Below are 50,077 nucleotides of genomic sequence, written 5' to 3'. Positions count from 1 at the left end.
ACCCGCAACCTCCTCACCACCACTTCCAGCACTTCCGCGGCAGCGCCCCACCCGCCGCTACATCTCCACCGCGTCCAGCCCCCACCCAGGCGACGTCGCACCGCAGCACCGACCGCAAAACGACGTCCGCACCGGACTGGAGCCCTCGCACCAAGGCCCGCATCCTCCTCTCCACCTCTTCCAGCACTTCCGCGGCAGCGCCCCACCCGCCGCTACATCTCCACCGGGTCCAGCCCCCACCCAGGCGACGTCGCACCGCAGCACCGACCGCAAAACGACGTCCGCACCGGACTGGAGCCCTCGCACCAACACCCGCAACCTCCTCACCACCACTTCCAGCACTTCCGCGGCAGCGCCCCACCCGCCGCTACATCTCCACCGCGTCCAGCCCCCGCCCCAGCCCCAGGCCATCACCTCCCCACACCGCGGCCAGAGCCGCCGCGGCCTGCGCGTCATCGTCTCCGTCTTCCTCGACCCACCGACCCCGCACTGCACCACCCCCACCCCACTGGGAACGCCCCCTGCGCCGCCTCGCTTTGCCACGGCGCATGAACGCAGAGAGAGCAAGAGCGCCCGCAGTCAGGCGCCCGGCGCGTCATCGCTCACCCCTAGAGGGGGTCGTCTGGCGGTCTGCCGGGCGGCGCCGTCCCCACTCCCAGCACCGCCACCGCCACACCTGCGGCTCGCACCACCACGCCCCAAGAGCACACGCACTCTGCGACTGCTGGGAAGTACGGCGGTGCGGTCCAGGTCGGCGGGGCGGTCGAGCACGCGCACACCGAGACGGCTGGTGAGAGCACCCGCCCAGTCGCGACACCCACTGCCCTGCCGGAAGCGCCCACTACCTGGCGACAACCAGTGGGCAGTGCGCGGCTTCATTCGCACACTCCTGCGGTGGCACCCGCACCCGCCCTTGGTGCCGGCGGCCGTGCCCGCGTGAATGGCGTGGCCACAGAGCAGTGGTGGTCCATCGAATGGTCTTGACCCTGGCCGACGCGGACTGCTGAGTGTCACCCGTGCCGGGCGTGCCGCTGTGGCCGGGCGAGCTGCTCGTGCCGGGCGAGCTGCTGTGCCTGGCGGCTGTGGCCGGAGCCGCCAGGCAGCTGCGGTGAGTGCTGTCAGGAGCGTCGGTTCGGCCCATCTCTGATGAAGCGGCTCCTTCTGGAGCGGCCAGGCAGGGGGCGAGGGCTTCGGTTACTGGTCTGTGGCGGCTCTGGTCGTTGGTTCATTGAGGCTCCTGGCTCGATAGCTGCTTCATGTGGCTCCGTAGCTGGTTGGTGGGCGGCTCCCGGCTCGGTGGCTGCCGTGGCCTCTGTTCTGATCAACAGAGGGGGCAGACCACTGGCGGCCGGCGGTCTGGTGGGGACTGCGATCTCGACTCGGGTGGTTTCCGCATCGCGGCTGATCTTGATTTGGGCTCCGGGCGGCAGGGCCCGGGCGACCATCGCGCGGACCGCGGGCAGAGGTTCGCCGCGGGCCGCCGCCCGGGCGCCGCTTCGTGCCGCGTCCGTGCAGGCGACCTGGATCGACGCGATCCTCACCGCCCAGACGGACACGGCGAGGACGAGCACGAGGGCGGGCAGGGCGACGGCGATCTCCGCGGTGACCATGCCTGCGTCACGAGGGCGCCTGGGGCTCATCCGGCCAGGTGGAGGGCCCGCTTGACGACTCCTAAAAGGAGGTTTCTCACCTCCGGACTGGTCACGATCTTGAAGAGAAGCGCCGCGAACGCGGTCGCGGCGATCATGCCGACCGCGTACTCGGCCGTGGACATGCCGAGATCTCGGGCCCCGTGCCGCATCCTCCGGGCGACGGCGGTCAGGCCTCTCCGGACGACAGCGGTCATGGTCCGCATGAGGAGTTCTCCCTTCCGTGTCGGGGTTTCAGGTCCAGCCTGCGGGGGTGAGATCGGGGGCGACAGGGGAGCCGCGTTCTGTGGATAACTGCCGTGGCTCACCACGGGAGCAGGACCGTCGACGCGATTCCTGCGATGGTCGGGACGATGCCGAGCAGGACGAACGCGGGCAGGAAGCACAGCCCGAGCGGCGCCAGCACCCGGATGCCCGCGGCTCTGGCCCGGGCGAGAGCCGCCGCCCGGGCGGCGCGCCGCTGGTCGCGGGCCAGGCGGGTCAAGGTCGGCGCCACCGCGGCACCGCTCTCGGCCGCGCGGACGACCGTCCGGGCGAGCGGGGCCAGCGCCGGCTCGTCGGCCAGGCTGAGCCAGGCGGCGGACGGATCGACGCCCAACCGGATCTGGACGGCGACGCGGTGAAGTTCGTCCCCGACCGGTCCGGCGACCGCGCGCGCCACGGCCTCCACCGCGTCGCTCCACGGTGTTCCGCCCTGGAGGCAGGCGGCGAGCAGGTCGATCGCCACGGGAAGATCCGCGACAAGGCGCGCTCTTCTGCGTCGCTGGTCGGCGTGGCCGAGCCGACCCAGCACGCGGGCGACGACGAGGGACACCACGAGACCCGCGAGTGCGCCGAGCAGGCCGCCCAGCAGAACCGCACATGCGACGCCTGACAGCAACGCCCCTAGACGCCGCGTCAGGAGGTCCCGACGCACTTTCGTGGAAGGCGCCGCTTGATCTGGGGCGGTTGGTGGTGGTCGTCCTGGTGCGATGCCGTTGTGCCGGGTCGGCGCGCCTGAGGCGTCGTGTGGGCGCCGCGGCCAGGTGAGTGTCCTGTCCGAGCGGACCGATGTGAGGGCGGTGTATCGGCGTACGGCCGGGCTGTGACCACGAGGCCATAGGAAGCCGCAGACCGCAGCGGACAGCATGGCCAGAAGAATCATTCATCCTCCTCGCATTGAAGCTGGGCACCCGTTCGCTGACTGGTCAGCACCGTCACCTGGGCCGCTCGGCGGCTTGGGCCAGGCGGCTCGTCCACCACATGCCGAGCGCGTCGAGGGCGATACCGGCGACGAGGCACCCCAGGCCCGGGAGGGTTCCGAACAGGAAGGCCAGAGGCTTGGCGCCGAGCGCGGCCGCCATCGCCAAGCCGAGCAGCGGAAGCCCCGCCAGCAGACGCGCCGTCGCCCTGGGCCCCGCCAACTGGGCCGAGATCTCCTGACGCTGCTCCTCTTCGTCGCGCAGGGCGGCGGCGAGACCGTCGAGGACCGCGGCGAGCGTGCCCCCGCGTTCGGCTCCGATCCGCCAGCAGGCCGCGAGCAGCCGCAGCCCCTCCGCGCCCGGTTGTTCGGCAAGCAGTTCCAACCGGTCGGGCGTGGGCGCGTTCGCGCGCGTGGCGATGTCGCTGCCCGGTTGCCGCCGGGACTTCTCAGGAGCTGTGGACATGATCTGCGTGGTGACGTCCGGACCAGCGGACGTCCCCAGCAGGTGGACCGCGATCCGCGGGTCGAGCACGGACGCCGCCGCGTGGAATGCCTCGTCCGGCGGGCGACCGGCCGCCAACTCCGCGGCCATGCCGTCACACAACTCGATGACCGCGGTCTGCCATCGCCGACGCTGTCGGCGCCGCTCGCGCAGCCCATCGATATGAGCGGTCAGGCTCTGGAGAAGGTTTTGTCTCAACGGCCATGCGTCACGTGCGTTCGGTACGGCAAGCGCCCGGGTGAGCCGTTCGGAGGCTGTCGGAGGCTTGAACACGATCCATGCGCAGAGGGCGGCGCACAGCATGGCGGCTGCGGTCATGACACCGTCCCTTCACGCGTTCCGGTCCGGGTCGCCGGCACAGCCGCTTGCGGGACGTCAAGCCCGCGAGCAACGGACGACGTCGCCCCGGGCGGGTGGGGCACACCGCGCCGGTCCCCACCAAGATGCGGTGCCTGCTGGACGCCGGCCTCGGCCTGGCGCGGCTCGGGGTGATCGTGCTGGGCGGCGCGGCCGCCTCTCTCGCCCTGCTCGACAAGGCCCGCGATCGCGGTGTGCAGATCGTCACCGCCTACGGCATGAGCGAGACCTGCCGTCGCGGCCGCGCTGATGGCCGTCGATCGCGGTCGCCACCTGTGGTGCAACCGGGCTGCGAGATCGGATGCGCCCGGCAGCGTGAGCATGCGGCCCTCGGCGGTGAAGGCGACCGCGGGGACCGCCTGCACGAGACCGTCGGTTTGTCGGCGCAACAGGCAGATCTCGGCGACCCTCCGGCGTCCGCCGCCGGGCTCGCGGACGAGATGCACCACGACGTCGATCGCCGCGGCGAGCTGGCTGTGCACCGCCTCCCTGGTCAGGCCCGCGGCGCAGGCCAGTGCCTCGAGCCTCGCGGGGACGTCGGCGGCGGCGTTGGCATGCAGCGTCCCGCAGCCGCCTTCATGGCCCGTGTTCAGCGCGGCGAGCAGATCCACGACCTCCGAACCGCGCACCTCGCCGACCACGAGCCGGTCGGGGCGCATGCGCAGCGCCTGCCGGACGAGTTGGTGCAGCGTGACGCCGCCCGCGCCTTCCACGTTGGGCGGGCGCGCCTCCAAGCGCACGACATGGCCGTGATCGGGGCGCAGCTCGGCGGAGTCTTCGACGAGGACGAGCCGTTCGTCCGGGTCGACCAGGCCCAGCATGCAGCTCAACAGGGTGGTCTTGCCCGTGCCGGTGCCGCCGCAGATGAGGAAGGCCGCACGGGCGGCGATCACGGCCGCCAGCAACTCGGCTCCGTCGGGTGGGAGCGTGCCGGCCGCGACCAGCTCGTCCAGCGTGAACGCCCGCCGCCGAGGCAACCGCAAGGACAGGCAGGTGCCGTTGGCCGCGATCGGCGGCAAGACGGCGTGGAGCCGTATCCCGCCGGGCAGCCGGGCGTCGGCGTACGGGGACGCGTCATCGAGTCGGCGCCCGGCCGCCGCCGTCAGCCGTTGCGCCAGCCGTCGCAGGGACGCCTCGTCCGGGAAGCGCGTCTGTGTTCGCACCAGTCCGCTGCCGGTGTCCACCCAGACCTCGTCGGGACCGTTGACGAGCACGTCGGTCACGTCGGGGTTGCACAGCAGCGGCTCCAAGGGCCCCGCGCCGACGAACTCCGCACGCAACTCGTCGGCGAGCGCCAGCACTTCCCGATCGCCGAGCAGCCGTTCCTCCGCCCGCAGCGCGGCGGCGACGTGCCCGGCCGTGGGCTCTCCCCCGCTGGAGAGAAGACGGTCACGTACCGCGTCAGACAGCTTCTTCATCTCCGTCCTTCCAGCTCCGCGCAGGCGTCACCGCGTCCGTGAACCGGTCGCGGATCATCCGGATCGGCGTCAGGCGGCCTCGGGCACAGGCTCTTCGCAGTGGTAGAAGCCCAGGTCGGACAGCAGGTGGCCGCACAGTTCGGCAAGGGGGCCTTTGCGGCGGAGGAATCGGGCGAGGTCGCCCTCTTCGAGTGCGGCGGGAAGCCTGCGGTCGCGTTCCAGCACCCCCGCCAAGGGGAGGCCGAGGGCTTCGGCGATCACTTCGGGAGTGAGGCCGCCGGGGGCGGGGTTCCGCACGATCAGGCGCAGCGCGGCGGTCTCGCGGCGCAGGGTGGACGCCATCACGTCCGCGGCGACGGCGGCGCGCACCTCGGCGGGGACGAGCAGGTAGGTGACCTCGGCGGCGCGCAACGCGCACCGGCCGATCTCCCCGGGGTGTCGGGGCACGTCCACGACGATCAGATCGAAGCCGCGGGCTGCGGCGTCCAGCAGGGACTGCACGGCCTCCTGGGTGACCGGCACGGGCTTGCCTCGTCGCCACGACAGTACGGAGACCTCTCCCAGACTGGGCAGGGCCTCGCGCAGGGCGGCGGCGTTGAGCCTGCCACGCCGGTCGGCGAAGTCGGGCCAGCGCGCGCCTTCGTGATCCTCGAGCCCCAGCGTGATCTCCAGGCCGCCGCCGAGCGGATCGCCGTCGATGAGCAGGGTGCGCGCCCCGGTGCGCGCCGCGCTGAGCGCCAGGCCGGCGGCGAACACGCTGGCTCCCGTCCCGCCTCGGGACGAGCACACGCAGACGATGGCGCCCCGGCCCTCCGCGGGCTCGGCCGCGGCCGCCATCGCGTCGATCAGCCAGCTCTCGTCGTCGGGCAGGACCGCGAGGTCCTGCGCGCCGATCTCGAGCGCCTTGCGGTAGACGTCGTCGGTCTCCCCTTCCTTGGCGACGAGGACGACGCCCTGCCGACGCGGCAGCCCGGCGGCGACGACCTCCTCGGCCGACTCGGCTCCGACGAGCACGAGCGGCGGACGGCGCCAGTCCGCGCGGGCCTCGCCGGCGTCCTGGACGATTTCGGCTCCGGTATCGGCGGCCGCGGCGAGCCGCAGCAGGTCATCGCCGATCACCGGGTCGCTTGTCACGATCATTGCCGGGGTGGTCATCGTGTCCTCCCGTCCGTTCCTGAGGACACCACCATGCGGCTCGGCGAACAGCCGCCGGAAGACCTTCCCCAAGGTGTGGATAACTTCGTGGAATCGCAGGTCAGAAGGGATTGAGGCGCCTTGCCAGAGACGGAGGTCGGCGACGATCAGGATGCGGGTGATGGCATTGCCCGCTCATTAGGTAAAGGTCGGGATTGTGGTGTTATGTACGGAGTTGCCGGCGAGTCGGCAACGCAGTTGACGTCTCGTCGTCTGCGCGACGCCGAAAGCAGCGGACTGTCCGAATTGCCTGCCCGCCATGCCACTGGGACAGCAGTCCCCGGGAAGTCCGGCACGTGGCGTAAGTGATCAACGCGACTGTATGCGGCTGCGCCTCCCCAAGAACAGGCCGGCCCCAGTGAACAGCAGGCAGGTGCCACTCAACGAGCCAGTCGAACGTCCGACTGACGCCGCTCGAGCGGTGAGCGAGGTCTCGCGGTCGAGTTGAGACGGCATGCGCCGGCTGATGGGGGTCCGCGGCGCGGTCGCAGCCGGCAGACGCGCAGACTGCGTGCAGGGGGAGACAGCCGGCATTGCGGGGGCCATCTGCATCACAAGACGTCATCCGGGCAGGCGTGCGAACTCGGCCACTCGGCCGTACACAGGGCAGCCCTGTGCATAGGTCGTGGGACCCCAGGTCAGCAGCCATCGCCTACGCCTACGTAGGGCAGCCCCGCCCGAACACTGCTCACCCACACAACGCGCCGCCGGGCGTCGAGTCGGCGACGCACTCTCTGGTCGGCGGACAGGTGGCCCCGCACCAGGACGCCTCTCCCAGGACAGACGGTCTGCTGAGCACCGCTCACGGCTGTTCCAGTGCCGTCGGGCGCACTGGTGCGTCGGCGTCAGCCATGAGGGTGTTGGGGACGGGGCTTCACTGTGGATGCGGCGGCCTGAGGACTCCGTGGCGGGGGTGCAGCCGGGATCAACACGTGCGAAGTACGCCACCAGCCCGCCATCCGGGAGCGAAGACCAGCCACGGGGTCGAACTGGCCCTGCTGGTCGACTTCACGCACTGCCCGCGCCTGGGGGCGCTCCCACCGTTTCCTGGCCACACTGCCGTCGCTCACCGCAATGGCCGCCACATCACCCGATTCCTCCCCGTCACGGATCTGCCGCTTGAGCGTCAGGAGGACCTGGGAATGCCGTTCGCTCTTGGTCGCGCGGACAGCGGGTCGCCCGGTGGGCTTCGCGTACGAGGTGTAACCGCGCAACGAGCATGGCGGTCTCGGCGCGCCTGGGATACGCGGTCGGGCGGCGGCTTCGGTAGGCGCCTGGACCCGCCGCCGCCCGACCCGTTACAACAGGGCGACCCCCGCCGGGGGGGAGAGCGGGGGTCGCCGAACGGTCCGGCTCCGGGGGGGTAGAGCCGGCCCGTTTTCCCCAGAAAGTCTCGGGGAGATCGCACGCGACGGCATGCCGGGTTTGATCTCCCTTAGGAGAGCAAAGTCACCGCCTCCAGTCTAGGCAGATGAAGCATATGCTGCCCGATCATCGTGACTTCCGTCGAGCCGCAATGTCACGGGACGGGTAACGTTTTTTCTCACCTGGTTACGATGATCCCCACTCCAGCGGGCGAAGTGGGTCCGTCACACCATCCCGCCCAGTGCCTGCCGTACGACCGGAAAGCTCCTGGCTGAGAGTGGGAGCGTACAGGAGATCCCAAAGATCATTCTCACTGACCCCCAGATCGAGATCCCCGTGGGAATTCATCACACTCTGTGATCGACTCCAGAACAACCCATTCGCCCGTCTTGCCCGAAATATCACCCTCGACGGCGCCCCAATGCCCCAATGGGGGGCGGAGCAACCGCCGCCGAACCGAGCGCGAGGCGCGCCAAAGGGCCGCTCGTTGTGCGAGGGAGGGCTTGTCAACTGGGCGAATGAGGCGTAGACAGGTGCTACGGACCAAGTGTCCGGGCACGGCACCCGGGTACCCACGCGCGACCAGCCGCGGGAGGCGCGTCGTGACGGGCTTGACCCGCTCCGACGGATATGAGGTGCACGCTTGGTAACCCGGTGTGACGTGACTGGCGGCGGCGTCCCCGATGCGCGGGGCGCCGCTGGCCATGTTGTGACCCCCTCACAACGGCCGCCCTCAAGGCGCCCGTAAATCCCCGTACGCAGTCGAGAGCACGAGCTTAAGGGGAAGCGTCGACGCAGCGTGGTAGGCCCGTGTCCTGGACGTTGGGGCCCGCCTTGGGTGTTCCCATGGTGCAGTGGTCCCGCACCACACCAGCACCAGGCGGCACCGACGGCAGGCCGGCGGCCCTCCCACGGCGCGGAGAGGCTGCTCGTCTCGACAGCGGACCATCGGCGTACCGCCAGTTCAGGAAGGGTCTGGATACGGCGCCCAACCTGGGGGTGGCCCCCTTCCACGGGAGGCGGAGGGATACGGAGACTCGGCTCGTCGCCGTCGCTACCTGCTGCTTCGCCGAGGACGCCCCCGGGGCCCTCCGAGTGGAGACGTACGCCGCACCCGCTAGCGTGAGATTCTCACTCGCGGTTTTTTCGGAAGGCCATCAATCGTCCCGTGGCGCACCTTGACAGGTGCTTCACGCAGGAGTTCTCTTCTGGGTTCGATGCCGCAGTGAGAATGCATGCCGGGCCCTGGACGGGGCGCCGACGCATCTGTCACGCAATGCACAGACGCTCCTCCAGGTTTCCTGGGGAACGACGGCGGTGGCCCTCAGTAACCGTGCGTCTGCGTATGGGGTCCACGGCGGATCTGCAGCGGCCGAGGGAGGAGCACCCGGAAGGCCAACGGGACGGCGCAGCCCGAGCATCCACCGCGTCAGCCCCTCAAGATGGCCTCTCACGAGCCGCAGCAGCTGTAGCGTCACCGCACCCGGCCGGGTGCCCGACACGGCGGCGGGCCCTCAGCCGATGGCAGTCATGGCGCCGTGCGCCAACCTCGGTGAAGCCCGCGTCCCGAACCGCGACCGTTGCGCGGGCCACGCAGCGCTCCCAGGGAACGTGGCCGCCGCTCCCGACGCCGCGGCAATCCCCCCGCGCGGACGAGGTGCACACGCAGGCCGCCGCGTGCACCAGAGGCGGGGGCGCCTGATGCAGCAGCAGATGCGCGGCGTGCCCGCTCTGCGCGGTGGCCTTGCTGGCTCATACGGCGCGCGTGTGGACGCCATGGTTGGCGGTTCAGCAGCGGCCGAACCAAGGAGCGCCCGGAAGACCAACAGGACGATGCAGCTCGAGCGCCCGCCGCGTCAGCCCCTAAAGATGGTCTCTCACAAGCCGCAGCAGCCGTGGCGTCGCCGCAATGGCGGATCCACCCGGCCACACCTGCGGCGGCGCCGGACACGACGGCGGACCCTCAGTAACCCGGCGTCCGCGTAGGGGGTCAATGGTTGGCGGATCGGCAGCGGCCGAGGGAGGAGCACCCGGAAGACCAACGGGACGGCGCAGCCCGAGCATCCACCGCGTCAGCCCCTCAAGATGGCCTCACAGATGGCCTGCGAGTCACGAGCCGCAGCAGCCGTGGCATCGCCGCAATGGCGGATCCACCCGGCCACACCTTTGGGGGTGCCGGAGACGTAGCCGCGCAGCGCCGCTGCGTACTCCTCCGCGAGCTCCGCATGGCCGACCTCGGGCGCGGTGAGCGACTTGGGGTCGAGGCCGCGCGCCACCATGGTGAGGCGTTGGGCGGCACGGGCCACGATGCCGTCCCCCCAGCCGAAGGGACGCAGCGTGAGCAGCTCACCGTGCACGATGGCCGCCACCACCAGGGCGGGAGCGTCGGTCGGCTGGGTGAGCAGGCTGCAGAGCATGTCCAGCCGCGACGCCACTTCCCGCACCGAGGGAGGCTGCCCGAGGCCGAGTACATCCTCGACTTCCTGCCCCTCGGCTCGCGGGCGTCCCAGCGCGGACTCCTCTACGGCGTCTGCGGCGGCGAGGACGTGCAGCCGCGCCAACACCTGTCGGGGCGCCTGCCGCCAGGTGTCCACCAGGGAGCCCAGTTCCGCGGAGACGCGAAGGGCGCCCTGGACGACGGGATCCTTCGGAGCCTCGGCCGCCCGAATCTCGTCCAGGGTGACCGAGACGCCTTCCAAGGCCGCGGAGGCGCGCGCGCCACGCAAAGCCGCCTCCGTGGAGACCTCGGCACTGCGGCGACGCAAGACGCGATGACCGAGCAGCCGGTCCACCGCCGAGCGGGCGTCCGTCACCGCCTCGGCCACTCCCGGGAGGTTCGCTACTTGGGCGAAGGCATCCGATCCGGTCACGGCCACGACCTTAGGGGGTCGCCTGAGACGTCCCGCGCCCGGGGGCGACGCCACGCCACAGACGATCGCATCGACCGCTCCTACCGCCCCGGTAGCCACGAAAGCCGCAAGCGCCTACGGCACGCAAGACGCGGGCTGACCACCGCGCTGCACACGCTCGACGCGTGCCCACGACCGCTCGGCCGCGGGGTCCCAAGGGCCGTCTCCAGCCGGGTCAGCAGTCCAACGATTGGTGCCGTCAGGTCGCGGCAGGTGTCGCTGACGACCTGACGCCGTTGCTCCACTGCCTCGGCGCTCCTCAAGCCGGGCCGGGCGCAAACGTTCGCTGATCTGCGAAGGATTCTGGGCGCACGCGAAGATGTCGGTCTCCAGCGCCCGCACGTGGCCGGCGACGCCCGCCTCCTCGGCGCGGCACAGCGGCCGGGCCGGCGGTTTCGACTTCGACGCCGCATCGGACGATCCGATGGCGGGCTGGCGGTCGGTGGAGCGGGGACGAGGTTGATGCCGGCCGAACGTCTCCGGCACGCGGCGCATGTACCGCTCCCTTCTACGCGGGCCGGACAGTACATCCGTCAGGCGCCGCCGCGCAGCTGGGTGTCGGGCCTGGTTCTTGACAGCAAGGTCTTCCCCTAGGCTCCACTTGGTCGGCGGCTCAGCGGCAGGCCCGAACCCAACAGCGCCTGGTCCTCGGCGGGATCGGCCTTCACGATCCCAGCGGCAGCTGTCAGGGGCCTCGTATGCCGAGAAGCTCGATTCCAGGTGTCGTCCTCAGCCCTCCGGGCGGACAACGTCATGCGGCCCTCTCTTGCACCTCGCCCCCTGGAGCCGTGGGTGGCGGACGTGTCTCTACGGCTTCTCGGCCTTGCAGCTCAGATGCGCTTGGGGGTTGTCAATCCTGCCTGCAGTGTTGCGCCGCTCGCTCGCTCATGACGAGGTCGAGGGAGCTCTCGGACGACGGACGTTGTCGGCCGAAAGGCGACAGGACGGAAGGACGTAGCGCGGGGAGGGTTGTAAAGAGGGACCCTCGCCTGGTGAAGTGGGGCACACCGGGGCGCCTTCCTCTGTCGCAAGCAAGGAGTACGCGTTGAGCCAGAGCCAAGAGACACTCTCGAACCTGCTGCAGGAGACGCGGCGCTTCGCTCCGCCAGCGGAGCTGGCCGAAACCGCCAACGTCACCGCCGAGGCGTACGAGGAGGCGAACGCGGACCGGCTCGGCTTCTGGGCCCGGCAGGCCGACCGGCTGACCTGGTCCAAGCGCTGGGACACCGTGCTGGACTGGAGCAACCCCCCGTTCGCCAAGTGGTTCGTGGGCGGCGAGCTGAACGTCGCCTACAACTGCGTGGACCGCCACGTCGAGGCCGGACTGGGGGACCGGGTCGCCTACCACTGGGAGGGCGAGCCCGGCGACACCCGCACCATCACCTACGCCGAACTCCAGAGGGAGGTCAGCAAGGCGGCCAACGCGCTGCTCGAACTGGGCGTGCGCAAAGGCGACCGGGTGGCCATCTACCTGCCGATGATCCCGGAGCTGCCGATCTCGATGCTGGCGTGCGCGCGGATCGGCGCCACCCACTCGGTCGTGTTCGGCGGCTTCTCCGCCGACGCGCTGCGCACCCGGATCAACGACGCGCAGGCAAAGGTCGTCATCACCGCCGACGGCGGCTTCCGGCGCGGCAAGCCGTCCGCGCTCAAGGCGATCGTGGACGAGGCGCTCAAGGACGACAGCACCCCGTCGGTCGAGCGCGTCGTCGTGGTGCGGCGCACCGGCGAGCAGATCGCCGAGAACCCCCGGGACGTGTGGTGGCACGACCTCGTCGACCGGCAGTCCGACCAGCACACCCCCGAGGCGTTCGACGCCGAGCACCCGCTCTACATCCTGTACACGTCGGGGACGACCGGTAAGCCCAAGGGCATCCTGCACACCGCGGGCGGCTACCTGACCCAGGTGGCCTACACCCACTACGCGGTGTTCGACCTCAAGCCGGAGACCGACGTCTACTGGTGCTCGGCCGACATCGGCTGGGTGACCGGCCACTCCTACATCGTGTACGGGCCGCTCGCCAACGGCGCCACCAGCGTCATCTACGAGGGCACCCCCGACACGCCGCACAAGGGCCGCTGGTGGGAGATCATCCAGAAGTACAAGGTCACGATCTTCTACACCGCGCCGACCGCCATCCGCACCTTCATGAAGTGGGGCGACGACATCCCCGCCCAGTTCGACCTGTCGTCGCTGCGCGTGCTGGGCAGCGTGGGCGAGCCGATCAACCCGGAGGCCTACGTCTGGTACCGGCAGCACATCGGCGGCGGACGCTGCCCGGTCGTCGACACCTGGTGGCAGACCGAGACCGGCGCCATCATGATCAGCCCGCTGCCGGGCGTCACGGCCGCCAAGCCCGGCGCGGCGATGCGGCCCCTGCCGGGCGTCGTGGCGGACGTGGTGGACGACCAGGCGCAGTCGGTGCCCAACGGCGGCGGCGGGTTCCTGGTGCTCAAGGAGCCGTGGCCGGCGATGCTGCGCACCATCTGGGGCGACGACGAGCGGTACGTCAAGACGTACTGGTCGCGCTTCGACGGCCTGTACTTCGCGGGCGACGGCGCCAAGAGGGACGAGGACGGCGACATCTGGCTGCTCGGCCGGGTGGACGACGTGATGCTGGTGTCCGGGCACAACATCTCCACCACCGAGGTCGAGTCGGCCCTGGTGTCGCATCCCAAGGTCGCCGAGGCGGCGGTGGTCGGCTCGACCGACCCGGTCACCGGCCAGGCCATCGTGGCGTTCGTCATCCCCCGCGGCAGCGCCGGCGAGGAGGTCGAGGGCGAGGGCTTCGTGGCGGAGCTGCGCGATCACGTCGCCAAGACGCTCGGCCCGATCGCCAAGCCCCGCCAGATCATGATCGTTCCGGAGCTGCCCAAGACCCGCTCCGGCAAGATCATGCGGCGTCTGCTGCGCGACGTGGCGGAGAACCGGTCGCTGGGCGACGTGACCACGCTGACCGACAGCTCGGTGATGGACCTCATCCGCGCGAAGCTCCCCAGCGCCAAGCCGGAGGACTGACGCTCGGCGCCTCCGCATGCCAGGACGGCCCTCGACGCGCCCGGCAGCCTCTCTCAGGCGCGGAAACGGCCGCCGGGCACGTCAGGGCAGTCTGAGGCACCTCTGAGAGCAGCAGGGCGTCCGCCGCTCTGATCGGCCTCCCGGTTCCCCGGGAGGCCGATCACGCGCGCCGTCCCGGAGACGCCTGACGGCTCGGGCGGCGATGTGGAGAAGCGACGTGTGTCGGGCCGTGGTGTCCGTTTAGGCGGGCAAGGTCTCATACCGCGCGCACACGCGGCGAAGACTCCTCTGTACCCGTGGGCCTCGTCCACGACGACGTAGCGCAGACTGCGCAGGAAGGGGCGGCCCGAGCGTCCTGCGAGCGCGGCGCGGCGGGGGCGGGCATCGCGGCGCGGACTCAGTCACGCAGGTCGTCCAGGGTGGGCGGCGGCCCGGCGATCCGATCGCAGAGCGGCGACAGCAACGGACATACCGGACGATCAACCGGGTAGGCTGAGCCCGGGTGTGCCGGGAAGTCTGGTCGGCGACGAGCCGATCTCGTGGCTTCCGTTCCGGCGGGGGACGGCATCGGCTCGCGAGACCGTGTCCGCCCGATCCCTCTCGGGAGTGCCATGCCGCGCCGCGCCGCCACGACCTGGCCGATCCGTCCGACCGTCCGCTACGCGCGCCATCTCGCCGAGGCCCTGCGCCTGGAGACCGTCGGCGGGATCATCATGCTGGCGGCGACGCTGGCGGCGCTGGTGTGGGCCAACTCCCCCTGGTCCGCGGCCTACACGCGGTTGCAGCACCTGGAGATCAGCCCGCCCTGGCTCGACCTCGGGCACATGGACCTGCAGCACTGGGCGTCCGGCGGGCTGCTGGCGGTGTTCTTCTTCATCGCCGGGGTGGAGCTGCGGGAAGAGCTGACCTACGGGGAGCTGCGCAACCCGCGCGACGCGGCGCTGCCGGTGATCGCGGCCTGCGCGGGCGTGGCGCTGCCCGCGCTGATCTTCCTCGCGGTGAGCGCGGGGGAACCCGGGGCGGCCCGCGGCTGGGCGGTGCCGACCGCGACCGACATCGCGTTCGCCCTGGCCGTGCTGGCGGTGACGTTCTCGTCGTGCCCGGCGCCGCTGCGCGCGTTCCTGCTGACGCTCGCGGTGGTCGACGACCTCATCGCCATCACGATCATCGCGGTGTTCTACACCGAGCGCCTGGAGTGGGTGCCGCTTCTCGCCGGCGTCGCGCTGATCGCGGTGTACGGGGCGTTGCAGCTGGCGGGCGTGCGCACGCCGTGGGTCTATGTCCCGCTGGCGGTCCTGGCCTGGTACTTCGTCCACAAGAGCGGCATCCACGCGACCGTCGCCGGGGTGGCGCTGGGCATGCTCACCTCCCCCAAGGAGAACTCGGACCCGGACAGGCCCACGAACGCGGAACGGGCCGACCACGTGCTGCGTCCGATCTCGGCCGGGGTGTGCGTGCCGCTGTTCGCGTTCCTGTCGGCGGGGGTGACGCTGAACGGCGCCGCGCTCCACGACGTCGCCGCCGACCGCATCGCACTGGGGGTGATCGCCGGACTGGTGATCGGTAAATTCGTGGGCGTCCTCGGCGGAGCCTGGGCGGCCGTGCGGTTCGGCCTGGCGACGCTCGGGGAGGAGCTGCACTGGCGGGAGATCGCGGGTGTCGCGATGCTCGCCGGGGTCGGGTTCACCGTATCCCTGCTGATCGGCGGTTTGGCGTACACCGACCCGGCACAATTCGAAAGGGTGACGACAGCGGTCCTGATCGCGAGCCTTCTCGCCTCGGCGGGCGCGACGGTCGTCTTCCGGCGGCGGGTCCGGACGCGGGCGCGGGCCGCCGCCGCGTCGCCGGACTGATCGGGCAGACCGGCGGACGACGGCGACGGCCGAGCGGAGCCGTCCGCCCCCGACGGGCCGGCCGCGCGCCGGACGGACGGCGTCGACGGCGGCTTCGCCCGGGCGCGGACGCGGCCGGATCCGGACCGCGGTGGTCACGCCGGGTGGCCGAGGAGCCGCTCGGCTGCCAGGCTGGCGCGCAGCAGCCCTGGGAGCCGGGGCCTGGAAGGAGACAGCGATATGACCGACGCACTGCCGGGCGAGCGGATCGAGGACAAGTCCCTCGGTGAACTGGTCGCACTGGCGTCGAGCAACATCTCCACCCTGATCCGGGCCGAGATGGACCTGGCCAAGATGGAGCTCAAGGCCGACGCCAAGAAGGCCGCCCTGGGCGGGACGATGTTCGCGATCGCCGGGCTGATCGCCGGGGTGATCGTGATCCTGCTGTCCATCGCCGCGGCGTACGGCCTGGTCGCGCTGGGCGTGTGGCACTGGGCCGCGTTCCTCATCGTCGCGGGCGCGTACCTGCTGCTGGCCCTGGTGCTGATCGGCATCGGCTACCTGCGCATCCGCAAGATCGACGGGGCGCGCCGCACCCGTCGCACGCTGCGCGACGACCTGACGATGCTGCGGCGCCGAGGAGGCTCCGACACCCCCGAGCTGACGGACTGAGCACGCCATGCCCGGAAGCGACGGGTCGATCGTCGAGGTCGACGGCCCGTGGACGCACCGCGCGGTCAGCGCCGGCGGCACGCGCTTCCACGTGGTCGAGGCGGGCGAGGGCCCTCTGGTCCTGCTGCTGCACGGCTTCCCGATGTTCTGGTGGTCCTGGCACCACCAGATGGTGTCGCTGCCGCGGGCGGGCTACCGGGCCGTGGCGGTGGACCTGCGCGGCTACGGCGGCAGCGACAAGCCGCCGCGCGGCTACGACCTGGTGACGCTGGCCGAGGACGCCGCGGGCCTGGTGCGCGCGCTCGGCGAGGCCAACGCGATCGTCGTCGGGCACGACTGGGGCGGCCTGCTCGCCTGGACGATGGCCGTGTACCACCCCAAGGTCGTTCAGCGCCTGGCCGTGGTGGGCGCCCCACATCCGCTGCGGCTCCGGCAGGCGGTGCGCAGCGACCTGCGCGGGCAGGCGTGGGCGGCCCGGCACAGCTTCGGGTTCCAGCTGCCGGTGTGGCCGGAACGGCGGCTCGTCCGGGACGACGCGGCGCTGGTGGGGCGGCTGCTGCACGAGTGGTCCGGGCCGGGCTGGCCCGACGAGCGCACCGAGCGTCTCGTCCGCAAGGCCGTGCAGATCCCCGGTGTGGCGCACTGCGCGCTGGAGTACCACCGGTGGTTCGTCCGCTCGCAGCCGCGACCGGACGGCATCCGCTACGCGGTTCGGATGCGCACCCCCATTCAGGCGCCCACGCTTCAGTTGCACGGCTCCCTTGACCGCTGCACCCTCCCCACCAGCGCGCAGGGTTCGGGACGCTATGTGATGGCGCCCTACCGCTGGAGGCTCATCGAAGGCGCCGGCCACTACCCCCATCAGGAGCGCCCGGAAACGTTCGACGCCCTCCTCACCGGCTGGCTCACCGACCCCGAATACTGACCGCTGGAGTCGGGCCGTCCGCCCGCCGCGCAAGCGCCCCCGCTCCAGGCGGGCATGCTCGCGTACCGTGGAGGCATGCGTGATCGGGACGAGGCGGGAAGGCCGCGCAACGCCCGCCCGCGCGACGCGTACGGGCGCCCCCTGCCCCGGGACGCCGTCGGGGTGCCGACGATGCCCGACGACCTGTCCCTCACCCCCGAAGAGGCGTTGGCTGAGGCGCAACGGCTGCTGGACGCCGACCGCCCCTTCCACGCGCACGAAGTGTTGGAGGCGGTCTGGAAGGCCGCCGAGGAGACCGAACGTGAACTGTGGCGCGGCCTGGCGCAGGTGGCCGTCGGCATCACTCACGTGCGGCGCGGCAACCCCCGCGGGGCCAGGACGCTGCTGACACGCGCCGCCGACCGCCTGGAACCGTACGCGGCCGATCCCCCGTATGGCGTCGACGTCGCCGGCGTCGTCCGCGAAGCCCGCTCACTGGCCGCAGCCCAGCCATTGGACGAAGGAGCCCGCATCACCCTGCGGCTCACCAACGACGCCCGGTAAGCCCAGGCCCGCGAACGGGCGTCAGTCGGAGCAGCTCTGCGTGGACACGGGGACGGTGGCCCGGGCGCCCAAGCGGACGTCCGGGGCGACCTCCTCGGCGGTAAGGGCGTAGCCCGTGGCCGGCGTGTCCAAGGCCGCGGCGAAGATGACCCCGAACACGCGGCCGTCGGTCGACAGCAGCGGCCCCCCGGAGTTGCCGGGCTCCACCGTCCCGCGGATCGCGTAGATCTCGCGGCTCACCTGGCCCGCGTGGTAGATGTCGGGGCCCTTGGCGGTCTGCCGCGCACGGATGCGGGCGGAGCCGGTGGTGAACGGCTGGTTCTTGGGGAAGCCGGCGATGATGGCGTCGTCGAGCACCCGGGCGGGCCCGGCGAACTTCAGCGCGGGCGCCCGCAGCCCCGGCACGTACAGGACGGCGACGTCGCGCTTGGGGTCGTACAGCACCACCCGGCCGCGCGCGCTCTCGCCGTTCAGCAGCGAGATCGTGGACGGCCCGCGCGCGCCCGCCACCACGTGCGCGTTGGTCATCACCCGTTCGGGCGCGAACACGAACCCGGTTCCCTCGATCTTGCGCTGGCACTGCGGGGCGACGCTGGTGACCTTGACGATGCTCTGCCGGGCGGCGCGCAGCGCCGGGGTCCGCAGGATCGCGTCGTTGGGCGGCGGCACCTCCGTCACCGACTCGCCGCCCAGCCCGTTGAACACCTGCGGGAACTCGCTGGCGGCCACGAACCGGCGGAAGGAGGCGAACCACGTCTGGGCCTGCTCGGGCATCACGTCGTTGACGCCCTTGAGGATCGACGAGCCGTTCACCTGCGTGCGCAGCGGCTTGAACTCCGACCGCGCCACCAGGCTGCCGAAGAACCAGGCGACCAGCAGCAGCGACACGGCGCTGACCACCGCGCCCCCGGCGGCGTCGACGGCGCGCGCGTTCATCCCGGTGACCCGGTTGCGCAGCACGGCGCCCACGGACGACGCGATCAGCTGCCCGAGCGTCGCGGCCAGGAACGCGACCACGATCGCCAGCAGCGCCTGCTGGGCCGCGCCCTCCACCGCGGCCTCCGCGATCGGCGGCGCGACCAGGACGCCGACGACGCCGCCGCCCACGAACCCGGCGAAGCTCAGCAGGCTCACGATGAAGCCCTGCCGGTAGCCCGAGACCGCGAACAGCACGATCAGTACGAGCAGGATCGCATCGAGAATGTGGTCGCCCAGCACCGCTTCACCGTATAGCGCGCCGCCCCGTGTTCACGTCCCCTCCGTGTACCAGATTCGGCACCGCCGCATAACCGCCTCGCACGATATGGAACGATCACCCGCCGTGCCCGAGCCGACCGCGGACCGCGTCGGTCCGCGCGCCGACGGGGCCCGGCCGGCGGACGGCGCCGGGACGGACCCCGCGCCGCACGGGGCGGTACGGACGGCCGGCGCCCGCCGGATCAGCGGCGCGCCGCGCCGCGGCGGTCGCGGGCGGCCAGGTCCAGGACTTCGCGGGGGAGGTCTTCGACGCGGTCGGCGTCCCAGGGGCGCTCCCAGCCGCCCGCGCGCAGCACCTGGGTGAGCAGGGCGGCGGTGAAGCCCCACACGAGCATGCCGCTCACCCGGAAGGCGGGGCCCATGCGCAGCCCGCCCGGGTAGCGGACGGTCAGCCGGTTGGCGGGGTCGACCAGGTCGGCGATGGGCACGCGGGCCACCGTGGCGACCTCTCCCGGGTGCCCCGGGGCGATCTCCGACGGCTCGCGCCACCAGGCCGCCACCGGGGTGACGCGGTGGTTGCTGCGCGCCAGGTACAGCTCCGGCAGCGTGACCAGGACCTGCACGCCCGACGGCTCGACCCCGGCCTCCTCGTACGCCTCGCGCAGCGCCGCGCCGACCGGGCCGTCGTCGTCCGGGTCGATCCGGCCGCCGGGGAACGCGGGCTGCCCGGCGTGGTTGGTGAGCGTCGCGGCCCGCTCGGTGAGCAGGATGTCCGGGCCGTGCGGCCCCTCCCCGAAAAGGATCAGCACCGCCGCGGTGCGCGCCGTCGCCACCGGGCGCATCATCGGCGGGACCGGCATCCGCGGCGCCTCGGCGACGAACCGGTCGAGCCATGCCGGACAGGGGACTGCGGTAGCGCTCACGCCTCTCCCAACCTGATCAGTACCTGATTCCTTCCCACCTTCGCAGCGGGGGTCAGGAGAAGGGGCCGGTTTTGACGAGCTTGCGGGCGGTCTCTTCGTCCGTCGGGCCCTCGCCGAAGGACGGGCACAGCCGCGCCACCGCGCACGCGCCGCAGGCGGGCCGGCGCGCGTGGCAGACGCGGCGGCCGTGCCAGATCAGCCGGTGCGACAGCATCGTCCACTCCTTGCGCGGGATCAGCTCGCCGACCTCGTGCTCGACCTTGACCGGGTCGGTCTCGCGCGTCCAGCCGAAGCGGCGGGCCAGCCGCCCGAAGTGGGTGTCGACGGTGATCCCGGGCACGTCGAAGGCGTTGCCGAGCACCACGTTGGCGGTCTTGCGGCCGACGCCCGGCAGGGTGACCAGCTCGTCCAGCGTGCGGGGCACCTCGCCGCCGAACCGGTCCCGCAGCTCGGCCGACAGGCCCATGACGGACCTGGTCTTGGCCCGGTAGAACCCCAGCGGCCGCAGGATCCGCTCGACGTCCTCGGGGTCGGCGGCGGCCAGGTCCTCGGGCGTCGGGTACTTGGCGAACAGCGCCGGGGTGGTCTGGTTGACCCGCGCGTCGGTCGTCTGCGCCGACAGCACGGTGGCGATCAGCAGCTGGAACGGGCCGTCGAAGTTCAGCTCGCAGTGCGCGTCGGGATACTCTTCGGCCAGCACCCGGTTGATCTTGCGGGCCCGCCGGACGAGCGCCAGCCTCGTCTCCTGCGCCCGGCCCCCGCCGTCCTTGCCGCTCGCCATGCCGGCAAGGGTACGTCGTCGACGCGGCGTGGCGGCACGACCACGCACCCGCGCCGTCGGGCGCGTAGGGAACCGGCCCGCAGGAATCCGCGACACGGGAATCGCTGTTTGCGGTGGAGGACGGGCGTCTCCACCCCGCCGCGCCCCGGGCGTCCGCGACGCGGCGGCGCCCCAGAGGTCGCGGTCGCCCCGAGCCGACCGGGGATGACCGGCTTCGCGGCCGTGTGACCTGCCCTCACCGGCCGGTCCGTACACTTGGTGCGGGAAGGATCTGGCTGCACAGCGGGTCGGACCGGTCCAGCTCATCGCGGTGCCGGGGCGGATCCGGTACGTCGCGGCCCTGCCTTCACGTGCGCGGTGGGACGTACGTCACACTATGCATGGAGTTGTTAGTAGGAGGAGAACCAGCGTGACCGACCGCGACGTGGACGTATTGAGCAGAGCCCCTCTGTTCGAGGCGCTCGACGAGCAGGGCGCCAAGGCGCTGCGCTCCAACGTGACCGAGGTGCGGCTGGCACGCGGCCAGACGCTCTTCAGCGAGGGCGAGACCGGCGACCGCCTGTACGTCGTCCTCGAAGGCAAGATCAAGCTGACCCGCACCGCCCCGGACGGGCGGGAGAACCTGCTGAGCGTGCTCGGCCCCAGCGAGATGTTCGGCGAGCTGTCGCTGTTCGACCCGCGGCCGCGCACCGCCAGCGCCGTCGCGGTCACCGAGTGCCGTCTGGCCGGGCTCGGCCACGACGACCTGCGGCCCTGGCTGACCGGGCACCCCGAGGTGGCGGTGCAGCTGCTGCGCGCGCTGGCCCAGCGGCTGCGCAGGACCAACGACGTGATGGCCGACCTCGTCTTCACCGACGTGCCCGGCCGCGTCGCCAAGGCGCTGCTGGACCTGGCCGAGCGGTTCGGCCAGCCGTCCGAGCAGGGGCTGCACGTCCACCACGACCTCACCCAGGAGGAGCTGGCGCAGCTGGTCGGCGCGTCGCGGGAGACCGTCAACAAGGCCCTGGCCGACTTCGCCCAGCGCAACTGGCTCCGCATCGAGGCGCGCGCGGTGGTCATCCTCGACATCGAACGTCTGCGCAAGCGCTCCAAGTGAGCGAGGACGGTCTTCCGCAGGATCACCACGCCCCCCGCCGGGACCTTGTGATCTTGCGGAAGGCGCCGGCCGTCCCCCTGGCTCCCCCTCCGGCACGTCCCAGTGGTCGGTGACGCGAGTCCACCGCTCCTTGTCGACGCCCCCTGCGCCTCACCATTCGGCCGAAGCCGCCGACGCCCGGCACCGCTCCCACGCCGCGGCGTCGCCCCCGCCCGACGCCCGGCCGCCGATCCGGGCCGTCGTCGGCCGCGTCGGCCCGCGGGTGTGACGGCGTCCGCCGCGAGAGCCGAGCAAGCTACCGCACGGTCACGCAGCCTGTCGCCCGCCGCCCCGGTTCACGTCCCCGCGGAACGCTCCTTGAGGTAGTCGAGCTGCGCCTGGACGGACCACTCGGCGGCGGGCCACAGGGACCGGTCGACGTCGGCGTAGACGCGTTCGACCACTTCCCGCGCGGTGCGGGCGCCCGCGGCCACGGCCGCCTCCACCTGCGCCAGCCGCTCGCGGCGGTGGGCGATGTAGCGGTCGAGGGCGGCGATCGGGTCGTCGAGGCGGGGGCCGTGGCCGGGCAGGATCGTCGCCGCCTCCATGTCCTCGGCGAACCGGCGCAGCCGGTCCAGGGACGCCAGGTAGTCGCCGAGCTTGCCCTCGAGCACCGTGGTGCCGTACCCGAGCACGGTGTCCCCGGTGAGGACGGCGCGGTCGGCGGGCAGCCAGAACGTCAGCGAGTCGTCGGAGTGGCCGGGCGTCTCCATCACGCGCAGCTCCAGGCCCCCGGTGGTGACCACGTCCCCTTCGGCCAGGCCCTCGTCGCCGAGCCGGTGCCGGGGGTCCAGGGCCCGGACGGGGACGGGTCCGCCCCGCCGTCCGGCGGCCCGCGCGGCCAGCTCCGCGAACCGCCCGGCGCCCTCCGCGTGGTCGGGGTGCCCGTGCGTCAGCAGGACGAGCGCGACCCGCCGCCCCTGCGCCGAGACGGTGCGCACCACGCGTTCCAGGTGCGCGTCGTCCTCGGGACCGGGGTCGATGACGACCGCCTCCTCCGCGCCGGGCTCGGCGACGACCCAGGTGTTGGTGCCGTCCAGGGTCATCGGCGACGGGTTCGGCGCGAGCACGCAGGTCGCCCGCTCGGTCCCCATCCCGTCGATCTCGCTCATCTCACCCATCCTTCAGGTCGGGCGCCGCGGCGCCGACCGCCGGCGCAGGCGGGCCGGCCGGGGCCGGGGGACGCGGCGCCGACGGTGCCGCCCACCGCCGGGCGGGCCGCCGACGTCCGGGCACGGCCGCTCATCCCCGCGCATCGCGGGGGCCGGTCACGGGCGGGAGCACCAGGTACGGCTCCCCGTCGATGATCTCCGCCGTGGGCTGGTGCGTCTCGATCCGCCGCCGGGCCGCCAGCACGTCGGCGACCGTCCGGTACTCCGACAGCTCGGTCAGGGTGGCCATGGTCGGCGGCATGAGGAACCACTCGCCGGCGCGGGCCCGCTCCAGCGCGTCCTGGGGCCGCACCCACGTCACATGGTCGGCCTCGGTGCTGACGTCGCCGGCCCGCTGCCCCGGCGGGATCGCGGCGACGAAGAAGCGCGTGTCGTACCGCTTCGGCTCCACCTCGGGCGTGATCCAGTGCGCCCACGGCCTCAGCAGGTCCGACCGCAGCACCAGCCCGCGGCGGTCCAGCATCTCGGCCAGCGACAGGGTGCGGGCGAGCAGCGCCTGCCGGTCGGCCTCCCACGCGTCGCCCCGGGTGTCGTCGACCACGGACGTCTCGGCGGGGCCGGCGAGCAGGATCAGGCTCTCCTCGAACGTCTCGCGCACCGCCGCGCAGACCAGCTCCCGCGCCAGCTTCTCCCCGGCGCCGAACGCGGCGCCCCACTCCGCCGGGGACGGCCCCGCCCAGGCGATGTCCGCGTCGCCGTCGCGCGGGTCCACCGACCCGCCGGGGAACACGTACGCCCCCGGCGCGAACGCCATCGAGGACACCCGCCGCAGCATGAACACCTGCAGGCCGTGCTCGGGATGGTCCCGCAGGACGGCCACGGTCGCGGCGTCCCGCGCGGGCGCCGGCTCGATCCGCCCGGCCCGTATGCCCTCGATCCGCTCGACGAACTGCGCCGGAAGCTTCAACCCGTTCACCGCTGGCCGTCCCCGGCCGTGCGGCGCGCCGCTCCCCCGCGGCCGACTCGACACATCCCCATGGGGGCTAATTCGGACACACCGAATGCCATTCCGTCAACCCCGCGACCCCAGGCCGCCGCAGCCGCCGACCCCGCGGACCGGGACGGGACGGCGGCCACCGACGGCCGCGGGACCGCGCGGGGTCGAGCCCACGGCCGCCGCTCGCGGGTTCAGGAGACCTCCGCGATGAGCTCCACTTCGACGGGCGCGTTCAGCGGGAGCGCCGCCACGCCGACCGCGCTGCGCGCGTGCCGGCCCGCGTCCCCGAACACGTCGCGGAGCAGGTCGCTGGCCCCGTTGACGACCTTCGGCTGGTCGTAGAAGTCCGGCGCGCTGGCCACGAAGCCGACGACCTTGACGATGCGCCGCACCCGGGACAGCTCCCCGACCTCGGCGCGCAGCGCGGCGATCGCGTTGAGCGCGCAGATGCGGGCCTGCTCGACGGCGTCCTCCAGGCCGACCTCGGCGCCGACCTTGCCCGTCACGCGCAGCTCGCCCTTGACGAACGGCACCTGCCCGGCGGTGTAGACCAGGGAGCCGGTGCGGACCGTGGGCACGTACGACCCGGCCGGCGCGGCGACCTCGGGCAGCTCCAGCCCGAGCTCGCGGAGCCGCTCCTCGGGCGTGCCCGCCGTCACTTCTCCTCCAGCGGCCGCTTGAAGTAGGCCACCAGGTTCTCAGGGTTGGGCCCCGGCAGGACGGTGACGAGCTCCCACCCGTCCTGGCCCCAGGTGTCGAGGATCTGCTTGGTCGCGTGGACCAGCAGCGGAACGGTCGCGTACTCCCACTTCTTCATGGCCACTCAGCCTAGCGACCGCCTCTTTCCCGCCCCCGGCGCGGTCTTCTCTCCCCCGGCGGGGCCGAGATCAGGGCCGGGACGCGTCGTACCGGGCGCGGGCGGCGTGGATCTCGTCGATGTGCTCGTCGGCCCACTGCTTGATCGCGGCCAGCAGCGGGACGAGGCGCTCGCCGAGCGGAGTGAGGGCGTAGCGGACGCGCACCGGAACGGCGGGGGTGACCTCGCGCGTCACGAAGCCGTCGCGCTCCAGGGCGCGCAGCGTCTGGGTGAGCATCTTGGCGCTGGCCGCGGGCAGCGCCCGGCTGAGCTCGGCGTAGCGGCGCGGCCCGTCGGCCAGCCGGGACAGCACCAGCGACACCCACTTGGACCCGATGATCTCCAACACCTGGTGCGCGGGACACACCTGCAGGTACTCCTCGAACGCGGCCTTGGCGGCCTGCCGGCGCTGCGCGGCGGTCATCGTCGCCATCTGCGGTTTCACCTCCGGGTGCCGAACGCACTTTCAGGTAACTCCTTCCGGCGCGCCGGCTGTTCCGGCGACCGTGATCGGTGCGGGAGGTCTCCCGCTGCACATCCGTCGACAGGGAGTTCGATCATGCGTGCGATCATCGTCAAGGAGCCCGGGGGCATCGAGGCGCTGCAGGAGGTCGAGGTCGCCGAGCCCGTCCCGGGACCGCGCCAGGTGCGCGTCCGGGTCGCCGCGGCGGCGGTCAATCCGGTGGACGTGGCCGTCCGGAACGGAGCGCTGGCGCACGCCGGCGTGATGCCCCTGCCGGGCGGGCCCGGATCGCGGGACGCCTTCGGCCTGGGCTGGGACGTCGCCGGAACGGTCGACGCCGTAGGGCCCGACGTGGAGCGTCTGGCCGTGGGCGACGAGGTCTTCGGCGTGAAGGACCGTCTCGACGTCCCCGTGGGCACCCACGCGGAGGCCGTCGTCCTGGACGTGGACGCCGTGGCGCGCGCGCCGCGGTCCGTCGACGCCGTCCACGCCGCCACGGTGCCGCTGAACGGGTTGACCGCGTTGCAGGCGCTGGACCTGCTCGACCTTCCGCCCGGGGCCACGGTGCTCGTCACCGGGGCGGCCGGCGCGGTCGGCGGCTACGCGGTCGAGCTCGCCGCGCACCGCGGACTGCGCGTGGTGGCGTCCGCCGCGGCCGCCGACGAAGCGCTGGTGCGCGGGTTCGGCGCCGAGCACTTCGTGCCGCGCGGCGCTCACCTCGGCGACGCCGTCCGCGCACTCGTCCCGGGCGGGGTGGACGGCGCGATCGACGCCGCCGTCACCGGCCTCGCGGCAATGGAGGCGGTGCGCAACGGCGGGGCGTTCGTCGCGGTCCTCGGCGGCCCCGCGGTGCCGCCCCCGGTGCGCGGCATCCGCGTCGCCAACGTGTGGATCCGCGCCGACGCCGCGCAGCTGGACCTGCTGGCGGCGCTGGTCGACGCCGGCCGGCTGACGCCCCGGGTGGCGCGGACGCTGCCGCTGTCGCAGGCCGCCGAGGCGCACCGCCTGCTGGAGCAGGGCGGTCTGCGGGGACGCCTGGTCCTGACGCCGTAGCCGTCACCGCCCGCCGGGGTCCTCCGGTTCCCCGGCGGGCCGTCCCGCAGGCTCCCCCGAGGGCGGCGCGGCGGTCTCATCCGAGGACGACCGGGCGTCGGCGATGCCCTGCCGCCCCTCGGGGGCGGGACCGGCGAGCGGCGAGGCGGTCTTGTGCGACGGCTGGTCCAGGCCGATGACCGGCGGGACGTCCTTGGTCGACTGAAGCGCCGGGCCGCTCTCGGCGGCCTTGGCGAGCTCCTCCTCGGCCTTGGCGAGGCGTTCGCCGAGGTCGGTCTTGCCCTCGCCGCCGGATCGGGCCGCCGCGCCGGAGCCGCCGGTCATCCGGTCGAAGAACCGCAGCAGCTCCACCGGGAACGGCATGATCAGCGTGCTGTTCTTCTCGGCCGACACGTCCACGACCGTCTGCAGCAGCCGCAGCTGCAGGGCGGCCGGGTCCTGGGACATGATCTCGGCGGCCGCGGCCAGCCGCTTGGACGCCTGGAACTCGCCGTCCGCCGCGATGATCCGGGCGCGGCGCTCCCGTTCGGCCTCGGCCTGCCGGGCCATGGACCGCTTCATGCCCTCCGGCAGCGACACGTCCTTGATCTCGACGCGTTCGATGCGGATGCCCCACGGGCCCTCGGTGATCTCGTCCATGATCGAGCGGAGCCGCAGGTTGATCTTCTCGCGCTCGCCCAGCAGCTCCTGCATGTCGGTCTGGCCGATCACCGAACGCAGCGAGGTCTGCCCGATCTGGGACACCGCGTACCCGTAGTTCTGCACGTTGACGATGGCCTTCACCGGGTCGATCACGCGGAAGTAGACGACCGCGTCGACCCGCACGGACACGTTGTCCTGGGTGATGCCCTCCTGCGCCGGCACGTTCATGGTGACCGTCTGCCGGTTGACCTTCTGCATCCGCTCCACGATCGGGATGATCATGGTGAGGCCGGGCGGCCGGACCGCGCCGGGACGCAGGCTGTCGCCGCGCCGCACCTGCCCGAACCGGAAGACGATGCCGTGCTCGTACTGCTGCACCACCCGAAGGGACGACCCGGCGGCGATCAAAGCCAGGAGGACGACGATGAAGACGATGGTGAGTGTTACCGCCATCACGGGCACCTTTCGTTGACGGGCCCGAACTCCCCGGACCACCGGGGACCTGAGCGTCGCGGACGCGGCGCCGCGACGGCGGCGCGGCGGACCTCCGCGACGGCGGCGCCGACCCGCGGAGGTCCGGTACCGTCCCGCGGCGGCGCCCGGTCGCTTCGGGACGGCGCGGCCGACGCGAACGTCCCGGCCGGTTCGGGGCGGAGCGGCCGGGCCGGAATCGACCTGGACGACCCGCCGGCCCGGACGGTTCAGGCGGGCGGAACCCGAGGGATCGGTCTCACGTTTCCTACCCAACTTCCTGGGCACGGCCCACACAACGCTCTGGAAGGGGGATCTCGGCGGGACGCGCAACCGTGTCAGGGATCACTTGCACGAGGGGCCGGGCGCCCTCTCACGTCCTCGCCGGGCGAAGATATGGTCGATCGGGTGAGCGCGAAGGACACCGACTGGGACGGCGTGCGTCTGCACGTGGTCACGGGCAAGGGCGGGACCGGCAAGACCACGGTCGCCGCCGCCCTGGCGCTGGCGCTGGCCGCCGGCGGCCGCAAGGTGCTGCTGGTCGAGGTCGAGGGGCGGCAGGGCATCGCCCAGCTGTTCGACTGCCCGCCGCTGCCGTACGAGGAGCGCCGCGTCGCCGTCGCCCCGGACGGCGGGGACGTCTACGCGCTCGCCATCGACACCGAAGAGGCGCTCATCGAGTACCTCGAGATGTTCTACAACCTCAAACGGGCCGGGAAGGCCATGACCCGGCTCGGCGTGGTCGACTTCGTCACCGCTATCGCCCCCGGCCTGCGCGACGTGATCCTCACCGGGAAGACCAGCGAGGCCGTCCGCCGCCGCGACTCCTCCGGCGCGTTCGTCTACGACGCGGTGGTCATGGACGCCCCGCCCACCGGCCGCATCACCAAGTTCCTCAACGTCAACGAGGAGGTGTCCGGCCTGGCCAAGGTGGGCCCCATCCGCAACCACGCCGACACGGTCATGCGGGTGGTGCGCAGCCCCGAGACGGCGGTGCACTTCGTCACGCTGCTGGAGGAGATGCCCGTCCAGGAGACCATGGACGGCGTCGCCGAGCTGCGCGCCGCCGGCCTGCCGGTCGGCGGCGTGATCATCAACATGGAGCACCCGCCGATGCTCGACGACGACGCGCTGGCCGCCGCGGCCGAGGGCGCCCTCGACCCCGACGCGGTCGTCCGCGGCCTCAAGGCCGCCGGCCTGGAGCACGGCGCCGAGTCGATCGCCGCCGTGCTGACCGCCGAGGCCGCCGAGCACGCCCGCCGCACCGCGCTGCAGCGCCGCGAGAAGCGGCGCCTGGAGACTTTGGACCGGCCGCGCTACGTCCTGCCGCTGCTGCCGGACGGCATGGACCTGGCCGGCCTGTACGACCTGGCGCAGGCCCTGCGCGAGCAGGGTGCGGCATGACCAGCGGAAGGGACGGCCCACGATGAGCCCCACCGGCAAGACCCCGCCGCGCCTGGACGTGGACGCGCTGCTCGACGACCCCCGCACGAAGATCATCGTGTGCTGCGGGTCGGGCGGCGTCGGCAAGACCACCACCGCCGCGGCGCTCGGCCTGCGCGCCGCCGAACGCGGCCGCGACGTCGTCGTGCTCACCGTCGACCCGGCCCGGCGGCTGGCCCAGTCCATGGGCCTGTCCGAGCTGGACAACAACCCGCGCCGCATCGACATCGACGGCGACGGCGAGCTGCACGCCATGATGCTCGACATGAAGCGCACCTTCGACGAGATCGTCGAGGCGCACGCCGACCCCGACCGGGCCAAGCAGATCCTGGCCAACCCCTTCTACCAGTCGCTGTCGTCCAGCCTGTCGGGCACGCAGGAGTACATGGCGATGGAGAAGCTCGGCCAGCTGCACCGCTCCGGCGCCTGGGACCTCATCGTCGTCGACACCCCGCCGTCGCGGAACGCGCTGGACTTCCTGGACGCGCCCGCCCGCATGGGCCGGCTGCTGGACGGCCGGTTCATGAAGATCCTCGCCGCGCCCGCCAAGACCGGCGGCCGGTTCGGCGTCAAGGTGCTCAGCGCCGGGTTCGGCATGTTCACCGGCGTGCTCAACAAGGTGCTCGGCATGCAGCTGCTGCGCGACGTGCAGACGTTCGTCGCCGCGTTCGACACGATGTTCGGCGGGTTCCGCGAACGCGCCGAGAAGACGTTCCGGCTGCTGCAGACGCCCGGCACCGCGTTCCTGGTGGTGGCCGCGCCCGAGCCGGACGCGCTGCGCGAGGCGTCCTACTTCGTCGAGCGCCTGGCCGAGGAGCGCATGCCGCTGGCCGGGCTGGTCGTCAACCGGGTCCACCGGTCGGCGGCCGACGGCCTGTCGGCGGCCCGCAGCCTCGCCGCCGCCGAGACGCTGGAGGAACGCGGCGACCATCCCCTCACCGCCGCGCTGCTGCGCCTGCACGCCGACCGCATGCAGCTGGCCGCGCGTCAGGAACGCCTGTGCGAGCACTTCACGTCCGCGCACCCGACCGTGCCGGTGACGACCGTCCCCGCGTACGCCGAGGACGTCTGCGACCTGGACGGCCTGCGCCTCATCGGCCGGGACCTGGCCGCCGCCGACCCCGCCACCGCCGCCTGACCCGGCGCCCTCGCGCCGCGGCCGCGCGGCGCGCGAGACCGCCCGCGTGCACGCAGCGCAACGCCGCGGTTCGCGACCGCAAACGACCGTGGGCACACGCCACGGACTGGCGTGTGCCCACGGTCACTCGGTGGTTGGACCCTGCCGATCGGGTGCCCGGACGCCCGGGCTCCCCATTCCGCCCGGCACCGCCGCTACGGCGGTGCGACAGTCAGCTGGCGACGAGCTCGCCCTCCTTGGACGCCTCGACCCGCCGCTCGTACGCCTCCTTGGCGGTCTCCAGCAGTTCGCGCCACGATTTCACGTCCGGACGCCGACGCAGCAGGGCCCGACGCTCACGCTCGGTCATCCCACCCCAGACACCGAACTCGATCCGGTTGTCGAGAGCGTCGGCGAGACACTCGGTGCGCACCGGGCAGCCGCGGCAGATGAGCTTGGCCCGGTTCTGCGCTGCTCCCTGCACGAACAGGGCGTCTGGATCCGCGTTACGGCAGGCGGCGCGGGCGGTCCAATCCGTGATCCACATCTTGGCCCCACTCCCCTAGGGTCTGTGTCGATTTGCGCTCCTTGGCCAGACGGGCGCGGACGTCAGGCCGCCAAACGAAAGCCGTGGGGAAGAACTTACGGAAGCAAGGGGGGATCCAACAGCCCCCGATGGGCCCATTCTCGATATAGCCCGGCAGGGCCATACCGCCGGAACGGACTAGTTACCTCTCCTTGACGCACGAGGTAGCGCGCCGGTTGACGGCACGGGGGTGATCAGACGGCGCCGGCCCCGTCGCGGAACGCAGCGGTCATGCACGGGACGCGAAAGAGGTCCCTTATGCGCAGCAAGTCCCGCGTACCCTAGGGCTCGTGCAGGGAGCGAACAACGGTCGGGCGCGTGCCGCCGCCACGCTGCTGCGACTGCTCGGAGCCGGCGTCGTCGCCGGCGTCCTGGTCGCCTTCATCGCGCTGCCCGGCGTCGGCAGCGCGGGGCTGACGGCCCGCGACGCGGCGAACAACTTCCAGCAGATGGACAGCGAGCTGAAGGTGACGACGCCGTCGGAGAAGACGGTGGTGTACGACGCCAGCGGCCAGCCGTTCGCCACGTTCTTCGACAAGTACCGCGAGTCGGTGCGGCTCGACCAGGTCGCCCCCATCATGAAGCAGGCGATCATCGACATCGAGGACTCCCGCTTCTACCAGCACGGAGCCCTGGACCTGAAGGGCACCATCCGCGCGCTGGCGACCAACGCGCAGTCCGATCAGACCCAGGGCGGCTCCACGCTCACCCAGCAGTACGTCAAGAACCTGCTGGTCGACAGCGCCAAGACGCAGAAGGAGTACCTCGAGGCGACCGCCCCCACGATCGGCCGCAAGGTCCGCGAGCTGCGCTACGCCCTCGAAATCGAAAAGCGCATGACCAAGGACCAGATCCTCGAGGGCTACCTCAACATCGCCTACTTCGGCGCGGGCGCGTACGGCGTCCAGGCGGCCGCCAAGCGGTACTTCAGCAAGCCCGCCTCCCAGCTCAAACTGGAGGAGGCGGCGCTGCTCGCGGGCATCACGCAGAACCCCACCGCCTACGACCCGATCCGCAACCCGCGCGACGCGCGCAAGCGCCGCGACACCGTCCTCTACCGGATGTACCAGCTCGGGCACATCACCAAGGCGCAGGCCGACGCCGCCGCGGCCAAGCCCATCGAGCTGAACCGCACCGAGCCCGTCGGCGGATGCGAGACGAGCAAGGCGCCGTTCTTCTGCGAGTACGTCAAGTACGAGATGCTCAACATCCTGTCCGACGGCAAGTACTGGAAGCTGAAGCCGAAGGAGCAGCAGGACGTCGTCAACAAGCTCAACCGCGGCGGCTACACCATCCGCACCACCCTGGACATGCAGGCCCAGCGCGCCCTCGACCAGGCGGTGCGTTCGCGCGTCGCCCCCGCCGGCAACCGCGTCGCCGTGGAGGCGATGGTCGAGCCCGGCACCGGGAAGATCAAGGCGATCGGGCAGAGCAAGCGGTTCGGCGCGGGCGACGGCCGCACCACCCTCAACCTGGCCGCCGACTCCGCGCACGGCGGCGGCAGCGGCGTGTCCGCCGGATCGACGTTCAAGACGTTCACCCTCGCCGCGGCGCTGGCCGAGGGCATCCCGGTCAACACCACCATCCACTCGCCGCAGACCACCACGATCAGCGGCTACCAGCCGTGCCGGATGCCGAACGGCAAGATGCTCGGCGGCGGCACGTGGACGATGAGCAACGCCGGCGACAGCGAGGCCGGCGACTTCAACCTCAAGACCGGCACCTGGCACTCGGTCAACACCTTCTACGCCGCCCTGGAGAAGCGCGTCGGCGTCTGCGACGCGGTGAAGATGGCCGAGAAGTTCGGCATGAAGAAGGCCACCGGCCAGCCGCTCGACCCGTACCCGTCCCAGGTGCTCGGCACCAACGACGTCGACATGGTGCACCTGGCCGCCGCCTACGCCGGGTTCGCCGCCCGCGGCAAGTACTGCCCGCCCGTGGCGATCACCGAGGTGGTCGACAACGAGGGCAAGAAGCTGAAGCTGCCCGAGCACGAGTGCCGCCAGGCCGTCGACACGGCCGTCGCCGACAAGGTCAACGAGATCCTGCAGGGCGTGCTCACCAAGGGCACCGCCCGCGGCATCAGCATCGGCCGTCCCGCCGCCGGCAAGACCGGCACCTGCGAAGAGTTCACCTGCGCGGTGTTCGCCGGCCACACCCCGAACCTGGCCGCCGCCGTCGCCTACTACGACTTCCGCGGCCCCTGGCAGTACAAGGTGTACGGCGTGTACGGCGCCGACATCCCCGCCCCCATCTGGGCGCAGAGCATGCGCAAGGCCCTGGAGGGCAAGCCCGCCCCGGCCTTCTCCCGGCCCGTGAAGGACTTCGGCGACACCATCAAGGTCCCCGACCTCAAGGGCATGTCCGTGGAGCAGGCCCGCTCGGCCCTGCGGGACGCCGACCTGAAGATGCGGCTGGCCCCCCGCGGCATCCCGTCCGACCAGCGCCGCGGCACGGTCGCCGCGACCTCGCCGGACGCGGGCACCGAGGTCGACCCCGGCACCACCGTGACCGTCTTCCAGAGCGAGGGCAAGCACCGCGGCGGCCCGCGGGGCCGCGGCGACAGGTCCGAGTGGCCCTTCCCCTTCCCGCCCGGCCGAGGCCGCTGACCGACCCTCACCACCGCTGACGGCCCCGCCTCAGCCGACCCGCTGAGGCCGGGCCGTCCGGTCACATGGCGGCGAGCTGCCGCTTGACCTCCGCCGCGACGCGTCCGCCCTCGGCCCGTCCCGCCACCTTCGGGTTCACGGCCTTCATGACCTGCCCCATCGCCTTGGGCCCGGCCGCGCCGGTCTCGGCGATCACGTCGGCGACGAGCTTGGCCAGCTCCTCGTCGGTGAGCTGCGCGGGCAGGTACTCCTCCAGCACCGCGCCCTCGGCCCGCTCGGCCTCCGCCTGCTCCTCGCGGCCGGCGTCGGCGAACGCCGCGGCGGCCTCGCGCCGCTTCTTGGCCTCCCGGGTGAGCACCTTGACGACGTCCTGGTCGGACAGCTCACGGGCCTTCTTGCCGGCGACCTCCTCGTTGCGCACCGCGGTCAGCGCCATCCGCAGTGTCCGGATCCGGACCTCGTCCCGCGCCTTGATCGCGGCGGAGAGGTCGTTCTCCAGCTTCTCCTTGAGCGTCATGGTCACATCATGCCCGTCGGGCCCCGCCGTCTCATCAGGAATAATCCGCGGCGGTTCAGCCGGAGCGCTCATCTCTGGAACGATGGGAGGCGTACGAAGGGGCCCGCCGCGGGCCGGAGGGAGAACCGTGCGAAAGCTGTATGCCGTACCCCTGGGGCTGGTGGGCGCCGGCGCCGCCACGTTCGGCTATGCCTCGCTGATCGAGCGCAACTGGTTCCGGCTGCGCCGCTTCGAGGTTCCCGTGCTGCCGCCCGGCCGCCCCTCCGTCAAGATCCTGCACATCTCCGACGCGCACCTGACGCCCGGCCGCCGCCGTCTGATCCACTGGGTGCGGTCGCTGGACGCCCTCGACCCCGACCTCGTGGTCAACACCGGCGACTCCATCTCCCACCGCGACGCCATCGGCCCGTTCCTGGACGCCCTGGGCCCGCTGCTGGACCGCCCGGGCGTGTTCGTCTTCGGGTCGAACGACCTGTACTCCCCGATCTTCAAGAACCCCCTCCGCTACGTCTGGCGCACCAGCCGCCGCGACTACGCCCGCCGCCGCCGCGAGCCCGACCTGCCCTACCGCGAGCTGGCCTCCTCCCTGCAGGCCGCGGGCTGGCTCGACCTCAACAACCGCATCGGCCGCCTGAAGGTCGGCGAGCTGGACATCGAGTTCGGCGGCATCGACGACTCCCACATCAACCGCGACCGCTACGACAAGATCGCCGGCCCCGTCGACCCGCAGGCCGACGTCCACCTGGCCGTCATGCACTCCCCCGAACCCCGCAACCTGGACCGCTTCGTCGCCGACGGCTACGACCTGCTCCTCGCGGGCCACACCCACGGCGGCCAGGTCTGCGTCCCCTTCTACGGCGCCCTCGCCACCAACTGCGGCATCGACCGTCCCCGCGCCAAGGGCCTGCACCGGCACAACGGCGCCTGGCTGCACGTCTCCGCGGGCCTCGGCACCTCGCCCAAGGCCCCGATGCGCTTCTGCTGCCCGCCGGAGGCGTCCCTGCTCACCCTCGTCCCGCGCCAGTAGGGCGGATAATAGGGACGCACCACTCCGCGGGATCCGCTAAAGTGGTCAAGGCGTCGGGAGCGCGTACGGCTCCCGAGCAGCCACCACCGGGGTGTGGCGCAGCTTGGCAGCGCGCTTCGTTCGGGACGAAGAGGTCGTGGGTTCAAATCCCGCCACCCCGACAGGTGAGACAGGGTCTCGGAGGTCACTCCGGGACCCTTCTTCGTTCTCTGGGACCACGAGGAGCCACCCGGGGAGCCACCACCCTCGCGACGATCTCCGCCTCCCCACGGCCGCTCGCCTTCACTTGTGGCACCACGAACACAGCATTGATCACCTCGCCCCCGGTTGATCACGCCCTGAGCTGGCACCGGGCGTTCCCCGTTCACCCCGTTGCAATTGGCCGTCTCACCCAGGACCCGGACGTGATGGCGGACCTTGCCCTGCGGAAACCAGTCAAGGACACCTTCGCGTGGCTCACCGACCGGCTGGCCGACCTGTTGGCCGAGGGACGAGCGAACGGGGAGTTCGACTCCGCACTCGACCCGGCTGCCACGGCCACCGCGCTGGTCGCGGCGCTGCAAGGCGGCTACGTGCTGGCCCGTGCCGCCGACTCGACCGAGGTTTTCAGTCAGGCAGTCGACGGCGCACTGGGCCTGCTCACCGCCCAAGTGCGCCACCCCTGACTCACACCCTCGGAAGGAATCCTGATGCGCATCGAACACTCGACGGTTCAGGCCGCCCCAGCCGAACGGTTCACCGGAGAGGTCTGGGTGGACGAAATCGTCTCTGGAGATCCGTCGACGGGGCAGCGGGCGATGAGCGTGCGTTTCGCACCGGGCGCCCGCACCGCCTGGCACTCCCATCCTCGCGGGCAGGTGCTGCGCGTCACCGAAGGCATCGGTCGCGTGCAGCGCAAGGGCGGCGCGGTGACCGAGATCCGAGCCGGTGACACCGTGTACGTCGAACCAGGGGAGGTGCACTGGCACGGCGCGGCACCGCACTCGTTCATGACCCACCTGGTGCTCCAGGAGGCGGGGCCAGAAGACCCCCTCATCGAATGGCTGGACCAGGTCACCGATGCCGAATACCAGGGGAGCAGTATCGTCCGAGAGCACATGGTGACCGGCGATCTGACCGGCGCAGGCGACCGCATCGACCGCGTGGAGCTGTACCAGATCACCATGCCGCCCGGACAGGCGGCCGGTGTCCACACGCATCCCGGCGGAGTCGTCGGCCATGTCATCCGCGGCCGGATCATCTTCGAGCTGGAGGGCCGTCCCGCACAGGAGCTGAGCGCCGGAAGCGGCTTCTTCGAGCCACCGGGTGCGATCGTCCATCGCTTCGACAACGCCTCGACCACCGAGCCGGCGACGTTCGTCGCGTGCTACACGCTCACCGGCGACCAGCCACTGATCCAGCCGCTGTGAATGAAGGCCACCGGCAGCCCGGATCGCGGTGTGGACGTGGGGGATCTTCTTCGTCGGGCGGCGCGTTGTGTTTTGCGTCGGTCACGGTCGGTGATGGGGTGGCCGTTCGCGACGTCGGCGAGTGCATCGACCGTGGTGAGTGGGACGTTGCGCACGATCTGCTCGTCGAGTTTGGCGATGCGGGTTGTCGACGGCTTGTTTTGGGATCTTCTGGCTCGGGTGGCTCACCAGATGGGGCTCGAGTGTGCGGAGGCGTGGTTCCGTTGGCGGGGGCACGAGGTCGTTCATGGTGTGATCCGCATCGTGGACGAGGTGCGGGACCTCACGCTGGTGGGGGTGCGGCTGCTGCACGCGCTGGCCGGCGACGGGCCCAACGGGCTGCTGCTGATCGGGGACGGGCAGCAGGCCGTCTATCCGGGAGGTTTCCGGCTGACGGAGGCCGGGATCGCCTTGAAGGGGCGCGGCGCGGTGCTGCGCACCAACTACCGCAACGCCTCCGCGATCCTGAACGCGGCGTTGGAGATCGTGTCCGGCGACCCGTTCGACGATCTGGAGGGGCCGAGCCCCAACGGGCGCCGCACGGTGGACATCACCTATGACGGGGGCGAGGCGGTCCGGGCCGTCGCAGCCGATGACGCCGAGCACGACCGGATGCTGGTGGAGGCGCTCCGGCGGCTCCAAGGGGACGAGTACGCGCTGGCGGGCGCCGCGGTCCTGTGCCGTTCGAAACGCGACGTCGACATCTACCACCGGTTGCCGGCCCGCGAGCGGCTACCGGTGCTGCGGCTGGAGAACTACGACGGGCGTCCCGAGGAGGCGATCAAGATCGGCACGTATCACCGCGCCAAGGGGCTCAACTTCAAACACGTCTACCTGCCGCACCACGACGCGGAGATCCGTGCGGACGGCGAGAGCGGCTCGGCGCGGGAGCGCGCCGAGCTCGCCCGTCGCCAACTGTTCGTCGCCATGACCCGCGCCCGCGATCTGCTGTGGCTCGGGTCGGTCCGGCGGTGAGAGCGGCCTGTGCGGCTCAGATGATCTCCTGGCGCCAGGGGCTGCACGGGCCCTGCCCCGACGGGAATTTGCAGAGCTTCAGCTGGACCCGGGTGCCGGACGGGATGTAGTGCGGCCAGGACACGCACCTGCCGTTGACGCTCGGGTCCTGGATGTAGATCTGCCGGTCGGCGGTGCGGAGGACGGCCTCGGCGGCCCGGCCGTCGACGGAGCCGTTGCAGACGGCGATGTTGCGCTCGTCGACCCGGGCCCGGTCGCCCGCCCAGATGATGTCGATCGTCGCGGGTGAGGTCGCCAGCAGCGTGGCGACGAGGGGCGCAAGCACCATGGCCTCCCTTTCTCCGACAGCGGGTTTCGGCACGTCAGCCTGGCACCGACGGAGGTCCCGGCCGCCGGTTGCGCGGTCAAGTGGCAGGCATGGTCGGTGCAAGGTTCGCCAAGTGAGGCGGGCGGCGGAGCGGGACGTCGGCGCGGCGGGCGTTTTGATGGGGCACGAGATTGTTTGATTGCGGATTGTTCGAACAATCGGCAGGGTTCCCGCGGCGTTCATCATGTCCGCTGTGGAGGGACGCATGGACGGTTTCTCGGCGGGACGGCCTGTCCCCGTTGAGGGGATCGGTCCTGATTGAAGAGCCTGTGGAGGGTACGTCTACGAGGCGTTCAGGGGTGCATCGAAGCCGATTGGGGTTTTCCCGGATGGCGATGAGGTGGAGGGCCCGTCAGAGTCGTAGGTAGGGACAGAGGGTCGCAAGCCCCCCGAAGGGAAGGAGGCGCACGATGAGCCTCACGGCAGCGCCCGTCGCCGAACTGGCGCAGGTCCTGTTCACCTCGCGGTTGCAGGAGTCCGACCACCCGTCCGCCGAGCAGGTGCGGGCCGCCGTGGACGAGCGGCTGTGCGCCTGCGGCGGCGATCGGGCGGTCTGCACGGCCTTCGTCGCGCAGGAGGCGGGCGACCACCCGGAGGTGTACGCGGCCCGCATGCGGTGGGCCCTGACGGCGGTGTCGCGCGCTTACGGGGTCCGCGCCTCCGCCGCTTGATCCCCTCTGGGCGAACGACGGCTGCACTTCCCCCGGGTATCCGCCGATCCGCCTGAGGGCAGACCATCAAGGAGAAGCCCGATGCGTTCACGATTCGCCGAGCAGCCCGAAGTGATCGTTCCGCGGTCCCTCAGGGAGCTCCTCGCCGAGCAGGTCTCCGGCGGCACGCGCCGCCGGCGCCGTTCGGGCAGGGCTCGGCGGCTGGTCCGCCGCGCGTCCCGCGCGCGGCGTCCGCTCGGCTCCGCCTGACCGGTTCCGGGGCCGCGCCGTTCGACACCGGCGCGCAGCGGTGCTCGCGCCGTGGGGGGGCCACCGAGCTGCGCCGCCCTGGCGGTGACCTGCGCGTTCCGCCGCGCGGCGCGGACGGTCAGTGCTTGCTCTTCGTCTTCGACTTCTTCTTGCTCTTGCCGTCGTCGTACTCCCACTCGTAGCCGGGAGTGTTCTTCTCGCAGTAGCTGTCGTCGACCCTGGTGTCGGTGGCGTCGTGTTCGCACCAGCGGTCGCTGCCGCCGCAGCCGCCCAGGGTCAGCGTGGCGATCAGTGCGCCCGTGGCGAGCAGGGGGAAAGGTGCCTTCCGCATGTGTCGTCGCTCTCGGGGGTTCCACAGACGATCGGGCCGAGCGTAGCGCACCCGCTCGGCCACCGAGAGCGGCATCGTCGGCACCTGAACGGTTTTCCACAGCCTGTGGACGGCCACGGGGCGGCACGCCGATGTCACGGACGGTGCTTGCCAGAACCGCCCCTGTGATCACTACCGTGGCGGCATGTCACCAGGTGTGCGATCAGCCGGGTCGGTCCTGGCGCTGGCCGGCGCCGTGCTCGTCTTCCACGGCGGCACGGCAGGGGGCGCGGCCGCGGGCGTCGCGGCCTCGGGGGGCGCCGCACGCGTGCCGTCCGGGCGCGTCGCGCCCGCGTCGGGGCACGAGCGGATCGCCCAGACGTGCCGGTCGACCGCGGACCCGCGGACCGCGCGGACGCTCGGCCGCGCCATCGACCGGGCGCTGAGCGGACGCACCGGCACCGAGTCCGTGGCCGTGTACGACCGCCGACGCAAGATCACCTGCGCGGTGGACGCCGACCGCCGCTACGACTCCGCCAGCGTCGTCAAGGTGACCATTCTGGCCGCCCTGCTGCGCAAGGCGCAGGAACAGGGCAGAACGCTCACCGCGCGGGAGCGCTCCCTCGCCGACAAGATGATCACCAGGTCGGACAACCCCGCGGCGTCCGCGCTGTGGCGGTCGGTCGGCCGGACGAGCCTGCAGCGCTTCCTGCGGCTGGCCGGCATGCGCCGGACCACCCTCGGCCGAGAGAACCACTGGGGCCTGACGCAGATCACCGCGAACGACCAGCTGCGCCTGCTGAGGCTGCTGACCAGCCGCAACAAGGTCCTCACCACCGCCTCGCGCCGCTACGTGCTCGACCTGATGGGGCGCGTCATCCCCGAGCAGCGGTGGGGCACACCGACCGGCCGGGCGCGCGGCATCCGCTGGTACGTCAAGAACGGCTGGCTGCCGCGCCTCAGCCGGTACTGGCGGGTGCACAGCATCGGCGCCTTCAAGGGCGACCGCGAGGACTACCTGATCGTCGTGCTCACCCAGGACACCCCGACCATGCGGTACGGCGTGCAGACGATCGAACGGGTCGCCCGCGCCGTGCACGGCACTCTCGTGCCGAATCCCCGCGCGGTCGCTCCGAGCGAGGCCCGGCGGGTGCCGTGGGAGAAGCCGGACGGGTCCGTCCCGCCCGATCTCTGAGCGGACGGTCACGTCTGGCCGAGGGCGCGCCAGGCGGGGGTGGTGCAGCTCTCCTCGTAGTCCCACCAGCCTTCGCTCCGCCCGCGCCGCAGCAGGTCACGCACGGCCGCCAGATCGGCGGTGGGCGGGACGTTCAGCGCCACCAGCGCGGTCTGCGCGATGCCCTCGCCTTCCACGCCGAGCGGGGCGAACATGTCGAGGACAGCGCGCCGGTCGCCGGCCAGGGCGCCGTTCCTGAACACCGTGACGCGGATCGTGCAGTTGTCGGACCACTGCACCGCCTCCCTGCCCCACAGGACGCCCTCGTCGTCCACCTCCGTGCGCACCACGTCGCCGAGAGCGATCCCGCGCACGAAGAACGGGATGTTGGCCACCTCCGCGCGGTCCTCGGCGACCGGGAAGGCCCAGACCCGTTCGGACGCGGCGGGCGGCCAGTCGTCGTCCTCCCGAGGGAGTTCGAACACCACGCGCACCGCCTCCTGCGGGGGGCGGTGCTTCTGGGACGCCGTCATTTCGCAAGCATGCCCTTTTACGGCGATATGCACCATCCGGGCGCCAAAGCAGGCCCCGCCGGCACCGGGGACCGTCCGCGATACTGAGGGGCATGGTCGACGAAGAGCGCTGGAAGGCCCGGTTCCGGGCCCCGCGAGTGAGCCTGCCGGGCTGGGCGCGCACCGCCCCGCACCGCTGCGTGTACCGGTCGAACGCCTCCGGCACCTGGGAGATCTACGCCTGGGACCGGTCGACCGACGCCCGACGGCAGATCACCGACCGCCCCAACGGCACCTGGATGGGCGGCGTCGACCCCACCGGCGAATGGGTCTGGTGGTTCGCCGACACCGACGGCGACGAGTTCGGCGTGTGGATGCGCACCCCGTTCGACGGCGGCGACAGCGCCCCCGCCGTGCCCGGGCTGGAGCCGTCCTACCCCGCCGGGCTCGCCCTCGGCGACAGCGGCCTGGCCCTGATCGGCCGCACCACCGACGCCGGCACGTCCGTCCACCTGTGCGCGCCCGGCGCCGAACCCGAGGTGCTGTACGAGCACGCCGAGGACGCCCACGTCGCCGCGCTGTCCCGGGACGAGACGCTCATCGCGATCGGGCACAGCGAGCACGGCGACAGCAGGCACATGGCGCTGCGCGTGGTGCGGCCGGACGGCACCACCGTCGCCGACCTGTGGGACGGCCCGGGCAAGGGCGTGTACGGTGAGGGGTTCGCCCCGGTCGCCGGCGACACGCGGCTGCTGGTCGGCCACGAGCGGCGCGGCCGGGACGAGCTGCTGATCTGGGACCCGGTCGCCGGCACCGAGCAGGAGATCGTCCTGGATCTGCCCGGCGAGGTCACCGCCGACTGGTACCCGGACGGCTCCGCGCTGCTGATCTGCCACTCCCACCACGCCCGCGACGAGCTGTACCGCTACGACCTGGCCACCGGCGCCCTCGACCGGATCGACACCCCGCGCGGCGTGATCGGCGGCGCCACCGCCCGTCCGGACGGCACGGTCGAGTTCTCCTGGTCGTCGGCGGCGGAACCGCCGGTGGTCCGCTCCACGTCCGGCGCGGTGGTGCTGACGCCGCCCGGCCCGCCCGCGCCGCCGTCGGTGCCCGTGGAGGACGTGTGGGTGGACGGCCCCGCCGGCCGCATCCACGCGCTGATCAGCAAGCCGGAGGGCGGCGCCGCCCCGTACCCGACGGTGTTCGACGTGCACGGCGGCCCGACCGCCCAGGACGACGACTCGTTCGCCCCGTCCGTGGCCGCCTGGGTCGACCACGGCTTCGCGGTGGTGCGCGTCAACTACCGGGGCTCCACCGGGTACGGGTCGCAGTGGCGCGACGCCATCGAGGGGCGCGTCGGCCTGACCGAGCTGGAGGACATCACCGCGGTCCGCGACTGGGCCGTCGCGTCGGGCCTGGCGGACCCGACGCGCCTGGTGCTGACCGGCGGGTCCTGGGGCGGCTTCCTCACCCTGCTCGGCATCGGCACCCGCCCCGACGACTGGTCGGTGGCGGTCGCCTCGGTGCCGGTCGCCGACTACGTCGCCGCGTACGAGGACGAGATGGAGGGCCTGCAGGCGTTCGACCGCAGCCTGTTCGGCGGCTCCCCGCAGGAGGTGCCCGACCGGTACCGCGCCTCGTCCCCGATCACCTACGTCGAGCGGGTCAAGGCGCCGGTGCTCATCCTGGCCGGGGAGAACGACCCGCGCTGCCCGATCCGGCAGATCGACAACTACCTGGCACGGCTGGCCGAGCTCGGCAAGCCGCACGAGGTCTACCGGTACGACGCCGGGCACGGCTCCCTGGTGGTGGAGGAGCGCATCAAACAGATGGCCCTGGAGATCGCGTTCGCCCGCAAGCACCTCGGCATGGCCTGACCCCGCGTCCCGGCGGATCAGGCGCGGACCTCGCGGATGATCTCGACGAGCTCCCGGGTGACCGACTTGAAACCCGGGAGCCGGGACATCGAAACCATCCGGTCCACCAGCGGCACGGTCCGCTCGACCAGCAGGTACGTCTTGCGGCAGCCCGGCGAGCTGTCGTGCACCCAGTACAGGACGATGCCCATCGAGTACAGCCACAGCAGCTCGGGCAGCTCCTGCCGGAACTCCGGGTCGATCTTCAGGGTGGAGCCGTCGACCACCTCGCGGTAGATCGCCACGGCGGCGGCGCGCGCCGGACCGGACTCGGCGCTGAACGGGTTGAGCGGACTGGTCGGCTCGGCGGCGAACTTGAAAAACTTCCCGGCGAACTGGTGGTACGGCACCATCGTGTCGATCCGGGCCTTCAGCACGCCCAGCAGGCGCGGCGCGAAGTCGCGTTCGCGGTCGAGCACCGCCCGGCACGCCTTGCCGTGCTCCTCCTGCAGCTCGTCGTAGTACGCCTGGATCAGCTCCTCCTTGGAGCCGAAGTAGTAGTAGGCGTTGCCGACCGAGACCCCGGCCTCCTTGGCGATGGCCCGCATCGTCGTCGCCTCGTACCCGCGTTCGCGGAACAGCCGCAGCGCCGTCTGGACGATCAGCGCCCGGGTCTGCTCCGACTTCGCCGGCTTGGTCTCGGTCACGTTCGCCACCCTAAATCCCTGGACGGTTCACCGCCGCGACCGGCCTCGGCCGCGGACGGTCCGTGCCGCGGCCCCGGCCGGGCCCTCCTCAGCCGTCGGCCGTCTCGGCGGCGACCAGTTCGCCGATCTGGGCGGCGTTGAGCGCCGCACCCTTACGGAGATTGTCTCCGCACACGAACAGGTCCAGAGCCTTCGGATCGTCCGGCGACCGGCGCACCCGCCCCACCCAGGTCGGATCGGTGCCGACGACGTCGGCCGGCGTCGGGAACTCGTGCCTGTCGGGGTCGTCCAACAGCACCACGCCCGGCGAACCGGCCAGCACCGCCTGGGCCTCCCGCTGGTCGACCGCGCGGTCGAACACCGCGTGGACCGCCAGCGAATGCGCCGTCACCACCGGGACCCGCACGCACGTCGCCGCCACCTTCAGCCGCGGCAGCCCGAGGATCTTGCGGGACTCCTCGCGGATCCGCAACTCCTGCGACGACCAGCCGCCGTCCTCCACCGTCCCCGCCCACGGCACCACGTTCAGCGCCAGCGGCGCCGGGAACGGGCCGGACTCGCCGACCGCGGCCCGCACGTCCCCCGGGAGGGTCCCCAGCTCGCGGCGGCCGCCGACCCGCTCCAGCTGGTCGTGCAGCGCGTCGACGCCCGCCCGTCCGGCACCGGAGGCGGCCTCGTACGACGCGACGACCAGCTCGCGCAGCCCGTAGGTCCGGTGCAGCGCCCCGATCACGACGATCATCGCGAGGGTGAGGCAGCCGGGGCCGGCGACGATGCCGCGGGGCCGCGGCCGCACCTGCTCGCCGTTCACCTCCGGCACCACCAGCGGCACGTCCGGGTCCATGCGGAACACCGCGGACGTGTCGACGACCACCGCGCCGCGAGCGGCCGCGACCGGCGCCCACTCGGCCGCCACCGCGTCGGGCACCACGAACATCGCGATGTCGACCCCGTCGAACACGTCCGGCGTCAACGCGACGACCTCGACGCTTTCGCCGCACACGGTCAGCGTGCGGCCCGCGGACCGCGGCGAGGCCACCAGCCGGATCCGCCCGTACACGCTCTTGCGGGTGGACAGGATGCCGAGCAGCGCGCCGCCGACGACGCCGGTGGCGCCCACGACCGCGAGGGTCGGCTTGGAGCTCATCGGGCTCTCCCTTCCCGCTCGGCCCCTGACGCCCCGGCCCGTCGCGAACGCCCGGCCGAGGTCACGGTGTCATCGTCAGCGGCCCCCGGCGGGTTCAACGTTCCGGAGGGCCGCCGCGTTCACCAACGGCCGCCCAGATCCCGCGCGCCCCGTCGGGCGCCCACAAGCGCTTCACCCGCCGCGGGGTGGGCCGAAACTCCGCCCCTCCTTACGTGCCGCGCCAGACACACCTGGCCCAAAGCCAGATCCGCGAATGACCCGCTTCGATGGCTCCCAGGCCTACTGCGGTTCCAGACGCGTCTTTGCGCGGCCTACAGCCGCCGACAGGCGCCTCGCCTGGCGCCCCGCCACGCCTACAAGCTACGTCTCTCTGGCCGCAGCCCTGCCGGCCTTCGCAGACCGTCGATGACGCGTTGACGGGCCCCCTGACCACCACCCGGCCCTATACGTAGGCCGCTGATCTTCTTCGACATCCTGCTCGGCCGCAAAGCACGCACGCAGTCCGCGGCGACGCCTCTCGGCCCGTCATGCCGCAGAGTCGCCGGCTCCCGAAGCACCAGGTCCGCCGTCTTAGACGCCTCGGCGGGCCCAGCGCAAGCCCGCGGGGTCCACCGAAGCCCTGACCTCTGATCATGCGCAGGCCGGCGCCCCATCTGTCGCCCCGCCACGCCTGGGGCGGGACGCCCTGGTCCAGCACCAGCACGTCCCGTGAGCCGGAGCCTTGATGTCCTGCTTCGGCCGCGGGGACCGGCCTGAAGCCACCGATCCGGCGTCCTGCTGCCACTTACGCGCTTGCCGGTCGCAGACCCGCCGAACGTCGAATCGCCAGGCCCGCCCGCTGACGAACCGCCTCGGCAGCCCCGCCGCATCTGGGGGGCTGAGAGCCACGACGTCCGGCTCAATCATGGGAGCCGCAGCCTGCGGCGGGCATCCGGCGCCCTGCCTGTGACGAGCCCGCACCACCGGCGGGCCGGCGGTGCGGGCTGGACGCGGTCAGGCGGGCGTCAGCGGCCGGTGCCGCCGTAGACGACGGCCTCCACCTGGTCGGCGTCGAGGTCGAAGGCGCGGTGCGCGGCGGCCACGGCGGTGTCGACGTCGTCCTGCGCCACCACCACCGAGATCCGGATCTCCGAGGTCGAGATCATCTCGATGTTGACCCCGGCGTCGGCGATGGCCGAGAAGAACGTGGCCGTCACGCCCGGGTGCGACCGCATGCCCGCGCCGATCAGCGAGATCTTGCCGATCCGGTCGTCGTAGCGCAGCGACTCGAAGCCGATCTCGTCCTTGACCTTGTTGAGGGCGGCCAGGGCGGTCTGCCCGTCGCTGGCCGGCAGGGTGAACGAGATGTCGGTGCGGCCGGTGGACGCCGCCGACACGTTCTGGACGATCATGTCGATGTTGATCTCGGCGTCGGACAGCACCCGGAAGATGGTGGCCGCCTCGCCCACCTTGTCCGGCACCCCGACCACGGTGATCTTGGCCTCGCTGCGGTCGTGCGCGACCCCGGAGATGATCGCCTGCTCCATGTCACGTCCTTCGATGTCGTCGCTGTCGACCACCCAGGTGCCCTCCTTCTGGCTGAACGAGGAGCGCACATGGATCGGGATGTTGTAGCGGCGCGCGTACTCCACGCAGCGCAGGTGCAGGATCTTGGCGCCGCTGGCGGCCATCTCCAGCATCTCCTCGTAGGAGATGCGGGGGATGCGCCGGGCGGCTGGAACGATCCGGGGGTCGGCGGTGAACACGCCGTCCACGTCGGTGTAGATCTCGCACACGTCGGCGTTCAGCGCCGCGGCCAGCGCCACGGCGGTGGTGTCGCTGCCGCCGCGGCCCAGCGTGGTGATGTCCTTGGTGTCCTGGGAGACGCCCTGGAAGCCGGCCACGATGGCGATGGAGCCCTCGTTCAGCGCGTCGCGGATCCGGCCGGGGGTGACGTCGATGATCCTGGCTTTGCCGTGCGAGCCGTCGGTGATCACGCCGGCCTGGGAACCGGTGAACGACCGCGCCTCATGGCCGAGGTTGGCGATGGCCATGGCCAGCAGCGCCATCGAGATGCGTTCCCCGGCCGTCAGCAGCATGTCCAGCTCGCGCGCGGGAGGAAGCGGGCTGACCTGCTCGGCCAGATCGATCAGCTCATCCGTTGTGTCACCCATGGCGGACACCACGACGACCACGTCGTTGCCCGCCTTCTTCGTCGCGACGATGCGCTGGGCGACCCGCTTGACGCACTCGGCGTCCGCTACGGAGGAGCCACCGTACTTCTGCACGACAAGAGCCACGGGTGGCGCTCCTCGGATCGGGGTCAGACTGACGTGTACCGGCGACGAGTCTACCGAGGTCTCGGCACCGCATTACGAGCAGATAACTCCCGACATGTGACCCGCCGTCTCAACATGTGAGATGAAGGGTCGGTGGCGCCGTTCGTGGCCGCCGAGGAGAGCACGCTCGGCCCCGCGCCGCCCCAGTGCCGTGGCCGCAGTACTGCGGTCTGCAGTGGGCGAAGGCCTCTCCACAGCGAACTCGTCGCGAGGACGCTCAGATCCGTCGTCCGCGCGGGCGCAACGGCAACAGTGATCGCGGGCACCAGGGCCACGGCGAACGCGGCAACCGGGACCTGGTGGACGCCCCGGCTCTACTGGACGGAGACGGGTTCGGTGACGACGTCCAGGCGGGCGTTGGCCACGACGGCGTGCAGGGCGCGCAAAGCCGCACCCGCGTGGTTGCCCCAGTGGTTGAAGTAGGAGTACTGCCACCACCACAGCGCCTCCAGGGGGCGGCCCTGGTGGTAGTGGCGCAGCCCGTGGACCAGGTCGCTGGCGACGTCGACCAGGTCGTCCGAGAGCCGGTACGACGTCGGCTCGGTGTCCTTGTAGGGGTCGAAGACCTCGACGTACTCGTCGATCGTCAGCAGCCGCTCGGCCAGGCCTTGCCGCAGCGAGTCCAGGTCGGGGTCCTCGCCGACCTCGGGCTCCCAGTTGTCCGGCAGGATCACGTCCTTGCTGGCGCCCAGTTGCGCACCGGCCAGGATGACCTGCGAGACCTCCAGCAGCAGCATCGGCACGGTGTGCGGGCCCGCCTCGCCGCGCGCGACCGCCTCCAGTCCGCTGAGGTAGTCCTCCACGTGGCGCGCCACCCGCTCGGCGACGGCGTTCCAGTCCTGCGGGCTGTTGGCTTCAGACATCCAGGAGCCTCCGTCCTTCGAAAGCGCGGCCCAGCGTCACCTCGTCGGCGTACTCCAGGTCGCCTCCCACCGGCAGGCCGCTCGCCAGGCGGGTGACGGTGATGCCCATGGGCTTGACCAGGCGGGCCAGGTAGGTCGCCGTGGCCTCGCCCTCGAGATTGGGGTCGGTGGCCAGGATCAGCTCGGTGACGGTGCCGTCCGCCAGACGCTGCATCAGCTCGCGGATGCGCAGGTCGTCGGGGCCGACGCCCTCGATGGGGCTGATCGCCCCGCCGAGCACGTGGTAGCGGCCGCGGAACTCGCGGGTCTTCTCGATCGCCACGACGTCCTTGGACTCTTCCACCACGCAGATGACGTGCGGGTCGCGGCGGGGGTCGCGGCAGATGCGGCACTCCTCCTCCTCGGCCACGTTCCCGCAGGTGCGGCAGAAGCGGACCTTCTCCTTGACCTCCTTGAGGGCCTTGGTCAGCCGGTCGACGTCGGCGGGGTCGGCGGCCAGCAGGTGGAAGGCGATCCGCTGCGCGCTCTTGGGGCCGACGCCGGGCAGCCGGCCCAGTTCGTCGATGAGGTTCTGGACGACCCCTTCGTACAACGGTCAGTTCCTTCCATGCTCGTTTCGGCCTGGTGGGCAGCTGGGTTCGCGCCGACCGGAACGGGCGGCGGCGCAGGGGGCGGGCGCGGGCCGGACCGGGGATCAGGCTCCGGACGTTCCCCCCGACCCCGGCATGCCCGGAATGCCTGGTATGCCGCCACCGCCGAGCCCCTCGGCCAGCGGCCCCATCTTCTGCTCCTGCAGCCGCGCCACGGCCCGAGCGGCGTCGCGGATCGCGGCCAGCACCAGGTCGGCGATGGTCTCGGCGGTATCGGCCGGATCGTCCGGGTCGATGGCCTTGGGGTCGATGGAGATCGCGGTCACCTCGCCCTGGCCGTTGACCGTCGCCGTCACCAGACCGCCGCCGGCGCTGCCCTGCACCTCGGCCTCCGCCAGCTCGCGCTGCGCGGCGAACAACTGCTCCTGCACCCGCTGGGCCTGCTGCAGCAGCTCCTGGATGTTCAACTGACCACCGGGTTCCACGGTCTCTCCGTTCCCTCGCGGCCCCACGCGGGACCTCAACGGCCCCTCACGGAGCCTCGTGCCAACGACCGGACGGCCACCGCACGCCCTGTCTTCCCGAGACTACGGGTTTCGAACGTGATGCGGTACGTGCCGACAGCGGGACGCCTATGGCTTCCGGCGTCGTGCGCAGGGCGACCGTATCGCCCCTCAATCCACTGCTCCTGGTAGGCGGCCTGCTCCGCGCCCACGCCCCCAGGGACGCCCTTTGAACAACACGGCCGCCCTCCACGCGCACGGCCCCCATGACCTCAGGGAGACACGGAAACTTTCAGTCGCCCCTAGGCCGTGTCCGGTGGATCATGGTGGATCCGCAGCAGTGCGGTGACATGGTGATCAGTCCTGGTAGGGCGGCATATGCGATGCCGCGCGAGTCGACCGCCGGGTGAACCCTGTGGGCGGCCCGCCTCGTGACCGCCCGAGCGCCTGCCCGGCTGACTGCTTCGTCCCCGCTCGTTCACCCACTGCGCAGACCCCGGCGGCGTGCCAGCGTGCGCACATGGTCGTGGAATCCGCGCTGACGGCCCAGGCGGTGCGAGGACGTCCTCAGCCGAACACCAAGATCGACCGGACCGGCCCGAGCCCACCTCCGCGGTCATCAACGCGTCCGCATGCAATCACCGCGCCCTGCAGGCACAGCGCCGCTTGAGGGCCGAGCATCAAGGGCCAGGAGCCGACCGCCAACCCACCAGCGAGCCAACACACCAGAAGGCCCACCCGACTGCCTCGTTCACAGCTCGAAGTGGCACCAGCTGGCCCCCAGGCGCACGAGCCGGTGTCCTGGCTGCCTGCGCTGGGCGGCTGGCTCGTCGCCTCATGGGACCTGGCCGTCCAGGTCATGCGCGAGGCCGGCATCTTCACCGTGGACGAACCACGCTCCACCACCGCGCGGGTCGTCGGGCCAGCATGCCGTCAATCCCCGTGCCGCCCCACCGAATGCCACCGTGCAGAGCCCCGTGAGGCCATCGCACCGAACACATGCCAGGTGGCAGCACCAGCTCGACGACGCGACCTACAGGCCGCCTTCAAGGACTGGCTCGGCTGCTGCAACGGCCACCAAGGCATCGCAGGCGCCAAGGGACAGTCGCCCGCGTCACCAACGTGCCCGACCGGCACACCCGGCAGATCGCGGGGGACGGTCAGGAGTTGTCGATCTCGCGGATGATCTGGCCGCCGAGTTCGCGCTGGATGAGCGCCATGCCGGTCAGCTCCGCCTCGGCGCTGTCGGCGTCGGCGTCTCCCTCGGGGTCCACCTCGTCGCTCTCGTCGAACGGCGGCTCCGGCGGAGGCGCCTCGTCCGGAGGCGGCGGCGCGGTGTCGGGGGTGGCCGCGGGCACCGAAACGGTCCAAGGACCTGAGGGCGCCGTCGGGGCGGACGCAGCGGGGGGCGGTTCGGCAGCGCCACGGGACGGCATGGACGCGGCGGGGCTGCCGTATCCGGCCGCCGGCCCCGACGATGCGGCACCGCCCGACAGGCCCGGGCGTCCCGCCGCAGCACCGCCTCGCCCGCGGGTCGGCGCGCTGCCGGCGAGCACCGTGTCGATCCGCCAATCGACGCCCAGACGCTGCTTGAGGACCTCGCGCAGCACCGCGTCGCGGCCGCCGTTGGTGAAGTTGGTCCGCGCGCCCTCGGCCTCGAATGACAGGGTCAGCAGGTTGCCCTCCAGCGAGATCGGCTGGACGCCCGACATGATCGCCATCCAGGCGACCCTGCTGCGCTGCTTGACGGCCTCGACGATCTCCGGCCAGATCCGCTGCACCGCGGCGACGTCCGGCCCTCCGGACGGCCGCGCGGCAGCCGGGGCCGGAGTCGCAGCGGCGGGGGAGGCGGGGCGCGGGGCCGCCGGTGCGGCGGCGGGCGGCGGC

The 50,077-nt window shown here is 72.0% G+C and carries 44 protein-coding genes, 1 tRNA gene and 2 pseudogenes; 19 read left to right on the top strand and 28 right to left on the bottom strand.

What is annotated here, in order from left to right; translation table 11 throughout:
* Nucleotides 1-1,118 precede the first annotated feature (1,118 nt).
* From AR3_RS32630 to AR3_RS16945, 7 genes and pseudogenes are all read right to left on the bottom strand, one after another.
* Nucleotides 1,119-1,610 (bottom strand): TadE family type IV pilus minor pilin, encoded by a 492-nt coding sequence (locus AR3_RS32630; RefSeq protein WP_281179277.1) that lies wholly within the window; start codon nucleotides 1,608-1,610, stop codon nucleotides 1,119-1,121.
* Nucleotides 1,611-1,636: 26 nt separating this feature from the next.
* On the bottom strand, nucleotides 1,637-1,846 hold the full coding sequence (locus AR3_RS16970; RefSeq protein ID WP_067915191.1) for a DUF4244 domain-containing protein: 210 nt from the start codon (nucleotides 1,844-1,846) through the stop codon (nucleotides 1,637-1,639).
* Nucleotides 1,847-1,953: 107 nt separating this feature from the next.
* Complete coding sequence (locus tag AR3_RS32250; protein WP_227023120.1) at nucleotides 1,954-2,376, bottom strand: type II secretion system F family protein; 423 nt, start codon at nucleotides 2,374-2,376, stop codon at nucleotides 1,954-1,956.
* Between the two features lie 469 nt (nucleotides 2,377-2,845).
* Nucleotides 2,846-3,652 (bottom strand): type II secretion system F family protein, encoded by an 807-nt coding sequence (locus tag AR3_RS16960; protein ID WP_067915184.1) that lies wholly within the window; start codon nucleotides 3,650-3,652, stop codon nucleotides 2,846-2,848.
* Nucleotides 3,653-3,957: 305 nt separating this feature from the next.
* Nucleotides 3,958-5,109: pseudogene (locus tag AR3_RS16955) on the bottom strand (TadA family conjugal transfer-associated ATPase); the annotation flags it as partial.
* A 69-nt stretch (nucleotides 5,110-5,178) separates the two neighbouring features.
* Nucleotides 5,179-6,264, bottom strand: coding sequence for a septum site-determining protein Ssd (gene ssd, locus AR3_RS16950; RefSeq protein WP_067915183.1), 1,086 nt, complete (start codon nucleotides 6,262-6,264; stop codon nucleotides 5,179-5,181).
* Between the two features lie 3,476 nt (nucleotides 6,265-9,740).
* Nucleotides 9,741-10,544 (bottom strand): Fic family protein, encoded by an 804-nt coding sequence (locus AR3_RS16945; protein ID WP_067915182.1) that lies wholly within the window; start codon nucleotides 10,542-10,544, stop codon nucleotides 9,741-9,743.
* Nucleotides 10,545-11,622: 1,078 nt separating this feature from the next.
* Between AR3_RS16945 and acs the strand changes: the two genes are divergently transcribed.
* From acs to AR3_RS16920, 5 genes are all read left to right on the top strand, one after another.
* Nucleotides 11,623-13,596, top strand: coding sequence for an acetate--CoA ligase (gene acs / locus AR3_RS16940; RefSeq protein WP_067915181.1), 1,974 nt, complete (start codon nucleotides 11,623-11,625; stop codon nucleotides 13,594-13,596).
* A 611-nt stretch (nucleotides 13,597-14,207) separates the two neighbouring features.
* Nucleotides 14,208-15,449: a Na+/H+ antiporter NhaA gene (gene nhaA, locus AR3_RS16935; protein ID WP_067915180.1), complete on the top strand. Its 1,242-nt coding sequence runs from the start codon at nucleotides 14,208-14,210 to the stop codon at nucleotides 15,447-15,449.
* A 219-nt stretch (nucleotides 15,450-15,668) separates the two neighbouring features.
* Nucleotides 15,669-16,100 carry a phage holin family protein gene (locus tag AR3_RS16930; RefSeq protein WP_067915179.1) on the top strand — a complete coding sequence of 144 codons (432 nt, stop codon included), beginning with the start codon at nucleotides 15,669-15,671 and terminating at the stop codon, nucleotides 16,098-16,100.
* Nucleotides 16,101-16,107: 7 nt separating this feature from the next.
* A complete protein-coding gene (locus tag AR3_RS16925) occupies nucleotides 16,108-17,025 on the top strand; it encodes an alpha/beta fold hydrolase (RefSeq protein ID WP_067915178.1) in 918 nt (305 codons plus the stop codon).
* A 75-nt stretch (nucleotides 17,026-17,100) separates the two neighbouring features.
* Complete coding sequence (locus AR3_RS16920; protein WP_067915177.1) at nucleotides 17,101-17,568, top strand: DUF309 domain-containing protein; 468 nt, start codon at nucleotides 17,101-17,103, stop codon at nucleotides 17,566-17,568.
* 21 nt (nucleotides 17,569-17,589) lie between these two features.
* Here AR3_RS16920 and AR3_RS16915 read toward each other — a convergent pair whose 3' ends face one another.
* The 3 genes from AR3_RS16915 to nth form a co-directional block, all read right to left on the bottom strand.
* Nucleotides 17,590-18,786 carry a MarP family serine protease gene (locus AR3_RS16915; protein ID WP_174545455.1) on the bottom strand — a complete coding sequence of 399 codons (1,197 nt, stop codon included), beginning with the start codon at nucleotides 18,784-18,786 and terminating at the stop codon, nucleotides 17,590-17,592.
* A 221-nt stretch (nucleotides 18,787-19,007) separates the two neighbouring features.
* Complete coding sequence (locus tag AR3_RS16910) at nucleotides 19,008-19,625, bottom strand: NUDIX hydrolase (RefSeq protein WP_067915176.1); 618 nt, start codon at nucleotides 19,623-19,625, stop codon at nucleotides 19,008-19,010.
* Between the two features lie 115 nt (nucleotides 19,626-19,740).
* Nucleotides 19,741-20,469: an endonuclease III gene (nth, locus tag AR3_RS16905; RefSeq protein WP_067915175.1), complete on the bottom strand. Its 729-nt coding sequence runs from the start codon at nucleotides 20,467-20,469 to the stop codon at nucleotides 19,741-19,743.
* Nucleotides 20,470-20,878: 409 nt separating this feature from the next.
* Here nth and AR3_RS16900 point away from each other — a divergent pair, with 409 nt between their 5' ends.
* Nucleotides 20,879-21,565 (top strand): Crp/Fnr family transcriptional regulator, encoded by a 687-nt coding sequence (locus tag AR3_RS16900; RefSeq protein WP_245637899.1) that lies wholly within the window; start codon nucleotides 20,879-20,881, stop codon nucleotides 21,563-21,565.
* A gap of 335 nt (nucleotides 21,566-21,900) precedes the next feature.
* On the opposite strand, the gene AR3_RS16895 is transcribed toward AR3_RS16900, so the two are convergent.
* From AR3_RS16895 to AR3_RS16880, 5 genes are all read right to left on the bottom strand, one after another.
* On the bottom strand, nucleotides 21,901-22,725 hold the full coding sequence (locus AR3_RS16895) for an MBL fold metallo-hydrolase (RefSeq protein ID WP_067915173.1): 825 nt from the start codon (nucleotides 22,723-22,725) through the stop codon (nucleotides 21,901-21,903).
* 121 nt (nucleotides 22,726-22,846) lie between these two features.
* Nucleotides 22,847-23,683, bottom strand: coding sequence for an NUDIX hydrolase (locus AR3_RS16890; RefSeq protein WP_390098995.1), 837 nt, complete (start codon nucleotides 23,681-23,683; stop codon nucleotides 22,847-22,849).
* A 221-nt stretch (nucleotides 23,684-23,904) separates the two neighbouring features.
* Nucleotides 23,905-24,372 (bottom strand): RidA family protein, encoded by a 468-nt coding sequence (locus AR3_RS16885; protein ID WP_067915172.1) that lies wholly within the window; start codon nucleotides 24,370-24,372, stop codon nucleotides 23,905-23,907.
* On the bottom strand, nucleotides 24,369-24,530 hold the full coding sequence (locus tag AR3_RS31150; protein WP_169803847.1) for a Sp36 family protein: 162 nt from the start codon (nucleotides 24,528-24,530) through the stop codon (nucleotides 24,369-24,371). Before AR3_RS31150 ends, AR3_RS16885 begins: the two co-directional genes overlap by 4 nt.
* Before the next feature lie 70 nt (nucleotides 24,531-24,600).
* Entirely contained in the window at nucleotides 24,601-25,002 is a 402-nt protein-coding gene (locus tag AR3_RS16880) for a winged helix-turn-helix transcriptional regulator (RefSeq protein ID WP_067915171.1), read from the bottom strand.
* 126 nt (nucleotides 25,003-25,128) lie between these two features.
* Here AR3_RS16880 and AR3_RS16875 point away from each other — a divergent pair, with 126 nt between their 5' ends.
* Nucleotides 25,129-26,085, top strand: coding sequence for a zinc-binding dehydrogenase (locus AR3_RS16875; protein WP_067915170.1), 957 nt, complete (start codon nucleotides 25,129-25,131; stop codon nucleotides 26,083-26,085).
* Between the two features lie 3 nt (nucleotides 26,086-26,088).
* Here AR3_RS16875 and AR3_RS16870 read toward each other — a convergent pair whose 3' ends face one another.
* Complete coding sequence (locus AR3_RS16870) at nucleotides 26,089-27,180, bottom strand: slipin family protein (protein ID WP_067915169.1); 1,092 nt, start codon at nucleotides 27,178-27,180, stop codon at nucleotides 26,089-26,091.
* Between the two features lie 426 nt (nucleotides 27,181-27,606).
* Here AR3_RS16870 and AR3_RS16865 point away from each other — a divergent pair, with 426 nt between their 5' ends.
* Both AR3_RS16865 and AR3_RS16860 read left to right on the top strand, forming a co-directional pair.
* Nucleotides 27,607-28,602 carry an ATPase BagA gene (locus tag AR3_RS16865; RefSeq protein WP_227023122.1) on the top strand — a complete coding sequence of 332 codons (996 nt, stop codon included), beginning with the start codon at nucleotides 27,607-27,609 and terminating at the stop codon, nucleotides 28,600-28,602.
* 22 nt (nucleotides 28,603-28,624) lie between these two features.
* Entirely contained in the window at nucleotides 28,625-29,779 is a 1,155-nt protein-coding gene (locus tag AR3_RS16860) for an ATPase BagB (protein WP_067915167.1), read from the top strand.
* 211 nt (nucleotides 29,780-29,990) lie between these two features.
* Here AR3_RS16860 and AR3_RS16855 read toward each other — a convergent pair whose 3' ends face one another.
* A complete protein-coding gene (locus AR3_RS16855; RefSeq protein ID WP_067915166.1) occupies nucleotides 29,991-30,305 on the bottom strand; it encodes a WhiB family transcriptional regulator in 315 nt (104 codons plus the stop codon).
* A gap of 329 nt (nucleotides 30,306-30,634) precedes the next feature.
* On the opposite strand from AR3_RS16855, the gene AR3_RS16850 reads away from it, so the two are divergent.
* Nucleotides 30,635-32,953 (top strand): penicillin-binding protein, encoded by a 2,319-nt coding sequence (locus AR3_RS16850; RefSeq protein WP_067915165.1) that lies wholly within the window; start codon nucleotides 30,635-30,637, stop codon nucleotides 32,951-32,953.
* 61 nt (nucleotides 32,954-33,014) lie between these two features.
* On the opposite strand, the gene AR3_RS16845 is transcribed toward AR3_RS16850, so the two are convergent.
* Nucleotides 33,015-33,470: a GatB/YqeY domain-containing protein gene (locus AR3_RS16845; protein WP_067915164.1), complete on the bottom strand. Its 456-nt coding sequence runs from the start codon at nucleotides 33,468-33,470 to the stop codon at nucleotides 33,015-33,017.
* A gap of 127 nt (nucleotides 33,471-33,597) precedes the next feature.
* Here AR3_RS16845 and AR3_RS16840 point away from each other — a divergent pair, with 127 nt between their 5' ends.
* The 5 genes from AR3_RS16840 (at nucleotide 33,598) to AR3_RS16820 (ending at nucleotide 36,920) form a co-directional block, all read left to right on the top strand.
* Nucleotides 33,598-34,497 carry a metallophosphoesterase gene (locus AR3_RS16840; RefSeq protein WP_067915163.1) on the top strand — a complete coding sequence of 300 codons (900 nt, stop codon included), beginning with the start codon at nucleotides 33,598-33,600 and terminating at the stop codon, nucleotides 34,495-34,497.
* Nucleotides 34,498-34,584: 87 nt separating this feature from the next.
* Nucleotides 34,585-34,658: transfer RNA gene (locus tag AR3_RS16835), tRNA-Pro, on the top strand.
* A gap of 147 nt (nucleotides 34,659-34,805) precedes the next feature.
* Nucleotides 34,806-35,162 carry a TetR family transcriptional regulator C-terminal domain-containing protein gene (locus AR3_RS16830; protein WP_217998589.1) on the top strand — a complete coding sequence of 119 codons (357 nt, stop codon included), beginning with the start codon at nucleotides 34,806-34,808 and terminating at the stop codon, nucleotides 35,160-35,162.
* A 24-nt stretch (nucleotides 35,163-35,186) separates the two neighbouring features.
* Nucleotides 35,187-35,906 (top strand): (R)-mandelonitrile lyase, encoded by a 720-nt coding sequence (locus AR3_RS29780; protein ID WP_083951610.1) that lies wholly within the window; start codon nucleotides 35,187-35,189, stop codon nucleotides 35,904-35,906.
* Nucleotides 35,907-36,197: 291 nt separating this feature from the next.
* The gene (locus tag AR3_RS16820) at nucleotides 36,198-36,920 is read left to right on the top strand and encodes a 3'-5' exonuclease (protein WP_067915162.1); all 723 of its coding nucleotides are present in this window, start codon (nucleotides 36,198-36,200) and stop codon (nucleotides 36,918-36,920) included.
* A 16-nt stretch (nucleotides 36,921-36,936) separates the two neighbouring features.
* On the opposite strand, the gene AR3_RS16815 is transcribed toward AR3_RS16820, so the two are convergent.
* Nucleotides 36,937-37,248: a hypothetical protein gene (locus tag AR3_RS16815; protein WP_067915161.1), complete on the bottom strand. Its 312-nt coding sequence runs from the start codon at nucleotides 37,246-37,248 to the stop codon at nucleotides 36,937-36,939.
* A 449-nt stretch (nucleotides 37,249-37,697) separates the two neighbouring features.
* Here AR3_RS16815 and AR3_RS16810 point away from each other — a divergent pair, with 449 nt between their 5' ends.
* Nucleotides 37,698-37,958, top strand: a complete 261-nt coding sequence (locus AR3_RS16810; protein ID WP_067915160.1) for a hypothetical protein — start codon at nucleotides 37,698-37,700, stop codon at nucleotides 37,956-37,958.
* Between the two features lie 81 nt (nucleotides 37,959-38,039).
* Complete coding sequence (locus AR3_RS30670) at nucleotides 38,040-38,207, top strand: hypothetical protein (RefSeq protein WP_157406694.1); 168 nt, start codon at nucleotides 38,040-38,042, stop codon at nucleotides 38,205-38,207.
* A gap of 118 nt (nucleotides 38,208-38,325) precedes the next feature.
* Here the strand turns inward: AR3_RS30670 and AR3_RS16805 are convergent, their stop codons facing one another.
* Nucleotides 38,326-38,538 carry a hypothetical protein gene (locus AR3_RS16805; RefSeq protein WP_106258584.1) on the bottom strand — a complete coding sequence of 71 codons (213 nt, stop codon included), beginning with the start codon at nucleotides 38,536-38,538 and terminating at the stop codon, nucleotides 38,326-38,328.
* A gap of 184 nt (nucleotides 38,539-38,722) precedes the next feature.
* Between AR3_RS16805 and AR3_RS16800 the strand changes: the two genes are divergently transcribed.
* A complete protein-coding gene (locus tag AR3_RS16800) occupies nucleotides 38,723-39,712 on the top strand; it encodes a serine hydrolase (RefSeq protein ID WP_083951608.1) in 990 nt (329 codons plus the stop codon).
* Between the two features lie 8 nt (nucleotides 39,713-39,720).
* Here the strand turns inward: AR3_RS16800 and AR3_RS16795 are convergent, their stop codons facing one another.
* Nucleotides 39,721-40,224, bottom strand: coding sequence for a DUF4265 domain-containing protein (locus tag AR3_RS16795; protein WP_067915159.1), 504 nt, complete (start codon nucleotides 40,222-40,224; stop codon nucleotides 39,721-39,723).
* 92 nt (nucleotides 40,225-40,316) lie between these two features.
* On the opposite strand from AR3_RS16795, the gene AR3_RS16790 reads away from it, so the two are divergent.
* Entirely contained in the window at nucleotides 40,317-42,083 is a 1,767-nt protein-coding gene (locus tag AR3_RS16790) for a S9 family peptidase (protein ID WP_067915158.1), read from the top strand.
* Nucleotides 42,084-42,100: 17 nt separating this feature from the next.
* Here the strand turns inward: AR3_RS16790 and AR3_RS16785 are convergent, their stop codons facing one another.
* The 7 genes and pseudogenes from AR3_RS16785 to AR3_RS16755 all read right to left on the bottom strand — a co-directional run.
* Complete coding sequence (locus tag AR3_RS16785; protein ID WP_067915186.1) at nucleotides 42,101-42,769, bottom strand: TetR/AcrR family transcriptional regulator; 669 nt, start codon at nucleotides 42,767-42,769, stop codon at nucleotides 42,101-42,103.
* 88 nt (nucleotides 42,770-42,857) lie between these two features.
* On the bottom strand, nucleotides 42,858-43,916 hold the full coding sequence (locus tag AR3_RS16780; protein WP_067915157.1) for an aspartate-semialdehyde dehydrogenase: 1,059 nt from the start codon (nucleotides 43,914-43,916) through the stop codon (nucleotides 42,858-42,860).
* Between the two features lie 1,004 nt (nucleotides 43,917-44,920).
* Complete coding sequence (locus AR3_RS16775; protein ID WP_067915156.1) at nucleotides 44,921-46,195, bottom strand: aspartate kinase; 1,275 nt, start codon at nucleotides 46,193-46,195, stop codon at nucleotides 44,921-44,923.
* Nucleotides 46,196-46,548: 353 nt separating this feature from the next.
* The gene (locus AR3_RS16770) at nucleotides 46,549-47,097 is read right to left on the bottom strand and encodes a DUF5063 domain-containing protein (RefSeq protein ID WP_067915155.1); all 549 of its coding nucleotides are present in this window, start codon (nucleotides 47,095-47,097) and stop codon (nucleotides 46,549-46,551) included.
* Nucleotides 47,090-47,689, bottom strand: coding sequence for a recombination mediator RecR (gene recR / locus AR3_RS16765; RefSeq protein ID WP_067915154.1), 600 nt, complete (start codon nucleotides 47,687-47,689; stop codon nucleotides 47,090-47,092). Before recR ends, AR3_RS16770 begins: the two co-directional genes overlap by 8 nt.
* A gap of 102 nt (nucleotides 47,690-47,791) precedes the next feature.
* The gene (locus tag AR3_RS16760) at nucleotides 47,792-48,172 is read right to left on the bottom strand and encodes a YbaB/EbfC family nucleoid-associated protein (protein WP_083951607.1); all 381 of its coding nucleotides are present in this window, start codon (nucleotides 48,170-48,172) and stop codon (nucleotides 47,792-47,794) included.
* A 1,178-nt stretch (nucleotides 48,173-49,350) separates the two neighbouring features.
* Nucleotides 49,351-50,077 (bottom strand): annotated as a pseudogene (locus tag AR3_RS16755) (DNA polymerase III subunit gamma and tau); the annotation flags it as partial.

Origin of the sequence: Actinomadura rubrobrunea NBRC 15275, assembly GCF_001552235.1 — a bacterium.
In the GTDB taxonomy this organism is placed as follows: domain Bacteria; phylum Actinomycetota; class Actinomycetes; order Streptosporangiales; family Streptosporangiaceae; genus Spirillospora; species Spirillospora viridilutea.
Note: the sequence above shows the minus strand (reverse complement) of the source record. Positions and strands in the feature narration are given on the sequence as shown.

Excerpts from the sequence above, each read along its gene's own strand:
- AR3_RS32630 (WP_281179277.1), bottom strand. The coding sequence starts at position 1,610 with ATGGTCACCGCGGAGATCGCCGTCGCCCTGCCCGCCCTCGTGCTCGTC.
- AR3_RS16970 (WP_067915191.1), bottom strand. The coding sequence starts at position 1,846 with ATGACCGCTGTCGTCCGGAGAGGCCTGACCGCCGTCGCCCGGAGGATG.
- AR3_RS16960 (WP_067915184.1), bottom strand. The coding sequence starts at position 3,652 with ATGACCGCAGCCGCCATGCTGTGCGCCGCCCTCTGCGCATGGATCGTG.
- ssd (WP_067915183.1), bottom strand. The coding sequence starts at position 6,264 with ATGACCACCCCGGCAATGATCGTGACAAGCGACCCGGTGATCGGCGAT.
- nhaA (WP_067915180.1), top strand. The coding sequence starts at position 14,208 with ATGCCGCGCCGCGCCGCCACGACCTGGCCGATCCGTCCGACCGTCCGC.
- AR3_RS16930 (WP_067915179.1), top strand. The coding sequence starts at position 15,669 with ATGACCGACGCACTGCCGGGCGAGCGGATCGAGGACAAGTCCCTCGGT.
- AR3_RS16925 (WP_067915178.1), top strand. The coding sequence starts at position 16,108 with ATGCCCGGAAGCGACGGGTCGATCGTCGAGGTCGACGGCCCGTGGACG.
- AR3_RS16920 (WP_067915177.1), top strand. The coding sequence starts at position 17,101 with ATGCGTGATCGGGACGAGGCGGGAAGGCCGCGCAACGCCCGCCCGCGC.
- AR3_RS16910 (WP_067915176.1), bottom strand. The coding sequence starts at position 19,625 with ATGCCGGTCCCGCCGATGATGCGCCCGGTGGCGACGGCGCGCACCGCG.
- nth (WP_067915175.1), bottom strand. The coding sequence starts at position 20,469 with ATGGCGAGCGGCAAGGACGGCGGGGGCCGGGCGCAGGAGACGAGGCTG.
- AR3_RS16895 (WP_067915173.1), bottom strand. The coding sequence starts at position 22,725 with ATGGGTGAGATGAGCGAGATCGACGGGATGGGGACCGAGCGGGCGACC.
- AR3_RS31150 (WP_169803847.1), bottom strand. The coding sequence starts at position 24,530 with ATGAAGAAGTGGGAGTACGCGACCGTTCCGCTGCTGGTCCACGCGACC.
- AR3_RS16880 (WP_067915171.1), bottom strand. The coding sequence starts at position 25,002 with ATGGCGACGATGACCGCCGCGCAGCGCCGGCAGGCCGCCAAGGCCGCG.
- AR3_RS16875 (WP_067915170.1), top strand. The coding sequence starts at position 25,129 with ATGCGTGCGATCATCGTCAAGGAGCCCGGGGGCATCGAGGCGCTGCAG.
- AR3_RS16870 (WP_067915169.1), bottom strand. The coding sequence starts at position 27,180 with ATGGCGGTAACACTCACCATCGTCTTCATCGTCGTCCTCCTGGCTTTG.
- AR3_RS16860 (WP_067915167.1), top strand. The coding sequence starts at position 28,625 with ATGAGCCCCACCGGCAAGACCCCGCCGCGCCTGGACGTGGACGCGCTG.
- AR3_RS16855 (WP_067915166.1), bottom strand. The coding sequence starts at position 30,305 with ATGTGGATCACGGATTGGACCGCCCGCGCCGCCTGCCGTAACGCGGAT.
- AR3_RS16845 (WP_067915164.1), bottom strand. The coding sequence starts at position 33,470 with ATGACGCTCAAGGAGAAGCTGGAGAACGACCTCTCCGCCGCGATCAAG.
- AR3_RS29780 (WP_083951610.1), top strand. The coding sequence starts at position 35,187 with ATGCGCATCGAACACTCGACGGTTCAGGCCGCCCCAGCCGAACGGTTC.
- AR3_RS16815 (WP_067915161.1), bottom strand. The coding sequence starts at position 37,248 with ATGGTGCTTGCGCCCCTCGTCGCCACGCTGCTGGCGACCTCACCCGCG.
- AR3_RS16810 (WP_067915160.1), top strand. The coding sequence starts at position 37,698 with ATGAGCCTCACGGCAGCGCCCGTCGCCGAACTGGCGCAGGTCCTGTTC.
- AR3_RS30670 (WP_157406694.1), top strand. The coding sequence starts at position 38,040 with ATGCGTTCACGATTCGCCGAGCAGCCCGAAGTGATCGTTCCGCGGTCC.
- AR3_RS16805 (WP_106258584.1), bottom strand. The coding sequence starts at position 38,538 with ATGCGGAAGGCACCTTTCCCCCTGCTCGCCACGGGCGCACTGATCGCC.
- AR3_RS16800 (WP_083951608.1), top strand. The coding sequence starts at position 38,723 with ATGTCACCAGGTGTGCGATCAGCCGGGTCGGTCCTGGCGCTGGCCGGC.
- AR3_RS16795 (WP_067915159.1), bottom strand. The coding sequence starts at position 40,224 with ATGACGGCGTCCCAGAAGCACCGCCCCCCGCAGGAGGCGGTGCGCGTG.
- AR3_RS16790 (WP_067915158.1), top strand. The coding sequence starts at position 40,317 with ATGGTCGACGAAGAGCGCTGGAAGGCCCGGTTCCGGGCCCCGCGAGTG.
- AR3_RS16780 (WP_067915157.1), bottom strand. The coding sequence starts at position 43,916 with ATGAGCTCCAAGCCGACCCTCGCGGTCGTGGGCGCCACCGGCGTCGTC.
- AR3_RS16770 (WP_067915155.1), bottom strand. The coding sequence starts at position 47,097 with ATGTCTGAAGCCAACAGCCCGCAGGACTGGAACGCCGTCGCCGAGCGG.